The organism is Haemophilus sputorum CCUG 13788 (genome assembly GCF_000238795.1).
GTDB classification, from domain to species: Bacteria; Pseudomonadota; Gammaproteobacteria; order Enterobacterales; family Pasteurellaceae; genus Haemophilus_A; species Haemophilus_A sputorum.
This window is the reverse complement of record NZ_AFNK01000035.1, coordinates 115,344-173,014: the sequence shown is the minus strand read 5'-3', so window position 1 is coordinate 173,014 and position 57,671 is coordinate 115,344. Positions and strand designations below refer to the sequence as shown.

The 57,671-nt window shown below is 40.0% G+C and carries 51 protein-coding genes, 1 pseudogene and 2 riboswitches; of the genes and pseudogenes, 28 read left to right on the top strand and 24 right to left on the bottom strand.

All coding sequences use genetic code 11. The features are described 5' to 3' along the window. Positions 1-38 precede the first annotated feature (38 nt). The 11 genes from HSP_RS0105740 (at position 39) to HSP_RS0105690 (ending at position 8,252) form a co-directional block, all read left to right on the top strand. Complete coding sequence (locus HSP_RS0105740) at positions 39-608, top strand: hypothetical protein (RefSeq protein WP_007525967.1); 570 nt, start codon at positions 39-41, stop codon at positions 606-608. 299 nt (positions 609-907) lie between these two features. Further along, positions 908-1,519 (top strand): CDP-alcohol phosphatidyltransferase family protein, encoded by a 612-nt coding sequence (locus tag HSP_RS0105735; protein ID WP_007525936.1) that lies wholly within the window; start codon positions 908-910, stop codon positions 1,517-1,519. A gap of 2 nt (positions 1,520-1,521) precedes the next feature. Next, a complete protein-coding gene (locus HSP_RS0105730; protein ID WP_007525973.1) occupies positions 1,522-3,264 on the top strand; it encodes a bifunctional alpha/beta hydrolase/class I SAM-dependent methyltransferase in 1,743 nt (580 codons plus the stop codon). Continuing rightward, positions 3,264-4,580, top strand: coding sequence for a phosphatase PAP2/dual specificity phosphatase family protein (locus tag HSP_RS0105725; protein WP_007525947.1), 1,317 nt, complete (start codon positions 3,264-3,266; stop codon positions 4,578-4,580). Before HSP_RS0105730 ends, HSP_RS0105725 begins: the two co-directional genes overlap by 1 nt. Further along, a complete protein-coding gene (locus tag HSP_RS0105720) occupies positions 4,555-4,908 on the top strand; it encodes a hypothetical protein (protein WP_010129365.1) in 354 nt (117 codons plus the stop codon). Before HSP_RS0105725 ends, HSP_RS0105720 begins: the two co-directional genes overlap by 26 nt. A gap of 272 nt (positions 4,909-5,180) precedes the next feature. Then, on the top strand, positions 5,181-5,522 hold the full coding sequence (locus tag HSP_RS0105715) for a hypothetical protein (protein ID WP_007523067.1): 342 nt from the start codon (positions 5,181-5,183) through the stop codon (positions 5,520-5,522). A gap of 112 nt (positions 5,523-5,634) precedes the next feature. Next, positions 5,635-5,928 carry an Imm40 family immunity protein gene (imm40, locus tag HSP_RS0105710; RefSeq protein ID WP_010129362.1) on the top strand — a complete coding sequence of 98 codons (294 nt, stop codon included), beginning with the start codon at positions 5,635-5,637 and terminating at the stop codon, positions 5,926-5,928. Between the two features lie 92 nt (positions 5,929-6,020). Then, entirely contained in the window at positions 6,021-6,266 is a 246-nt protein-coding gene (locus HSP_RS0105705) for a dual specificity protein phosphatase family protein (protein ID WP_007523235.1), read from the top strand. Between the two features lie 35 nt (positions 6,267-6,301). After that, a complete protein-coding gene (locus HSP_RS0105700; protein ID WP_007523106.1) occupies positions 6,302-6,655 on the top strand; it encodes a hypothetical protein in 354 nt (117 codons plus the stop codon). An 8-nt stretch (positions 6,656-6,663) separates the two neighbouring features. Further along, positions 6,664-7,323: a lysophospholipid acyltransferase family protein gene (locus tag HSP_RS0105695; protein WP_007523244.1), complete on the top strand. Its 660-nt coding sequence runs from the start codon at positions 6,664-6,666 to the stop codon at positions 7,321-7,323. Further along, the gene (locus tag HSP_RS0105690; protein WP_007523112.1) at positions 7,317-8,252 is read left to right on the top strand and encodes a phosphatidate cytidylyltransferase; all 936 of its coding nucleotides are present in this window, start codon (positions 7,317-7,319) and stop codon (positions 8,250-8,252) included. Before HSP_RS0105695 ends, HSP_RS0105690 begins: the two co-directional genes overlap by 7 nt. A 65-nt stretch (positions 8,253-8,317) precedes the next feature. On the opposite strand, the gene HSP_RS0105685 is transcribed toward HSP_RS0105690, so the two are convergent. The 11 genes from HSP_RS0105685 to lon form a co-directional block, all read right to left on the bottom strand. Then, positions 8,318-9,037 (bottom strand): YwiC-like family protein, encoded by a 720-nt coding sequence (locus HSP_RS0105685; RefSeq protein WP_029495218.1) that lies wholly within the window; start codon positions 9,035-9,037, stop codon positions 8,318-8,320. Positions 9,038-9,121: 84 nt separating this feature from the next. Continuing rightward, entirely contained in the window at positions 9,122-10,096 is a 975-nt protein-coding gene (pfkA, locus tag HSP_RS0105680; protein WP_007523004.1) for a 6-phosphofructokinase, read from the bottom strand. 101 nt (positions 10,097-10,197) lie between these two features. Then, the gene (locus HSP_RS0105675) at positions 10,198-11,388 is read right to left on the bottom strand and encodes an aminotransferase class V-fold PLP-dependent enzyme (protein ID WP_010129361.1); all 1,191 of its coding nucleotides are present in this window, start codon (positions 11,386-11,388) and stop codon (positions 10,198-10,200) included. Positions 11,389-11,397: 9 nt separating this feature from the next. Beyond that, the gene (locus HSP_RS0105670) at positions 11,398-12,075 is read right to left on the bottom strand and encodes a thermonuclease family protein (RefSeq protein WP_010129360.1); all 678 of its coding nucleotides are present in this window, start codon (positions 12,073-12,075) and stop codon (positions 11,398-11,400) included. Between the two features lie 58 nt (positions 12,076-12,133). Beyond that, positions 12,134-13,501, bottom strand: coding sequence for an alanine/glycine:cation symporter family protein (locus HSP_RS0105665; RefSeq protein ID WP_007523233.1), 1,368 nt, complete (start codon positions 13,499-13,501; stop codon positions 12,134-12,136). Between the two features lie 117 nt (positions 13,502-13,618). Next, positions 13,619-13,741, bottom strand: a riboswitch (glycine riboswitch). 153 nt (positions 13,742-13,894) lie between these two features. Continuing rightward, entirely contained in the window at positions 13,895-14,950 is a 1,056-nt protein-coding gene (locus HSP_RS0105660) for an AI-2E family transporter (RefSeq protein WP_010129359.1), read from the bottom strand. A gap of 117 nt (positions 14,951-15,067) precedes the next feature. Next, positions 15,068-16,720, bottom strand: a complete 1,653-nt coding sequence (locus tag HSP_RS0105655; protein ID WP_010129357.1) for a fructose-specific PTS transporter subunit EIIC — start codon at positions 16,718-16,720, stop codon at positions 15,068-15,070. A gap of 22 nt (positions 16,721-16,742) precedes the next feature. Then, positions 16,743-17,693 carry a 1-phosphofructokinase gene (gene fruK / locus HSP_RS0105650; protein WP_010129356.1) on the bottom strand — a complete coding sequence of 317 codons (951 nt, stop codon included), beginning with the start codon at positions 17,691-17,693 and terminating at the stop codon, positions 16,743-16,745. 10 nt (positions 17,694-17,703) lie between these two features. Then, positions 17,704-19,191 (bottom strand): fused PTS fructose transporter subunit IIA/HPr protein, encoded by a 1,488-nt coding sequence (gene fruB, locus HSP_RS0105645; RefSeq protein WP_010129355.1) that lies wholly within the window; start codon positions 19,189-19,191, stop codon positions 17,704-17,706. Between the two features lie 158 nt (positions 19,192-19,349). After that, entirely contained in the window at positions 19,350-19,766 is a 417-nt protein-coding gene (gene ndk, locus HSP_RS0105640) for a nucleoside-diphosphate kinase (protein ID WP_010129354.1), read from the bottom strand. An 88-nt stretch (positions 19,767-19,854) separates the two neighbouring features. After that, a complete protein-coding gene (lon, locus tag HSP_RS0105635) occupies positions 19,855-22,260 on the bottom strand; it encodes an endopeptidase La (protein WP_010129353.1) in 2,406 nt (801 codons plus the stop codon). Positions 22,261-22,419: 159 nt separating this feature from the next. Continuing rightward, positions 22,420-22,541: riboswitch (FMN riboswitch) on the top strand. 186 nt (positions 22,542-22,727) lie between these two features. Here lon and ribD point away from each other — a divergent pair. From ribD to cydD, 14 genes are all read left to right on the top strand, one after another. Next, positions 22,728-23,822, top strand: a complete 1,095-nt coding sequence (gene ribD / locus HSP_RS0105630) for a bifunctional diaminohydroxyphosphoribosylaminopyrimidine deaminase/5-amino-6-(5-phosphoribosylamino)uracil reductase RibD (protein ID WP_010129352.1) — start codon at positions 22,728-22,730, stop codon at positions 23,820-23,822. A gap of 120 nt (positions 23,823-23,942) precedes the next feature. Further along, entirely contained in the window at positions 23,943-24,590 is a 648-nt protein-coding gene (gene ribE, locus HSP_RS0105625) for a riboflavin synthase (RefSeq protein ID WP_010129351.1), read from the top strand. 9 nt (positions 24,591-24,599) lie between these two features. After that, complete coding sequence (locus tag HSP_RS0105620; protein WP_010129350.1) at positions 24,600-25,154, top strand: cysteine hydrolase family protein; 555 nt, start codon at positions 24,600-24,602, stop codon at positions 25,152-25,154. A gap of 17 nt (positions 25,155-25,171) precedes the next feature. Beyond that, positions 25,172-26,371, top strand: coding sequence for a bifunctional 3,4-dihydroxy-2-butanone-4-phosphate synthase/GTP cyclohydrolase II (locus tag HSP_RS0105615; RefSeq protein ID WP_010129348.1), 1,200 nt, complete (start codon positions 25,172-25,174; stop codon positions 26,369-26,371). A 64-nt stretch (positions 26,372-26,435) separates the two neighbouring features. Continuing rightward, a complete protein-coding gene (gene ribH, locus HSP_RS0105610; RefSeq protein WP_010129346.1) occupies positions 26,436-26,897 on the top strand; it encodes a 6,7-dimethyl-8-ribityllumazine synthase in 462 nt (153 codons plus the stop codon). Between the two features lie 601 nt (positions 26,898-27,498). After that, on the top strand, positions 27,499-29,034 hold the full coding sequence (gene der, locus HSP_RS0105605; RefSeq protein WP_010129345.1) for a ribosome biogenesis GTPase Der: 1,536 nt from the start codon (positions 27,499-27,501) through the stop codon (positions 29,032-29,034). 49 nt (positions 29,035-29,083) lie between these two features. Beyond that, the gene (gene hldE, locus HSP_RS0105600) at positions 29,084-30,511 is read left to right on the top strand and encodes a bifunctional D-glycero-beta-D-manno-heptose-7-phosphate kinase/D-glycero-beta-D-manno-heptose 1-phosphate adenylyltransferase HldE (protein ID WP_029495216.1); all 1,428 of its coding nucleotides are present in this window, start codon (positions 29,084-29,086) and stop codon (positions 30,509-30,511) included. Between the two features lie 79 nt (positions 30,512-30,590). Then, on the top strand, positions 30,591-31,538 hold the full coding sequence (locus tag HSP_RS0105595) for a peptidylprolyl isomerase (RefSeq protein ID WP_010129343.1): 948 nt from the start codon (positions 30,591-30,593) through the stop codon (positions 31,536-31,538). A 60-nt stretch (positions 31,539-31,598) separates the two neighbouring features. Next, positions 31,599-32,474, top strand: coding sequence for a 16S rRNA (adenine(1518)-N(6)/adenine(1519)-N(6))-dimethyltransferase RsmA (gene rsmA / locus HSP_RS0105590; RefSeq protein WP_010129342.1), 876 nt, complete (start codon positions 31,599-31,601; stop codon positions 32,472-32,474). 216 nt (positions 32,475-32,690) lie between these two features. Then, positions 32,691-33,821 carry a murein hydrolase activator EnvC gene (gene envC / locus HSP_RS0105585; RefSeq protein ID WP_371475701.1) on the top strand — a complete coding sequence of 377 codons (1,131 nt, stop codon included), beginning with the start codon at positions 32,691-32,693 and terminating at the stop codon, positions 33,819-33,821. A 50-nt stretch (positions 33,822-33,871) separates the two neighbouring features. Continuing rightward, on the top strand, positions 33,872-34,681 hold the full coding sequence (locus HSP_RS0105580; RefSeq protein WP_010129340.1) for a divergent polysaccharide deacetylase family protein: 810 nt from the start codon (positions 33,872-33,874) through the stop codon (positions 34,679-34,681). Positions 34,682-34,700: 19 nt separating this feature from the next. Beyond that, positions 34,701-36,599, top strand: coding sequence for an autotransporter assembly complex protein TamA (gene tamA / locus HSP_RS0105575; RefSeq protein ID WP_010129338.1), 1,899 nt, complete (start codon positions 34,701-34,703; stop codon positions 36,597-36,599). Between the two features lie 3 nt (positions 36,600-36,602). Next, on the top strand, positions 36,603-40,562 hold the full coding sequence (gene tamB, locus HSP_RS0105570) for an autotransporter assembly complex protein TamB (RefSeq protein ID WP_010129336.1): 3,960 nt from the start codon (positions 36,603-36,605) through the stop codon (positions 40,560-40,562). Between the two features lie 47 nt (positions 40,563-40,609). Continuing rightward, positions 40,610-42,355 carry a heme ABC transporter permease/ATP-binding protein CydD gene (gene cydD, locus HSP_RS0105565; protein ID WP_010129335.1) on the top strand — a complete coding sequence of 582 codons (1,746 nt, stop codon included), beginning with the start codon at positions 40,610-40,612 and terminating at the stop codon, positions 42,353-42,355. Between the two features lie 46 nt (positions 42,356-42,401). On the opposite strand, the gene lpxA is transcribed toward cydD, so the two are convergent. The 12 genes and pseudogenes from lpxA to yhbY form a co-directional block, all read right to left on the bottom strand. Beyond that, entirely contained in the window at positions 42,402-43,196 is a 795-nt protein-coding gene (gene lpxA / locus HSP_RS0105560; RefSeq protein WP_007523140.1) for an acyl-ACP--UDP-N-acetylglucosamine O-acyltransferase, read from the bottom strand. Between the two features lie 18 nt (positions 43,197-43,214). After that, positions 43,215-43,679 (bottom strand): 3-hydroxyacyl-ACP dehydratase FabZ, encoded by a 465-nt coding sequence (fabZ, locus tag HSP_RS0105555; RefSeq protein ID WP_010129334.1) that lies wholly within the window; start codon positions 43,677-43,679, stop codon positions 43,215-43,217. Between the two features lie 24 nt (positions 43,680-43,703). After that, positions 43,704-44,729: a UDP-3-O-(3-hydroxymyristoyl)glucosamine N-acyltransferase gene (gene lpxD, locus HSP_RS0105550; protein WP_010129333.1), complete on the bottom strand. Its 1,026-nt coding sequence runs from the start codon at positions 44,727-44,729 to the stop codon at positions 43,704-43,706. Then, positions 44,729-45,526 carry an OmpH/Skp family outer membrane protein gene (locus tag HSP_RS0105545; protein ID WP_010129332.1) on the bottom strand — a complete coding sequence of 266 codons (798 nt, stop codon included), beginning with the start codon at positions 45,524-45,526 and terminating at the stop codon, positions 44,729-44,731. Before HSP_RS0105545 ends, lpxD begins: the two co-directional genes overlap by 1 nt. Positions 45,527-45,605: 79 nt before the next feature. Further along, positions 45,606-47,990 carry an outer membrane protein assembly factor BamA gene (gene bamA / locus HSP_RS0105540; protein ID WP_010129330.1) on the bottom strand — a complete coding sequence of 795 codons (2,385 nt, stop codon included), beginning with the start codon at positions 47,988-47,990 and terminating at the stop codon, positions 45,606-45,608. A gap of 62 nt (positions 47,991-48,052) precedes the next feature. After that, complete coding sequence (gene rseP, locus HSP_RS0105535) at positions 48,053-49,366, bottom strand: RIP metalloprotease RseP (RefSeq protein WP_010129328.1); 1,314 nt, start codon at positions 49,364-49,366, stop codon at positions 48,053-48,055. A gap of 5 nt (positions 49,367-49,371) precedes the next feature. Further along, positions 49,372-50,241, bottom strand: a complete 870-nt coding sequence (locus HSP_RS0105530) for a phosphatidate cytidylyltransferase (protein ID WP_010129327.1) — start codon at positions 50,239-50,241, stop codon at positions 49,372-49,374. A 22-nt stretch (positions 50,242-50,263) separates the two neighbouring features. Beyond that, a pseudogene (gene uppS / locus HSP_RS0105525) lies at positions 50,264-50,986 on the bottom strand (polyprenyl diphosphate synthase); the annotation flags it as partial. A 104-nt stretch (positions 50,987-51,090) separates the two neighbouring features. Further along, complete coding sequence (gene gloB, locus HSP_RS0105520) at positions 51,091-51,798, bottom strand: hydroxyacylglutathione hydrolase (RefSeq protein ID WP_010129323.1); 708 nt, start codon at positions 51,796-51,798, stop codon at positions 51,091-51,093. 56 nt (positions 51,799-51,854) lie between these two features. Then, positions 51,855-52,772: an N-acetylglucosamine kinase gene (gene nagK / locus HSP_RS0105515; protein ID WP_010129321.1), complete on the bottom strand. Its 918-nt coding sequence runs from the start codon at positions 52,770-52,772 to the stop codon at positions 51,855-51,857. Further along, on the bottom strand, positions 52,769-53,509 hold the full coding sequence (locus HSP_RS0105510) for a phosphatase PAP2 family protein (RefSeq protein ID WP_029495213.1): 741 nt from the start codon (positions 53,507-53,509) through the stop codon (positions 52,769-52,771). Before HSP_RS0105510 ends, nagK begins: the two co-directional genes overlap by 4 nt. A gap of 64 nt (positions 53,510-53,573) precedes the next feature. After that, a complete protein-coding gene (gene yhbY, locus HSP_RS0105505) occupies positions 53,574-53,888 on the bottom strand; it encodes a ribosome assembly RNA-binding protein YhbY (RefSeq protein ID WP_081466974.1) in 315 nt (104 codons plus the stop codon). A 101-nt stretch (positions 53,889-53,989) separates the two neighbouring features. Here yhbY and HSP_RS0105500 point away from each other — a divergent pair, with 101 nt between their 5' ends. Next, positions 53,990-54,754, top strand: coding sequence for a glycosyltransferase family 2 protein (locus tag HSP_RS0105500; RefSeq protein WP_007523094.1), 765 nt, complete (start codon positions 53,990-53,992; stop codon positions 54,752-54,754). A gap of 44 nt (positions 54,755-54,798) precedes the next feature. Here HSP_RS0105500 and HSP_RS0105495 read toward each other — a convergent pair whose 3' ends face one another. Beyond that, entirely contained in the window at positions 54,799-55,179 is a 381-nt protein-coding gene (locus HSP_RS0105495) for a cytochrome b562 (protein WP_029495212.1), read from the bottom strand. A 139-nt stretch (positions 55,180-55,318) separates the two neighbouring features. Between HSP_RS0105495 and trhP the strand changes: the two genes are divergently transcribed. After that, on the top strand, positions 55,319-56,713 hold the full coding sequence (trhP, locus tag HSP_RS0105490; protein WP_010129317.1) for a prephenate-dependent tRNA uridine(34) hydroxylase TrhP: 1,395 nt from the start codon (positions 55,319-55,321) through the stop codon (positions 56,711-56,713). 121 nt (positions 56,714-56,834) lie between these two features. Continuing rightward, on the top strand, positions 56,835-57,656 hold the full coding sequence (locus tag HSP_RS0105485; RefSeq protein WP_010129316.1) for a hypothetical protein: 822 nt from the start codon (positions 56,835-56,837) through the stop codon (positions 57,654-57,656). The last annotated feature ends 15 nt before the right edge of the window (positions 57,657-57,671 follow it).

The following is a 57,671-nucleotide window of genomic DNA, read 5'->3' as shown; positions in this document are numbered from 1 at the left end:
ATGAATGTTATCTCTACGGTCTATAAGAGGAGTATCTTATGAGAAAGTTAATATTGGGTAGTCTTGTCGCTGTATTGCTATCGGGATGTGCAACAGCACATCATCAAACTGAACAGGAAAAAGCGTTGGTGGGTGATTGGATTTGTCATGTTAAACCTGCTGCAAAAGCCCCCTTACCCGTTGAGCATATTGATTATATTACCTATCGCGCGGATCAAACTGTGCTGATGCGTGGTATCTCTCAGATCGATACACAAGAAGGTCGAATGCGTTATTTATTACAGGCAAAGGCCAAATGGCAGGTTAATGATGATAAGTTGGGTTATGATTTTACCGATCGTCTATTTAAAGCCGCCCATTCACCACAAGTCGCAAAAATCATTGAACAATCACCAGAATTAAAAGAATTCGATAAGGAGTTTGTTTCATCTTGTAGTGACTGTGGTAATCATTTGGATATGAAGATTAAAATGAAAGGCCCAACAAGGATGACAAATTTTAATACCTATACAAAAGAGACCGCTCAATGCCGTAAACTGAGCGCTGGTGAGCAAACTAAAGAAACAAAACTGATTGAGAAATTGGTTAAAGAAAAGGGCCCAATCTAGATAAGTAAGCGATTGCCTCTCAAATTGAGGCGGTTGAAGCAGATTTAATCTTGCTTGCAGGGGATATATGAATATTTTAACGCCAGCTGCCAAAGAGAGAGGGATGGAGAGGCTTATTTAGATGGTAAATCTCTTCTGCCAAAAGACTATGGCAACGAAGAATAATGCCCACATAAATTGCAAAAGAGAAAACCCAATTTGGTATGCCAGATTGGGTTTATTTTTTATACATCATAGTTTTAAGTAAAGGATTTGGATATAATCAATTAGTAAGCTTTTAGTTAGAGTGAGCATAAATTATGAGCATCTACCAACTTAAACCTGCCTTTCAAAACCTGTTGCGTCCGTTAGTCAAACGTCTTGAGCAACGCGGTATTACTGCCAATCAGGTAACACTTTTCGCTTGTGGGCTTTCGCTTATTTTAGGCGCAATTCTTACCCTTTTTGCTTCCATTTCTGAGCTTTTTTATCTGTTGCCGATTTGGTTATTTCTGCGCATGGCCTTGAATGCAATGGATGGTATGTTGGCGCGGGAGTTTAATCAAAAATCTGCCTTAGGTGGCTATTTAAATGAGATTACCGATGTGGTTGCCGATGCAGCCCTTTATTTACCCTTTGCCTTTGTATCACCGTTCTCCGCTGAATCGGTGATTGCATTTATTTTCTTGGCGATGATGACGGAATTTTGTGGGGTATTAGGACAAGTGCATGGTAATGGTCGTCGCTATGATGGGCCGCTAGGTAAAAGCGACCGTGCATTTTTAATAGGTGCATTGGGCTTAGCCTATGCTTATTTCAGCGAATTACCAACCTATTTAAGCTGGCTCTTTTGGTTGGCAAATCTGGCTTTAATTTTGACCGCTTACCGCCGTGTGAAACAGGGATTGGATATATCTGAAGAAGGAAAATAATCATGACTGAACAACAAAAATTCTTCAAAACGGCAGATAATACTGAATTATTTTATCGCTATCGCCCTGCCAAAGATGGGCGCAATGATAAGGCGATTGTGCTATTTCATCGTGGGCATGAACATTCAGGAAGAATGATGTTTGTGGCAGACGAGTTAGGTTTTGATGATTTTGCCTATTTCGCATGGGATGCCCGTGGGCACGGTAACAGTCCAGGTGAGCGCGGAGATAGTCCAAGTTTTGGTACTTCGGTTTCTGATATTCAAGCCTTTATGCAACATATTGAACAGGAATATCAAATCCCTCAGGAAAATATTTGTGTGATCGCACAAAGCGTGGGTGCAGTATTGGTGTCCACTTGGTTACATGATTATGCGCCTAAAATCCGTTGTGCTGTGCTGGCCTCCCCAGCATTCAAAGTGAAGCTTTATGTGCCCTTTGCACGTCAAGGGTTGGCATTATGGTCTAAAGTGAAGGGCAATTTCTTTGTAAATAGCTATGTGAAAGCCCATTACCTTACTCACAACAAGGATCATCAAGAGAGTTTTAATCAAGATCCGTTGATTACCCGCGCCATTTCCGCCCGTATTTTATTAGGCTTATATGAGGCCGCCGAACGTATAGTGGCTGATGCTCAAGCGATTACGACGCCAATTCAACTTTTTATTTCTGGTGCCGATTGGGTTGTGCATCACAAGCCACAGCATGATTTTTATAATCACCTCGCAAGTCACATCAAAGAACGCCATGTGATGTCGGGTTTCTATCACGATACTTTAGGCGAACAGAATAATCACCTTGTGTTTGAGCCAATGCGACGTTTTATTCGTGAACGCTTTGAGGCGCCATTACAAACTATCGATTGTACTCAAGCCCATATTGCCGGTCCAAGTCGGGTAGAGGCGGATGAATTAGCCACGCCACTATCGCCTTATTCACCACGTGGATTATTTTGGGCCAGTTATCGCGCATTGATGAAGCTCGGTTCACGTTGGAGTGAGGGATTACGTATTGGTCAAGAAACGGGCTACGATTCCGGTAGTACTTTGGATTATGTTTATCAAAACCAGCCACAAGGCACAAACACCTTTGGGCGGTTGGTCGATAAAAATTACTTAAATGCCATAGGCTGGCGGGGCATTCGTCAACGTAAGGCAAATATCGCCAAGGCAATTAATCTAGCAATGACTAAATTGCGTGAGGTGGGTAAACCAGTTGATGTATTGGATATTGCATCCGGCCACGGGCGTTATGTGTTGGATGCATTAACTGCCGAAAATCATCCGAATTCAGTGCGTTTGCGTGATTACAGCCCAATTAACGTTACTGCAGGACGTAAGTTGATTGTTGAGCGTGGCTTGCAAGAGATCGTCTCCTTTGATGAAGTGAATGCTTTTGATCCTGCTAATTATCAAGCGTTAACCCCTCGTCCTACTTTAGGGATCGTTTCAGGCTTACATGAACTGTTTGCCGATAATGATTTGATTATGCATTCTCTCAATGGTTTCGGGACAGCAATTGAGACAGGTGGCTATCTGATTTATACCGGACAGCCTTGGCATCCACAATTGGAATTGATTGCCCGATGCTTAACCAGTCACAAAGAGGGAAGTCCAAATTGGGTTATGCGCCGTCGTAGCCAGCAAGAAATGGATCAATTGGTAGAAAAAGCCGGTTTTAGAAAAATCCATCAATGGATTGATGAAGATGGCATTTTTACCGTGAGTCTAGCGGTTAAAATTTAATGCTAAATTACAAAACCCGCTTGGGGTATCTGCTTGGTGTCGGTGTATTGTTCTATGTCAGCTACGGTTTGACGAACTATCTCACCGCATTGCGTGAGAACGTACCGGAAATAGTGTTTGCTTGGGAGCAACATATTCAATTTGTAGCATGGACAATTGTCCCTTATTGGTCGCTGAATTTGCTGTACGCCTTGGCTTTTTTTCTGAGCCGAAATCGCACACAACTACGCCATTATGTTGCTCGATTATTACTTGCTCAAGCAATTGCCGTAGCGGGATTTTTGCTTTTCCCGTTACAAATAACGTGGCAGAAACCCGAAACTTCGGGCGTTGCTGGTTTTTTATTTGAGTCGTTAGCGGGTTTTGACCAGCCTTATAATCAGGCTCCCTCCCTACACATTATTCTAACTGTTGTAGTTGGCGCGTTTTATTGGCGCCATTTCCCGAAATGGCGAATACCACTTTGCCTATGGTTTGGGCTAATTGCGCTTTCGATTTTAACCACCTACCAGCATCATTTTTTAGATTTACCTACAGGTGCTGTTGCTGGTTTTGGCGTGTTGTGGTTGCTACCGGAAAACCAACCATCTCCGATTTTTGCAAAATCTTCACAAAATCTGACCGCTTCTCACCATCGATTGATGCGCTTTTATTTATTGGGTGCAATCGCTTGTATTGGGCTCGCTTGCTTAGGCGGTGGATGGCTTTGGTGCTTATGGGCTGCAATAGCGCTTGGCTTGGTTGCAATGGCTTATTGGCGAGGTGTAGCAATTTTTCAAAAACAGTTAAACGGAAAATTGACGGCAGGCAGTATCGCTTTATTTTTGCCTTATCTACTGGGGGCAAGATTAAACATTGTGTATTGGTTGCAAGGCAAGGCAAAAAGTGCGGTCGTCTGTGATGGCGTTTTTGTAGGAAGCATTACCATAAGCCGTCAGTTTGATGCGGTATTGGATTGCTGCGCAGAACTTCCTTGTTGCAAACTACCTTATGTTTATGAACAGGCCTTAATGCTCGATTTGGTGCCGCCAAGTGTCAATGAAATTTGCCAAGCTGCTCGCAAATTAGATCGCTTGCAGGCTGAAAATGCACAAGTGCTGGTGGCTTGCGCATTGGGGTATGGGCGTAGTGTTGCGGTGGTGCTGACATGGCTGCTTGCCACCGGCAGAGTGTCAAATCTAGAACAAGCAATCAATACCGTTAAGCGCGTTCGTCCGAAAATGGCAATTTCTCACACTGTTTGCGAGCGGATTGAGTTAGCAAGTCAGCAATTTCATATAGAGACAAAAAATGGAACTGGAACAAACTACAATTAAAACAACCGCACATTTTTTAGCGACCGCACGTTATATGGCGGTGCTAAATTTAGTTTTGTTGATAGCAAGCCTAATTAAAGAGCATTGTATTTTTTTCAATCTGTTATTAGCGGTAGCTTTGCTTTATTTGCATATTCGTCTTGATTTTGACCAACGTATTTTTGCCAATAGTCAAAATTTCAACGAATTTGATCGTACTTTGGTCACATTGGGCTTGCTCAAACAGACCAAGACCCGTAGTGTCACAGAACGCGCTAAAGGTGCGATTCACTTGTGGTATAGGGCTTTCTTTCCAACCTTAGCTCAGCTGGGATTGTGGCTTATTTAGGAGATCGTCTTGAGGATTACAGAGTTCTACGTTCAGCTTATGAAATGAATAGGTTTTAGTGTTTTAAAAATATCATAAAAAAAGTGCGGTCAAATTTAACGGTATTATGTAGCAGTTGCACAAAGCCCCAAATTTAAACAAAATCGCACAAAAAATTATTATAATCTAAATTTTAGAGATGTGGATATAAACAATATCTTGATAAGATAAATCTCAGTGAGTTTAGACTCTAAATAGTTTTTGTTCATTCTATCAGTATGGAAAGGTGTATTATGAAAATCAAGGTGATTTTATTAGGTGTGATGGGGTTATTGCTATCTAACATTGTGCTAGCTAATCATGAAATTAAATTTGATGATATTTGGAATTTTAAAATTTCCGTTACTGAAATGAAAGGGAATAGAAAAATTCACTTAACTGGTTTATTAGGAAATAGTGCAATGGGAATATCAGATAGCAAAATAACAATTCATGATGATGAATTAAATATTGTTTTGTTTGAGGCATTAGCAAAGGGTAAGTATTCAGGTGATTTGAATAAAGAAATTATCATTGAAAAACCTATTAAGAAAATTACTTTTGGTTCTGATAATAAAGTTATATGGCAAAATTAAGCGGGTTTCTTACTTTTGAATCATTATAAATCAATAATAGTTTCTGAGTTAGACTTGATTTTCGAACTGCTTAAAGTAAAAGTGACTTAACTAAGATAGAGAATATATAATAATGAACGAATTAATTAACATTTACATGAATAATGGATTCAGCTTATTTAAACAGGGAGAAAATACAGTCATCATTCCAATAAAATTATCTATTAGGGTTTTAGCTATTCTTGATGGCTTGAATCTTTTTATTCTAGGTGGTGACATATATCGAAAAGCAGATGATAATTTTGAACATACATACGATAATTGGTATTACGATGGCAATGTTCAAAATGAAAGTGTCATGACTGCTAGAAAATATTTGGATAGTCTAAGAAATCAGGAACTGTACGTATCATTTGTTTTAAAATAAATAAAACTAATAAGATACTAAAAATTTCTTAGTGTAGAACAAACGACCTTTACTTCAAGTGTAGTTTAGACTCGAAGTTTTGAATAGCTTTAATGTTAGATTTAGTGCCACCAAGTGCAAATGAACTTTGCCAAGCAGCCCGTAAATTAGACCGCTTGCAAACAGAAAATAAACAGGTACTCGTAGCTTGTGAATTAGGTTATGGGCGCAGTGCTGCGGTCGTGCTGACATGGTTGTTAGCGACTAATAGAGCAACTAACCTCGAACAAGCGATAAATACAGTCCGAATGGCTCACCCTAAAATGGCTATTTCTCATAGGGGTTTGCGAGCGGATTGAGCTGGCAAGTCAGCAATTTCATCTAGAGACAAAAAATGGAATTTGAACAAACTACAATTAAAACAACGGTATATTTTTTGGCAACCGCACGTTATATGGCACTACTAAATTTAGTTTTGTTGATAGCAAGCCTAATTAAAGAGCATTGTATTGTTTTCAATCTGTTATTAGCGGTAGCTTTGCTTTATTTGCATATTCGTCTTGATTTTGACCAACGTATTTTTGCCAATAGCCAAAATTTCAACGAATTTGATCGTACGTTGGTCATATTGGGCTTGCTAAAACAGACCAAGGCACGTAGTGTCACAGAACGTGCTAAAGGCGCGATTCGCTTGTGGTATAGAGCTTTGTTTGCCACCTTGGCTCAGCTTGGGTTATGGCTTATTTAGGAGGAAGTATGCAATTTTTCTCACGTTTATTCGCACGGCTAATTGATAGCGGATTATGTTTTTTCGTATCTTTCCTCACAGGAATTCGCCCGCAATCAGAAAAACAATTTCCTTTCACCCCTAATAAAAAAGTTTATTACGCCAATCATAGTAGCCATGGAGATTTTATGCTGGTGTGGGTATCCCTTCCGCAAGCATGCCGAATGGTTACTCGCCCAGTGGCTGCACAGGAGTATTGGCAGAAAAATGCTTTACGCCGTTTTATTATTCATCAAGTTTTTAATGGTGTGCTGATTCCTCGCCAGAGTGAACATCCTGAGCAGGCTGTTCAAACGATGAGTGATGCTTTGAAGCAGCATTCGTTAATTCTGTTTCCAGAAGGCACTCGAAATACCGATGAGTCCCAGCAATTGTTACCCTTTAAATCCGGCATTTATCATCTTGCTCAGCAAAATCCAGATGTTGAGTTTGTACCAATTTGGATAGATAACATTAATCGCGTGTTACCTAAAGGTAAGTGGTTGCCGATTCCGTTATTGTGCGACATACATGTTGGCGAATCGTTAAAATTAGCTGAAAATGAAGAGAAGCAGGCATTTCTCGAACGTACGCGTAATGCGTTGTTAGCGTTAGATCCAAATGCTAAAAAGGAGAGTGAAAAATGTTAGCTCAAGCCAATTTTATTTTTGTTGTCGTATTCGGTTTGTTAATTATTGCCAGCGCTATCGGTAAATTACTTACTCGAAAATATGGCGAAGAAAATAGCACGATTACTAACCTAGTCGCGCGCATTAACGCTTGGTGGGTGATGACAGGCGTATTATTTATCGCTTTCCTATTTGGCAGAATTGGCGCGACCATTCTGTTTTTCTTAATTTCTTTTATTGCATTGCGGGAATTTATGACTGTGATTTATCGCAAAAGCTGTGACTATTACAGTATGGTGACTTGCTTTTATCTATTATTGCCGATTCAGTATTATTTCGTGATTGAGCAGTGGTATGGCATGTTCTCTATCTTTATTCCGGTTTATGGCTTTTTGTTGTTGCCGATTGTGGGTAGTTTTAGCGGTAATACAGAACAATTTCTGGCGCGTATGGCTAAAACACAATGGATGGCGATGAGTTGTATTTTCTGTATTTCGCATGTACCAGCACTGTTGTTTCTTAATTTAGAGAATTTCTCCCCTGAAAATAACATTTTATTAGTGATTTTTATGATTGCGACCGTGCAATCTAGCGACGTATTGCAATACATTTGGGGAAAATTAGTCGGTGGACCAAAAATTATGCCAAGGCTTTCTCCTTCTAAAACGATTTCTGGTACAGTTGGAGGCATCCTTTCTGCAACGTTGGTTGCAATGCTCATGGCGCCGATAACCCCATTTACTTATTGGCAAGCTGGATTGATTGGGTTGATCGTCTGTATCATGGGCTTTTTAGGCGGGTTAGTCATGTCTGCTATTAAACGCGATCACGGGGTAAAAGACTGGGGTAAAATGATCAACGGACATGGTGGCATGCTTGACAGAATGGACTCTGTTTGTTTCTCAGCACCAATTTTCTTCCATATCATTCGCTATTTCTGGAATGGATAGATGTGGTTCAAATCATTTTTTTAATCAGGCAAAGAGGGAAATGCGCAAACATTTCCCTCTTTCGTTTAACCGCTGATTATCAGTGCAATGAGTAAAAGTAGATAAGTTAAAAATTCAAACATACCGATTTGTTTTACATTCCAACTTAGGCTTGGCACGATAATACTGCGCCCGAGCGCAAATAAGTAAACCGCAAAAAGTGCGATAAAGCCGATTTCCCAATAAAGGTATGCGAATACTAAATGTAGTGCAATGCTAAGCTCCATATATAGCGGATTTTTCCGTTCTCTTACCATACTTTTAATATAAAAAGTTGTGGCAATAAAAAATAGGCTAGGATGGAGTAGATAGTGAAAATTCAGCGTATCGCTAGCTAAAAAGCCATTTGCAATACCAATAATGCCAAAAGTCAGGATGCCGGCAATATCATTGAGTAAATTTCGTTCATCTCGCTTTTTCGCAAAATAAAATTGAATGAGTCCTAGTGGCAGCATTGGCAGAATAAAATAGAGGAGTCGAGGTTGATAGAAAAGGGCAGGTAATGCACTTATTAGGCTTAACGCAAAATAAATAATTGTCCATTGACGGTTTCTAGCGGTCGGTTTTTTACTAATATTTGCAAAAAAAGGATAAGAGAATAAATAAAGTAAAAACCAAGAAAGACCGAAGGAAAGATGGTAAAAACCAGCCTGGTGATGTTCAGCAAATTGTGCGTATAAAAATGGTAAGAGAGCCATGACCAACGCACCGTGTTGGTTGGAAATAACCGGTTTAGAATACTGCATAATGAGAATGATGATTGATAATATTAGTCGGAATTATGCGTAAAAAAAAGCGGTTTTTCAACCGCTTGTGATAAGTTTTTAAGATTAGAATAATTTGCGAGATGCTTCAAATAGCTCTTCTTTAAATGGACGACGCATATTTTTGATAGCGTCAACGATATCATGGTGAACCAATTTCTCATTTTGGATGCCCACACAACGACCGCCGTAACCTTGTAGTAATAATTCCACCGCATAAACGCCCATGCGAGAAGCTAAAATACGGTCGAAAGCACAAGGTGAACCACCACGTTGGGTGTGACCTAATACGGTTGCACGAGTCTCGTGTCCAAAGCGTTCTTCGATTTCGCGTGCTAATTGGTGCACATCAGTCATCAACTCAGTAATTGCAATGATAGAGTGGCGTTTACCTTTTTTAAAGCCATTATCAATGTTACGCATGAGCGATTCTTTATCTAACCCTTTCTCTGGTACGACAATGTATTCACAACCGCCGGCAAGCGCTGCACTAATAGTTAAATCGCCACAATGACGACCCATGATTTCAACAATAGAAATACGTTGGTGCGAGCTTGATGTATCACGTAAACGGTCGATTGCTTCAAGCGCGGTTTCTAATGCGGTTTGGTAACCGATAGTGTAATCAGTTCCCACAATGTCGTTATCAATCGTGCCTGGTAATCCAATGCAAGGATAACCAAATTCTTCAGTTAATAATTTTGCGCCCATGTAAGAACCATCGCCGCCGATAACTACTAATGCATCAATATTATGTTTTTTTAGTGTTTCTACCGCTTGTTTACGAACTTCGTATTCTCTAAATTGTGGAAAACGTGCTGAACCTAAGAACGTACCGCCGCGGTTGATGGTTTCTGATACTGAGCGACGGTCAAGTGGAATAACATGCCCTTCACATAAACCATAATAGCCGTCTTGTATGCCACAAACTTCTAAACCTTCGTTTAGAGCAGCACGAACAACACCGCGAATAGCAGCGTTCATGCCAGGTGCATCACCGCCGCTAGTAAGTACGGCAATCTTTTTAATTTCTTTAGCCATGGGAATATCCTCAAAATTTAATTTTCAAAATATTAGTAAATTGGTGCAATCAATACCTTGTTCGTATTAGGCATTTTAGCATATTTTCGGCTTTTTTTAACTTAAGACGCTAAAATATCCAAGGCCTGATCTAAGGCATTAAAAAAGGCATTGAGATCAGCTTCATTATTGTAATGTGCCAAAGAAAGTCGTAGCGTGCCACTTTGTTTTAAGTAATGTAGATACGGTTTGGCGCAATGTTCTCCTACACGAATCGCAATCTGCTGTTCAGCGAGAATGGCAGCAATATCTGCATGATGCTGATGTTTAAAAATAAAGCTGATAGTCGGGCTATGTTGTGAGCCAATGATTTGCAAATCAGCATAATTTTTTAACCGCTTGTAAGCTTGCTCAACTAGCATATAAAGCGATTGATTGAGCATTTCAAAATCCCACTCATTGAGCCAAGCAAGTACGGCGCCAAAGCCAATGATTCCAGCAATATTCGGCGTGCCAGCTTCTAATCGATAAGGTAATTCTGCTAAGGTGAGCTGTTCAGTTGAAACAGAGGTCAGCATTTTTCCGCCATAAAAAAGCGGTCGTAATTGATTTAAACTTTGCCATTTGCCTGTAAGCACGCCTACTCCGTTTGGGCCATACATTTTATGTGCCGAGAACGCATAAAAGTCGGCATCTAATCGCTGTGCATCGACTTTTTCCGAACAGACGGCTTGAGCAATATCAAGTAAAATTTTTGCTTTTGAATTAGCGCGAATAATCGGAATAAGCTGTTCAACAGGTTGGCGCACACCAGTAATGTTCGACACTAAATTAAAGGCAACCAATTTGGTTTTCTCAGAAAGGGCTGCTTGCAGTGTGCTTTCATCAATTTGATAGGCGGCATTAAGTGGTAACACAATCAATTTTGCTTGTTTGCGTAAACAAAGTTGCTGCCAAGGAATGAAGTTAGCATGGTGTTCGGCAACAGAAATAATAATTTCATCGCCGGCGTGAATATCCTCTTCTAAGCCTTGGGCGACGAGGTTAATTGCATGCGTGGTGCCACTTGTCCAAACCACTGCCTCACGTTTTTCTACGTTAAAACGTTGTGCGACTAAGTCGCGCGCGCGTTCATATTGTTGGGTTTGAGTATAGTCGTATTGGCTGCGATGTACCGAACCAGCAGATGCATAAAACGCAGCGGTGCTATCAATTAACACTTGTGGTTTTAAGGTTGTCGCGGCTGAGTCTAAATAAGTCCAATGAGCTGATTGACTAAAAAAAGGAAAATGTTGGCGAAATGTTGTGTTCATAATGCCTCTCTATGGGCGTTGCTGTTTGCGATAAAGTCGATTGCAAGGAATACCATCGCGATTGCCATCCATATCTTTTGCATGACAAGCTTGGAAATACCGATTCGCGCTGTCAAAATCACGAAAATCATTACAACTTAATTTAGCTTGGCAGTTGATGGCTTGTGGACGCGTATTGATTGTTGAAAAGCCATTTTCTAAAGTAGGTTGAGCTCTTTGTTGTTTACGCCAATCGCTAGGTGAAATGGGATTTGCATCTTGCCATAAGCCGATTCGATTTTGCCGAGCATTGGCTTCTGCTTGTTCATAAATGGGTAGGCTTTTTGAATAAGCCCAAGCCATTCCTTTTTCAACTAAAATGAGGTTGATATTTTGGTTACTCTCGTAAACTTCCGCTAACAAGCGGTCATATTTATCGTAACCTTTGCTAATGACTTTTACATGCTTTTTAAAGACAAGTTCTGCGAGCGTTTGTTTTGCTCGATTTCCGAAAGCTTGACGAGATTCAGGAGCATCAATATGTAGAAGTCGAACCTTAATAGGTTTCCGTTCAAAAAGGCAAGTGAGGGTATCGCCATCACTAATGCCGACGACTTTACATTCAAAACTTCGACTAGGTGATTGTGCGACACAAAATGCGGAAAAAAATAAACTGAATAATAGAATAAACGTGTGTAATTTTCTCATAATGGTATGCAGAAAAAATGTGGGCAAGCGCGCCCACATTTTAATGGATATTGCCAAATTAGGCGATTTCTCCTTTTTTCAAGCGTTGGAAATAATCGCGGGTTTCACCAATAATCACTTTACGTAATGCCACTAAAGCAATGAGGTTCGGGAATGCCATCAAGCCATTAACAATGTCAGCAATCGCCCAAATGGTTTCAAGTTGTAAAAATGGTGCAAAGGCAATCAGTAAAATAAAGAGCATACGGTAGAATTTAATCCCTTTAGTGCGACCGCCTGTGAGGTAAACTAAGCAACGTTCGCCGTAATAACACCAACCTAAAATGGTAGTAAACGCGAAAAAGACTAAACCAATACTAACAATTGAGCCGCCTAATTGGCTGCCAAGCCCTTGATTAAAGGCAATATTCGTGAGTTCGACACCTTTTGCAGTACCTTGCCATGCACCAGTAATGACAATCACTAAACCGGTTACGCTACATACAATAATGGTGTCTAAGAATGTGCCAGTCATCGAGATTAAGCCTTGGCGTACTGGTTCTTTCGTTTGTGCTGCGGCTGCTGCAATCGGGGCAGAACCTAAACCAGCTTCATTAGAAAAGATACCACGCGCGACCCCAAGTTGAATCGCTTTCATCATGGTAAAACCAAAGGCACCACCTAATGCGGCTTGTGGATCAAATGCAGCTTGTACGATAAGCGAAATCGCACTTGGGATTTTTTCTGCATTGAGCGCAAGAATAGTAATACCAATTACCACATAAGCAACCGCCATAAATGGCACCACAACCATCGCAATTTTAGAAATCCGTTTTACCCCACCTAGAATAATGGCTGCGACAACTAGCGTTAGGACGATAGAAATTAGTGGAATAGGTAAATGAAAGGTCATTGAGATAGATTCGGTAATCCCGTTGACCTGTGGAAAAGTACCGATACCGACTAATGCCACCATCACACCAAAAAAGGCAAACATTTTTGCAAGCCAACGCCATTTTTTACCCATGCCCATTTCAATGTAATACATTGGGCCACCCGCAATATAACCAGCGCGATCTTTGCCACGGTATTTAATGGCGAGTACACCTTCAGCATATTTAGTTGCCATGCCAAATACGGCAATCAGCCACATCCAAAAAAGCGCACCCGGGCCACCTTGATAAATGGCTGTCGCCACCCCAACGATGTTACCTGTGCCAATAGTGGCTGCAAGCGCGGTAGAAAGGGCAGCAAAAGCGGAAATATCGCCACTTTGTCCTTCGCCTTTTTCCGGCTTAAACATATAAATGAAAGCTCTAACAAGCTGAGTGATTTGAATGCCGCGAAGCGCGAAAGTCAAATAAATTCCAACACAGGAAATTAAAATGAGTAATGGTGCGCCCCAAATAAAACTGCTGATGGCGCTAAGCGTATCATGCAATGACATGTAGTAAGTTCCTCGTAATGATGGGTAATCCCTTTTATACAAGGAAAGAAAAGCGACGCAAAGCGGGCGATTTTTGCAAAAAATTTGCAAAATCTTACCGCTTGCAAGTGAATGGTACTTTTCTCCCCTGTCCTTTTGCCTGAGCGTTTCATTCAAAGCTATGAATTTGCGCCTTCGGCGTCCATTTTCGCTCTATATTCTGATTAAAATGAGCGATTGGATCTCTCCAAGGGTTCGTCCAGTAACTGTCCTTACATATTGCTATGCACCTGAAAGATTTTACCTCGTCGGTTAAGCGTTGATTCGCTTATCTCCAGCTACCTTCATCCGAACGTGCTTTTTCAATAAAAAAGCGTTGCTTATTTTAGCAACGCTTTGTTAATCGTCAAGCGGTTAATGCATTTTGTTTTGTATCTCTTCGGTATCACTTAACAAAATGGCATAACGGCGAGTAGTTGGGTTAGATTCCAGCCCCATTTTTAGCGCCATGGTTAGTGGAACGGAAAGCAGCATGCCCACCGTACCTAGTAGCCAGCCCCAGAAGAGTAAAGAGAGGAAGACCACTAAAATTGAAAGCCCAAGTCGTTTACCCATGATTTTAGGCTCAATGATATTCCCGATGAGCACGTTAATAACTACAAGACCAACTAGCACAATAATTCCTTCAGTAAAGCCATTAAGTAGTAAGGCTTGAAGAATAATAGGAATGGCAGCCAAAATAGAACCAATACTTGGAATATAATTTAATAAGAAGCCCAGCACCGCCCACAAGACTGCATATTGCACGCCGACAATAGTGAGCAACAACCAAATACAAATAGCGGTGAGTAAACTCATGGTAGTTTTTACGCCTAAATAACCTATCACGCCGTTAAGTACCTGATCGATATAAAATTTTTCATTTGAAAGATCATCATCCGGACTCATTGCCACGGCAATTTTATATTTTGAATTAGGTGAGTCAATCAGCATAAAAATCACTACCAACAAAATAATAAAAATGTTGGAAAGTGCGCTAGAAAAACCGAGTAATAAGCGGCTAACCCAGTTCATGACATTGCTTGGATCGAAATGTTGGGCAATGTCGTTAGGATGAATATCTAACGGAATGTTAAAGCGTTGTGCCAGTTCTGCTATGCTTTGTAAGCGGGTAAGTAATAACGTTTTATATTGCGGAATAGAGGCGGTAAATTCTGTAATAGCTGCGTTAATCATGCCAGCTAAGAAAAAGAAAATCAGAATAATTAAGCCTAAAAGTAAACTAATTGCCATGCCAAGCGGAATACCACGTTTGGTCATTTGCTTGATAATTGGCGAGCAGATGATCGCAATAAAAAGTGATAATAAAAACGGGATGATAATTTCTCCTGAGAGTTTAATCCCCGCAAGAATGATAATAATAGCGGCAATCGCCACTAAAATGTTTGTGAAAGAAGTTTGCTGTTCCATAACGTTTAGCAAGGTAAAAAGGGAACATCATTATAACAGAGCGTTTTCAACAAGCGGTTAGATTTTAAGAACATTTTGCAAAAAAAAACAGCGCCAGAAGGCGCTGCGATAGAGAGATTATTCGGCTTTTTGTTTGATAGTGGCATACACTACGCCAGTTATTAAAGAGCCAATTGCAATGGCTGCTAAATACATCAGTGGTTGCGAAACAAATGGAATCACAAATAAACCACCGTGTGGTGCTTGTAGTGTAATCCCTAAACTCATCGAAAGTGCACCTGCGGTTGCGCCCCCTAAAATAGAAGAGATAATGACGCGTACTGGATCTGCTGCTACAAACGGTAACGCACCTTCTGAGATAAAGCATAACCCTAACACGAATGAAGCTTTACCCGCATCTTGTTGGTTCGTATTGAATTTTTTGCGTGCAAGTAAAGTGGCAATCGCCATTCCGATTGGTGGCACCATACCTGCGGCCATCACGGCTGCCATTGGCATATATTGTTGAGAAGCAATTAACCCCACACCGAAAGTATAAGCGGCTTTATTAACTGGGCCACCCATATCAGCACACATCATCGTCCCTAAAATGATACCGAGAATGATAGCGTTAGTTTGTCCCATGGTATTTAACCAGTGTACTAACGCATCCATTAACGATTTAACTGGCGGGTTGATGAGGTAAATCATAGCTAAACCGACAATTGCAGAGCCTAATAATGGCAGAATTAAAATCGGTTTAAGCGAAGTTAAGCTCGGCGGAAGTTGGATAATTTGGTTAAGGAATTTCACTGTGTAACCCGCAAGGAAGCCCGCTACAATGCCGCCTAAAATCCCTGCGCCTGCAGTTGTTGCCAGCATACCGCCAATTAAACCAACCGCTAAACCTGGACGGTCTGCAATGGAGAACGCAACATAGCCAGCAAAAACCGCAATCATTAAGTGGAAAGCAGCGCCGCCGCCAATATCCATTAAGGCTTTTGGTAAACCAGCAAAGTCGTCAGTTTTGAAGGCTTCAATACCAAACATAAATGAGATAGCAATTAACAAACCACCTGCCACGACTAATGGCAACATATGCGATACACCCGTCATTAAGTGTTTATACACGCCTTTTTTCTCTTCGGTTTTACTTTCGGCTGCCGCTTGTTGGCTTTCACCTTCGTAGATTTTGGCTTCTTTAAAGGCTTTATCAAACTCTTGTGCGGTTTTTTTCAACGCTAAACCGGTTGAAGTGCGATACATCAATTTGCCTTTAAATTTATCTAATGGCACATCAATATCTGCTGCAACAAAAACTAAATCTGCTGCTGCAACTTCTTCTGGGCTGATTGGGTTACCAGCCCCCACTTGTCCGCGGGTTTCCACTTTTACCGTCCAACCTTGCGCTTTCGCATAGTGTTCAATCGCTTCTGCAGACATAAACGTATGAGCCACACCTGTTGGGCAAGCTGTCACGGCTACAATATTTTTTGTGCCACTTGCAGAAAGCGTATTGTTGTTTGTCGCATTAGCAAAAGTTTGCGGATTTTCGACCGCTTGTTTTAAGGCTTGTTCAGGATTTGCAAAAGCCGTATTGAGATCTAACACCGCGCCTTGTTTGCCTGCAGCTTGGGCTGGAATATGTTCATCAAATAGCACCACGAAATCAGCTTGTTGGTTTTCAACAACCTGATGACCTTGTTGCTTCGCTGCCGCTGATAAGACTTCAGTTGCTAAGAAGCGGCGAGCTTGTCCTAATGATTGAGGGAAAATAAATGAAAGATTCATTCTGTGTTCCTTGCTTTAAAATTTAAATATTTTTTGAAATAACGGTGATTTCAGTTTGCGCAAAAATAGTATCAAGCGCTTTACGATCTGAAATGCCCACATTACTTTGTGAAACGGCAAGCGCCGAGGTTGCGCTGGCAAAGCGTAAGGTTTTCTCTTTATCCCAACCTTGGGCTAAACCATAAATAAGCCCTGCAACCATTGAATCTCCCGCGCCTACTGTGCTGACAACATTTTCACAGCGTGGCGGTTTAGCTTGCAGTACCCCTTCGTGATTTAACCAAAGTGAGCCTTGTTCGCCCATGGAGATAATCACATTTTCAATGCCATGCTGGCGCAGTTGTTCGGCGGCTTCAATAATTTCTTCACGGCTATTGAGTGGACGGTCAGCCCAAACTTCTAATTCACGACGATTGGGTTTCACTAACCACGGATGCGCTTTTAAGCCTTCAGTTAATGCAGCATTAGAGCTATCTAGCACTACTTTTAAACCTTGCTGATGTAAAGATTCTAACCATTGGGCAAATTGTTGTGGGCTAATTCCACGCGGTAGAGAGCCACACACCGCAACTAAATCAAATTGATCTTTCCATGTAGCAGATTGTTCGATGAATTTCTGCCAATCTTGGGCGCTTACTTCAAAACCGAGGAAGTTTAAATCAGTCACATCAGCTTCAGTTTCGGTAATTTTGACGTTAATACGGGTTTTCCCGCCAATGCGATAGAAGTGATCCGTTAATCCATTTTGTGCAAAATTTTGCACGAAATCGCCTTGATTCTCTTCCCCTAAAAAACCCGCAACAGTAGGTGGTGTGCCTAAATCAGCTAATACTTTTGCTACGTTAATCCCTTTTCCAGCAGGATAAAGCCCAAGGGTTTCCACAGTGTTTACTTCGCCAATTTCAATACGTGTTAGTCGACCAACCAAGTCAAAAGCAGGGTTTAGCGTTACGGTTGCAATACGTTGTGTCATACACGACTCCTTATTCACCTAAGCCAGCATTGATTGCTGCACCAATGCCATCAAGTGCCGCTTGAGCATCTTCACCGCTAGCTATAAAACGAAGGGTAGTGCCTTTTGTTGCGCCAAGTGCGACGATTTTCATTAAGCTTTTGGCACTGACAAGCGGTGAGTTTTTATCAAGATTTTGCACTTCGATTTTGGCTTGATATTTTTTCACTTCATTTACTAATACCGCACTTGGGCGAGCGTGTAAACCGTGTTCATTTTTAATCACGAAGCTTGCATCCAGGCTATCGCTATTTGCATTTTGTACGTGATTTTCGACCGCTTGTGGGGCGACAGGTGCTGCAGTTACCGCTGCACCACCTTCAATGCTATCTGGTGTTTCAGGTACATAAGAAACGCTTTCACCTAAACCACTTTCAAAGGCTTTTGCAAGGGCTTCAATTGCCTGTTGAGCGTCTTCGCCTTCAGCAACAAATCGTAAGCGAGCACCTTTTGAGGCCCCTAATGCGACGACTTTCATCGTGCTTTTTGCGTTTGCTGGAGTAGTGCCTCGGTCAAGATTTTCTACGTTGATTTTGGCAGCAAATGGTTTTAATGTTTGAACTAACACTGCACTTGGGCGAGCGTGTAAGCCGTTTTCATTGCGTACAGTAAAGGTGCCAATAACTTCTCCGCTAGCTTGTGCAGGCGTAGCAACTTCAACAGATTGTCCATTAAAAATCGCGATGATTTGTTCAGCATTTGCTTGCGTTAATTGTTGGCGTACTTCTGGTTTTAGCAATAGGGCGATGGTGCTTTCTAAGCTATTATCTACTGCAGCTACGCTAATTAAGGTTTTTCCGTTAGAGGCACGCGCTAGGGCAATACTGTTAGCTAAATTGCCTTTAGCACTATCAATAATGTAGAAGTTTTCTGCTAATGCTAATGGTTCAGCCGCAATGGTGTCGCTGATATAGCTTGAGGCAACATAGCCTTGTTCTTGTAATTTGCCTGCGTTAATCGCAGCAAGGGTGAGTAAGCTGTTTGTTTCTACGTTTAAAGAAAGCGTTTGAGGGGAGAGAGTTGGTAAACTTTTTTTACCGCTTAGAATATCAGCAAAGGTTTGGATATCTTGGGTTTTGGCTAATTCAGCGGCGGCATCTTCGTCGCTTAATACAGTAGTCAGTTGGCGTAGTAAGGTTAAATGTTCATCTGATTTTGCTGCAATGCCGATGACAACATAAGCTGTATTTCCATCACCCCATTGTACCCCTTGCGGGAATTGAATGATTTGCACCCCAGTTTCTTGAACTAAATGACGAGTGTCTAAAGTTCCGTGCGGAATAGCAATACCGTTACCTAAGAAAGTGGAGGTTTGTTGTTCGCGTGCAAACATCCCATCCGCATAGCCTTCAGCAACATGGTTGTTAGCAACCAAACCTGCGGCAACTTGTTTAATCGCCTCTTCTTTATTGGCTGCACTGCCATTTAAACGGATATTTTTTGCCGATAAATTAAGCATTTTAGCTCCTTATTTAAGCGTAGGTTTAAAAATAATCACTACGGGGGATTGTACCTCATTTTAGCTAAACCGTTCTAGCAAAATAAAAAAAGATTCTCCTTATTTACATTAAATGCTTAAAGGAGAATCTTCTTTGTAAAATTTCAGTGAATGGCGTGTTAAATAATTTCGTTTGGGCTGAAAAAATAGGCAATTTCGCGTTTTGCAGAGGCTTCAGAATCAGAACCATGCACGCTATTTTCTCGTCCGCTAATAGCATATAGTGCACGAATAGTTCCCGCTTGGCGTTTTTCAGGATCGGTTGCACCCATCAATTCACGATAATGGCTAATTGCATTTTCCCCTTCAAGTACGACCGCAACAATAGGGGCAGAAATCATAAATTCGATCAGAGGTTCAAAAAATGGTTTTCCTTGGTGTTCAGCATAAAAACCTTCTGCTTGAGCTTGATTCAGTTGCACTTTTTTCAGGGCTTTAATGGTTAAACCGTTCTCTTCCAAATGGCTTAAAATTTTGCCGATTAAGTGACGTTTTGTGGCATCTGGTTTAATTAAACATAGTGTTTGTTGAATCATAAACTTTCCTTTTAAAAAATATGAGATAAAAAACGGCTCATTTTTCGTCATTTGCAAAAATGCCGAAAAAATGAACCGCTTGTTAATTTTACTGAATCGCTGTTTTCGCTTTGGCAGCTTTTTTCACTTTCACAGCTTTATGAGGCAGAATTTCGATCCCCATTGGTGGTTGTTCAAGTGCAATAGCAAGCACTTCATCGATAGTTTCAACCGGATGAATGCTGAGTGCTGCTTTCGCATTGTTTGGGATTTCTTCCAAATCTTTTTCATTTTCTTTTGGAATAATCACAGTCGTAATGCCACCACGGTGCGCGGCTAATAATTTCTCTTTTAGCCCGCCAATTGGTAGGACTTTACCACGTAAGCTAATTTCGCCAGTCATCGCCACTTCTTTACGCACAGGGTTACCTGTTAAGCTAGAAATAAGCGCAGTACACATTGCAATACCCGCACTTGGGCCATCTTTAGGCGTCGCACCGTCGGGTACGTGAACGTGAATATCGCGTTTTTCGTAGAAGTCTTCAGCAATGCCTAGTTTATCTGCTCTTGCACGAACTACGGTCATTGCGGCTTGGATAGACTCTTTCATCACATCGCCTAATGAGCCTGTGTAAGAAAGTTTACCTTTACCTGGTACAGAGGCGGTTTCAATAGTTAATAAATCTCCCCCAACTTCTGTCCAAGCTAAGCCTGTCACTTCACCAACGCGATTTTGGTTGTCCATTTTGCCGTAATCAAAACGTTTTACGCCCAAGTAATCGCCAACGTTGTTTTCGTTAACCGTAATTGATTTTAATGTTTTATCTAACACTAATGCTTTTACCGCTTTACGACAAATTTTGGCAATTTCACGCTCTAAATTACGTACGCCTGCTTCACGCGTGTAATAACGAATAATGCTTAAAATGGCACTATCTTCAATCTTGAGTTCGCCTTTTTTCAAGCCGTTATTTTCTTGCTGTTTTGCAATTAAGTGATCGCGTGCAATATGCATTTTTTCATCTTCGGTATAACCTGAAAGACGAATCACTTCCATACGGTCTAATAATGCTGGTGGAATGTTCATCGAGTTAGACGTTGCCACGAACATTACATTAGATAAATCGTAGTCCACTTCTAAATAGTGATCATTAAAGGCTTTATTTTGCTCTGGGTCTAACACCTCTAATAAAGCAGAAGCAGGGTCGCCACGCATATCTTGTGCCATTTTATCGATTTCATCGAGTAAAAATAGCGGGTTTTTCACGCCAACTTTTGCCATTTTGCTCATTAAAGAACCTGGCATAGAACCGATGTAAGTACGGCGGTGACCGCGAATTTCAGCTTCATCGCGCACGCCACCCAGTGCCATACGTACATATTTACGGCCGGTTGCATTCGCAATAGATTGTCCTAATGAGGTTTTTCCTACACCCGGTGGGCCAACTAAGCAAAGAATTGGACCTTTTAATTTATTTAAACGACTTTGTACTGCAAGGTATTCTACGATGCGTTCTTTTACACGTTCTAAACCATAGTGATCTTGATCTAACACAGCTTGCGCTTTTGCTAAATCTTTTTTCACTACTGATTTTTTATGCCACGGCATTTGTAAAATCCAGTCGATATAACCACGAATAACTGCCGCCTCTGAAGAGCTTTGAGGCATCGCTTTTAGTTTTTTGAATTCGTTATCTACTTTTTCAAATACTTCTGCTGGCAATCTAGCTTCATCAATTTTTGCTTTAAGTTTATCTAGTTCACTTTGTTCAACATCTTCGCCATTGCCAAGTTCTTTTTGAATCGCTTTAATTTGCTCATTCAAATAGTAGTCGCGCTGATTTTTTTCCATTTGTTGTTTTACGCGATTACGGATACGACTTTCGGTTTCCAATGAATCCATTTCAGTCGCCATGGCGACTAATAGCTGTTCGAAACGTTTACCTAATTCCGTTTCTTCTAAAAGCTGTTGTTTTTTCTTCACCGGTGCAATTAAGTTGGCAGAAATAGTGTCTGCCAAGCGGTCATTTTCGGTAATTTTTTGCAATTTCGGCAAAATTTCCGCTGGGATTTTTTTATTGGATTTAATGTAGCTTTCAAACTCACTTAAGGTGGCTTTTGCTAAAGCTTTGATTTCGTCTTCTTCTAAGTTAATTTCAGTATTAAGTGGTTGAACCTCTGCCCATAAACCATTTTCATCATCGTGACCTTTCACAATTTTGGCGCGAGTTTGACCTTCAACTAACACTTTAACCGTGCCATCTGGTAGGTTGAGCATTTGAATAATGTTAGCCACCACGCCTACAGTATAAATATCATCTGTTGTTGGGTCTTCAGTTTGAGCATCTTGTTGAGATACCAAAAAAAGTTGTTTGTTAGCATCCATCGCTGCGCGAAGAGCTAAAATAGATTTTTCTCGTCCGACAAATAGCGGCATCACCATATAAGGAAATACCACCACATCCCGCAAAGGAAGAAGCGGTAATTCAATTGTTTTTTTCTTTCTTGGTGCCATAAATTTGCTCTCTTATTTCTATATTCCAAAATGATAATTTTCCAATTATGGGGCTTAAAATTGGAAATACAAGGGAAAATTACGATATTTATTTTATTGCAATAAATCCGATTTTTACACTTGACTTTAATAGGGTTTGGTCGCAGAATTTAACAAAATTTTAATCTTCAGGGCAGGGTGAAATTCCCGATCGGCGGTAAAGTCCGCGAGCTAATAAAACGTTAGCAGGAACTGGTGAAATTCCAGTACCGACAGTATAGTCTGGATGGAAGAAGATAAAAGCACCGCGCAAGCGGTGGTTTTCTATGTCTTTTTTGCAAGCCTTGAGATCGTTTGATTTCAAGGCTTTTTATTTAAGCATCTCTTTTTTAGGGCGTGCAATACACGCTCGATCCTGCCTTGAAAATAAAGGGTGTATTTCTTATGCCCAATCAACATATTTCACGTTTAAGAGAATAAGAAAATCTATGACTGACGCTGAATATATGCGACGCGCCATCAGCTTAGCTGAAAAAGGACGTGGCTGGACAAATCCTAATCCATTAGTAGGCTGTGTGATTGTTAAAAATGGCGAGATTGTTGCACAAGGGTATCACGAAAAAATTGGTGGTTGGCACGCAGAGCGTAATGCAATTTTAAACAGCCAAGCTGATTTAACAGATGCAACGGCATATGTGACTCTTGAGCCTTGTTGCCATCACGGGCGCACGCCACCTTGTTCAGATTTGTTGATTGAGCGTGGCATTAAAAAGGTTTTTATTGGTTCTCGAGATCCTAATCCGCTTGTTTCCGGCAAAGGTGCAAAACAGTTACGTGCAGCGGGCGTTGAGGTGATTGAAGATTTTCTTCGAGAAGAGTGTGATCAGCTAAACCCTATTTTCTTTCATTACATTCAAACTAAACGTCCTTATGTTTTGTTGAAATACGCGATGACCGCTGATGGTAAAATTGCCACAAGTACAGGTGAATCAAAATGGATTACTGGTGAATTAGCCAGAGCTAAAGTGCAAGAAACGCGTCATCAATACCGTGCGATCATGGTGGGTGTAGAAACGGTGCTGGCTGATAATCCAATGCTAAATAGCCGCATGCCAAATGCACGTCAGCCTGTGCGAATTGTATGTGATAGTCATTTACGGACACCATTAGATTGCCAGCTAGTACAAACAGCAAAAGATTATCCAACGATTATTGCAACCATTTCAGAGGATTTACAAAAAATTGCAAAATTTGAACCGCTTGGTGTGGAAGTGCTTCTCTGTAAGGCAAAAAACAGGCGGGTAGATTTGTCTGATCTTTTGCAAAAGCTCGGTGAAAAACAAATTGATAGCTTGCTGATAGAAGGCGGTGCTAGCTTGAATTTCAGTGCTTTAGAAAGCGGTGTAGTCAATCGAGTGCATTGCTATATTGCGCCGAAATTAGTGGGCGGAAAAGCGGCAAAAACGCCGATTGGCGGTGAGGGAATCGGTGATTTATCTCAGGCTGTCAAGTTAAAGATGAATTCAATCGAAATGATAGGAGAAGATGTTTTGATTGATTATGAAGTTATTCACCCTCTTTAACAAAAAAGATGGGAGATTTGGCAGAAATGAAAACGAAGCTCATAAGAAAAATAAGCATCGCAATCAAATCTCCCCTAACCCCTCTTTTCTAAAGAGGGGGACTTGATAGGAGAATAAATGATGTTCACAGGCATTATTGAAGAAGTAGGAAAAATTGCCCAAATCAATAAACAGGGCGAATTTGCAGTAGTCACGATTAACGCAAGTAAAGTGCTTGGTGATGTGCATTTAGGCGATAGCATTGCAGTAAATGGCGTTTGTTTAACCGTAACGAGTTTTACGCAAAATCAATTTACGGCTGATGTGATGTCAGAAACGCTTAAGCGAACATCATTGGGCGAATTAAAACCTAATAGCCCAGTAAACCTTGAGCGGGCAATGGCAGCTAATGGACGTTTTGGTGGACATATTGTTTCAGGTCATATTGATGGCACGGGCGAGGTAGTGGAGATTATTCCTGCGCATAATTCCACTTGGTATCGCATTCAAACAAGCCCAAAATTGATGCGTTATATTATTGAAAAAGGCTCAATTACTATTGATGGAATTAGTTTAACGGTGGTGGATACCGATGAAAATTCATTCCGCGTTTCCATTATTCCTCACACGATTGCGCAAACCAATTTAGGCAGTAAAAAAGTCGGCAGTATCGTGAATTTAGAAAATGATATTGTTGGCAAATATATTGAGCAGTTTTTAATGAAGAAAGAGCCAGAGAATCCGCAAAGTAAAATTACAGCAGATTTCCTGAAAAATGCAGGGTTTTAGGAAAATAAAATGCAAGCCTTAATGTTGATTGATGTGCAAAATGCATTTTTAGATTCGAAATGGGGAAAGCGGAATAATCTGAATGCTGAACAAAAAATGCTACGATTGTTGCAACATTTTCGAGCAAAAAGACAAAAGATTATTCATATTCAACACATTTCAGATAATCCAAATTCGCTGTTTTATCAAGGTGAAACCCAAGCCTTTCAAACAGGGTTTGAACCACAAAATGATGAAGTGGTTTTTCAGAAAAAGGTAAATAGTGCCTTTATTGGTACTCATTTGTTGGATTATTTGAAAAGCCAAGGCATTACGGAGCTAGTCGTTGCGGGTTTAACTTTACCGCATTGCGTTTCTACAACGATCCGAATGGCAGCTAATTACGGCTTTTTAGTAAAACTGATTGAAAATGCGACCGCTTCCTTCCCGTTAAAAATGCCTGATGGTGAAGAAATTGATGCCGAGCAAATTCATAAAATCAATATTGCAACGCTAAACGAAGAGTTTGCGGTGATTTTATCCACTGATGAACTGATTGATTGCTTAGAATCACATAATATTTAAAGAAAGAGAGAAAAATTATGTTTCAATTTTCAACTGTAGAAGAAGCCTTGGAAGCAATGGCACAAGGTAAAATTATTTTAGTGACCGATGATGAAGATCGTGAAAATGAAGGCGATTTTATCTGTGCAGCAGAATTTGCGACACCGGAAAATATCAATTTTATGGCAACACACGGAAAAGGTTTGATTTGTACGCCAATTTCGCAAGAAATTGCGGATAAATTAGGGCTTCCGCCAATGGTCGCTAAAAATACGGATAATCATGAAACTGCATTTACGGTTGCCATTGATCATATTAGTACAGGGACAGGAATTTCTGCATTTGAGCGTTCAATTACCGCTTTAAAAATGGTAGAAGATGGCGCTAAACCTTCAGATTTCCGCCGTCCGGGTCATATGTTCCCACTGATCGCCAAAGAAGGTGGTGTGTTAGTGCGTAACGGACATACTGAAGCAACTGTTGATTTGGCGCGTTTGGCAGGGCTAAAACATGCGGGGCTTTGCTGTGAAATTATGGCAGAAGATGGCACCATGATGACTATGCCAGATTTGCAAAAATTTGCGACAGAACACAATATACCGTTTATTACAATTGCGCAGTTACAAGAATATCGCCGTAAATATGATTGTCTTGTAAAGCAAGTTTCAGTCGTGAAAATGCCAACCAAATATGGCGAATTTATGGCGCATAGTTTTGTTGAAGTAATCTCAGGCAAAGAGCATATAGCTTTAGTCAAAGGTGATATTTCAAATGGCGAAAATGTATTAGCGCGTATTCATTCTGAGTGTTTAACGGGTGATGCTTTTGGTTCACAACGTTGTGATTGCGGTCAACAATTTGCTGCAGCGATGGCACAAATTGAACAAGAAGGTAGAGGCGTGTTACTTTACTTACGCCAAGAAGGACGTGGGATTGGGCTCATCAATAAATTACGTGCCTATGAATTGCAAGATAAAGGCATGGATACCGTTGAAGCGAATTTAGCGTTAGGATTTAAAGAAGATGAGCGCGAATATTATATTGGCGCACAAATGTTCCAACAGCTTGGCGTAAATTCAATTCGTTTATTAACGAATAATCCAAGTAAAATTGACGGCTTAAAAGAGCAAGGTTTAAACATTGTTTCAAGAGAGCCAATTATCGTAGAACCAAACAAAAATGACATTGATTACCTGAAAGTAAAACAGGTAAAAATGGGGCATATGTTTAACTTTTAAACAATAGCTTACTTAATTAAAGTGGCAAATAAACAAATTTTATTTCAATAAGGAAACTTTCAAAATGGCAAAAATTACAGGCAATTTAGTGGCAACTGGCTTAAAATTCGGTATCGTAACGGCTCGTTTTAATGATTTTATTAACGATAAGTTATTAAGTGGTGCAGTCGATGCATTAGTGCGTCATGGCGCATCAGAAGATGATATCGATACCGTTTGGGTACCTGGTGCATTTGAAATTCCACTAGTGGCGAAAAAAATGGCAGAAAGTGATAAGTATGATGCAGTGATCTGTTTAGGGACAGTTATTCGTGGTTCAACTACGCACTATGATTATGTTTGTAATGAAGCAGCAAAAGGCATTGGCGCAGTGGCATTACAAACTGGTGTGCCAGTGATGTTTGGTGTGTTAACCACAGAAAGCATTGAACAAGCCATCGAACGTGCTGGTACCAAAGCGGGTAACAAAGGCGCAGAATGTGCATTAGGCGCAGTAGAAATGGTAAATGTGTTAAAAGCACTTTAATTAAGATGAACACAAAAGACAGGCTTGCCTGTCTTTTGTTTTTTTTTGCGCATAAATTTGCAATTTTTTCGAAAAATTTGACCGCTTGTAGTTTGAAGGAAAAGCGCAATCAGTCAGCAGATTCCTTAAAAAAAGAAACCCACGATATGTTTAATATCGTGGGTTTTGTTGTTTGAAAGACCGACGAAAATTTTATTCACATTTCCTTACTATGTAGCAAGATTTTTATTCATTATGCAGATAACTCATTATGCAGATAACCATCCTAGGTTTTTTTAGAACAATCTTAGTCTTAAAAACGGCGCTAGAATACACTAAGGTCCAACCACTTTGGGTCAATTTGTGCAAAGAATAGTGAGTAAAAGTGTAAATGTTTGCGTAAGTTTTATGGTGTATTAGGCGCTTCTGTTAGTAATGTGATCTTTTTTAACAAAGCGAGGACAAATGCGCGTATTTGTAAATGAACAAAATCTTCCCTTTTAAACAAAATTACCAAGAGAAATTTTCTGGCTTTAAGGATAAGGCACGCCATTTAATGGGATTTAGTATATAATAAGCCAATTTTGCAGTAGCAAACAGATTTAATGAAAGGACAGGATAAATGACTCCAGTAATTGCTCTAGTGGGCAGACCTAATGTGGGAAAATCCACATTATTTAACCGTTTAACCCGCACGCGTGATGCATTGGTGGCGGATTTTCCGGGGCTTACCCGAGATCGTAAATACGGACATGCCAATATTGCCGGCTTTGATTTTATTGTGATTGATACTGGCGGTATTGATGGCACAGAAGAAGGTGTAGAAGAAAAAATGGCAGAACAATCGCTATTAGCGATTGAAGAAGCAGATGTGGTACTTTTCTTAGTAGATGCTCGTGCCGGTTTATTGCCAGCAGATATTGGTATTGCGCAATATTTACGTCAACGTGATAAAACGACAGTTGTAGTCGCAAATAAAACTGATGGAATTGATGCGGACTCACACTGTGCGGAGTTTTATCAATTAGGTTTAGGTGAAGTTGAACAAATCGCAGCGGCGCAAGGCCGTGGTGTGACTCAGCTAATTGAGCAAGTGTTAGCGCCATTAGGCGAGAAATTAAATGCCGATCAAGCGGTCGAAAATGAAGAGGATTTTGCAAATGAAGAAGAAAATCCGACCGCTTCTTTAGACGAATGGGATAACGATTTTGACTTCGAAAACGAAGAAGATGCTGCATTATTAGATGAAGCGCTTGCCGAAGAGCAAGAAAGTGTGTTGGATAAAAACATCAAAATTGCCATCGTTGGACGTCCAAATGTAGGTAAATCTACGCTAACTAACCGTATTTTAGGTGAAGAGCGTGTGGTGGTTTATGATATGCCCGGCACCACACGAGATTCGATTTATATTCCAATGGAGCGCGATGGTCAGCAATATACAATTATTGATACCGCTGGCGTGCGTAAAAGAGGGAAAGTAAACTTAGCGGTTGAAAAATTCTCGGTCATTAAAACGCTTCAAGCTATTCAAGATGCGAATGTGGTGTTGTTAACGATTGATGCGCGTGAAGGTATTTCCGATCAAGATTTATCGCTACTTGGCTTTATTTTAAATGCAGGTCGTTCATTAGTGATTGTAGTGAATAAGTGGGATGGACTATCGCAAGATATTAAAGATCAAGTGAAGTCTGAATTAGATCGCCGTTTAGATTTTATTGATTTTGCACGCGTGCATTTTATCTCTGCTTTACATGGTTCTGGTGTAGGGAATTTATTTCAGTCCGTACAAGAAGCTTATGCTTGTGCAACGCAGAAAACTTCAACCTCAATGTTAACGCGTATTTTAAGAATGGCTTCAGATGAGCATCAACCACCATTGGTTAATGGTCGCCGTGTGAAATTAAAATATGCACACCCAGGCGGTTATAATCCACCAATTATTGTGATTCACGGTAATCAGGTAGATAGATTAGCCGACTCTTACAAACGTTATTTATCGAACTATTTCCGTAAGAGTTTGAAAATTATTGGTAGCCCAATTCGCATTCAATTCCAAGAAGGGAATAACCCATTTGCGGGTAAACGTAATAAATTAACACCAAGCCAATTACGTAAGCGTAAACGTTTGATGAAGTTTATTAAGAAATCAAAAAGATAGTGGAAAGATGGGCTGTTAGCCTATCTCATAAATGTATAAAGAGAACATTATGATGATGCAATACTCTCCAAAATTTAATCATGCAAAAGTGTTGGTGTTAGGCGATGTAATGTTAGATCGCTACTGGTTTGGTGGTACAAATCGTATTTCGCCAGAAGCGCCAGTGCCAGTGGTAAAAGTACAAGAAATTGAAGAACGCGCAGGTGGTGCTGCAAACGTGGCAATGAATATTGCTGCGCTTAATGTGCCAGTAGCTTTACATGGGATTATTGGCCAAGATGATGCGGGACGAGCATTGGATACATTGTTAAACAACCATCATATCCAAAACCATTGTGTAGCGGTAAGTACCCATCCAACGATTACCAAATTACGCATTCTATCTCGCCATCAACAGCTTTTGCGTTTGGATTTTGAAGAAGGTTTTCATAATGTTGATAGCACAGATTTACTTGCAAAACTTTCGCAAGAAATTACCGCTTACGGTGCGTTGATTTTGTCAGATTATGGTAAAGGTACATTAGAAAGCGTACAACAAATGATTCAAATTGCACGCCAAGCGAATGTGCCAGTGTTGATCGACCCGAAAGGCACCGATTTTGAACGTTATCGTGGGGCAACACTTTTAACCCCAAATATGTCTGAATTTGAAGCAGTGGTAGGGCATTGCCAAAGTGAAGATGAGATTGTTGAAAAAGGCTTAAAAATGATTGCCGATTTTGACTTGTCGGCTTTATTGGTAACGCGTTCTGAAAAAGGGATGACACTTATTCGTCCAAATCAAACGCCATTTCATCTACCTACACAAGCTAAAGAAGTTTATGATGTGACTGGTGCAGGTGATACAGTAATCAGCGTATTAGCTACAGCAATTGCAGATGGTAGACCTTATGAAGAAGCGTGCTATTTAGCGAATGCCGCTGCAGGCGTGGTGGTAGGTAAATTAGGTACTTCAACAATTACCCCAACCGAGCTAGAAAATGCTATTCATCATCGTGAAGAAACGGGTTTTGGTGTGATGGATGAAACTACGTTAAAAGCGATTATTGTTGAAGCAAAAGCGCGCGGTGAGAAAATTGTCATGACAAATGGCTGCTTTGATATTTTACATCCAGGTCATGTTTCATATCTTGAAAATGCGCGTAAATTAGGTGATCGCTTAATTGTAGCGGTAAATACAGATGAATCCGTTAAACGCTTAAAAGGGGAATCTCGTCCAATTAATGACTTGAATGCACGAATGGCTGTATTAGCAGGGTTAGCTTCTGTCGATTGGGTCGTTCCATTTGCAGAAGATACTCCGCAACGCTTAATTGGCGAAATCTTGCCAGATTTATTGGTAAAAGGTGGTGATTATAAACCGGAAGAGATTGCAGGTAGCGAAGAAGTCTGGGCAAATGGTGGAGAGGTTAAAGTGTTAAACTTTGAAAACGGTTGTTCAACTACCAATGTGATTAAGAAAATTCAATCTTTATAGAAAATTGAACCTTTTATTCTACAATGCTTCTAAACAAGCAAATATTTTAGGTCATTACAAAATACAAAAGGAAACTAGCATGAAATTAACTTCAATCAAATCATTGATGATTGCGATGATTGCGACTTTAGGAACAGTACAATCAGCATCGGCAGAAAGCGTGATGGCGGTTGTAAATGGTAATATGATTATGGAAAGCCAAGTGCTTAAAGCATTAGGTAAGAAAGCCAATACAGAAGAAAACCGTAAAGCTGCATTAGAAACGATCATTGATGATACTCTAGTACAAGAAGCGATTAAAAAATCTGGTGTAAAAGTTGACTGGAAACGAGTTGACCAAGCCGTTGAAGAAGTTGCTGCGCGTAACGGGTTAACTTATGGTCAATTATTAGACGCGTTAGATTATCAACGCATTAGTTTAAGCCAATTCAAAAATCAAATTGCACAGCAAATGATGATGGAAGCGGTACGTCATGATGCGATTGGTCAATCTATTCAAGTTGCGCCTGAACAAGTTCAAGCGCAAGCACGCGATATGCTAGAAAAAGATAAAGCTGCGGGTAAATTGCAAAAAACCACAGATCAAGAGTATCGCATTAGCCATATCTTGATTAAAACAACCCCAATTTTAGATGATGTTCAAGCTAAGGCAAAATTGACTCAATTAGTTGCAGATATCAATGCTGGAAAAATAAGTTTTGAAGATGCGGCGAAAGCAAATTCTGTTGACTATGCTTCAGCGGCAGATGGTGGTGATTTAGGTTTCAACTTCTTAGATATTTATGATCCAAATTTTGCACAAGTTGCTGCAAAAACAAGTAAGTCACAAATCAGTGCACCATTTAAATCACAATTTGGTTGGCACGTATTAAAAGTAACGGATTTGCGTGAAGGTGACCGTACCGAAGATGCTTATGCGCAAAAAGCTTATGAGCAATTAGTAAATCAGCAAGCGCAAGAAGCTTCTAAAGACTGGGTAAAAGCCTTACGTAAAACGGCTGAAATCCAGTATGTTAACGGAAAATAATCATATATTTTGGCACAAATTCGTTTGTGCCTTTTATCATTTTAAATTAAGAAACACATAATGAGCCATTCTAATTCTAAAAAGCATTTAGGTCATACCGCCCGTAAACGTTTTGGGCAAAACTTCTTACATGATATGAACGTGATTCATAACATTGTTTCAGCTATCAACCCACAAAAAGGACAATTTTTATTAGAAATCGGCCCGGGTTTAGGAGCATTAACTGAGCCAGTAGCGGAACTTGTTGATAAACTTACGGTGGTGGAGCTAGACCGAGATTTAGCGGAACGTTTACGTCATCATCCATTTATCAATCAGAAATTAACCATTATTGAGCAAGATGCTTTACGTTTTAATTTCCGTGAGTATTTTGAGAGTTTAAATTTAGCTGAAAATGAAGGTGTGCGCGTATTTGGTAACCTACCTTATAATATTTCAACGCCATTGATGTTTCATCTGTTTAAATTTCACGATTTAATTACCGATATGCACTTTATGTTGCAAAAAGAGGTAGTAAAACGTTTATGCGCAGCGCCGAATAGTAAAGCTTATGGCCGTTTAACTATTATGGCGCAATATTATTGCCAAGTAATGCCAGTTTTAGAGGTTCCACCAACGGCGTTTAAACCTGCTCCGAAAGTAGATTCTGCGGTAGTGAGATTGATGCCTTATAAGGAGTTACCACATCCAGTAAAAGATATTTATTGGTTAAATCGTGTGACCACACAAGCATTTAACCAGCGCCGTAAAACTTTACGCAATGCGCTTTCAACCTTGTTTAGCGCAGAACAGTTAGAGGCGTTAGGTGTGTCATTAATAGCACGCGCAGAAAATCTCAGTATTGCTGATTATGCGCGTTTAGCAAATTGGTTGTGTGATAACCCACCTGAATCGTTAGAGGCACTTGAGCCTATTGATGATTTGCAAGATGCTTAACATTTAGAATAAAAAATCGATCAAGCGGTGAAATTTGTAAACTTTTTTGCAAATTTCACCGCTTTTTTGTAAATCTCATGGATAATCTTCCGTCTAGGAAGGCTAAAAGCTGATTTTCTAGTAGAAATTGAATAAAATAATCTGATTATTATTTTGTTTTTGGAATAGGCTTCAATTATGCGCTGTACTTCTTTTTTTCGTCTTCTTTTAGGGATTATGTTGAGTGGCTTTATGCTTAATGTACAAGCTGAAGATCTCTCTCAAATTCAACAACGGATTAAACAACAGCAATCTAAAATTAACGAAAACCGTCAAAAGCGCAATGTATTGCAATCGACCCTTAAAACCCAAGAAATTGAAATGGGTAAGGTAATCAATAAATTAAAAGATACAGAAACCTCACTGGCAGATATTCGTGCAGCCATTAAGCGTACAGAACAAGAAATTAAACGCCTTGAACAGCAAGAAAAAAAACAAAAAGAGAAATTAAAAGAGCAGCTAGACTCTGCTTATCGTTCTGGTATTCATCCTTCTGTTTTAGAACGATTGATGTCTGAGCCGGCAAAAGATGCGGATCGAATGACTGCCTATTATGAGCATATCAACCAAGTGCGTATTGATGCCATTTATGAACTTCGTCGCACACAAGCAGAATTGAAAGCACGTCGAGATGAGTTACAAGGTCAGCAAAAAGGTCAACAAACTCAGTTAACAGAGCAGAAAAAACAAGAAAAAGATTTAAAGAAAGTACAAAACGAACGTGAGCTTACTTTAAAATCGATTGATAAAGTCCTTGAGCAAGACGAAAACCGTTTGGATAGCTTAAAAGCAAATGCGGAATCTTTAAAACAACAAGTGGCTAATGCAGCAAGAGAATCTGAGCGTCAAGAAAAACAAGATTTAGCAGCACTAGAGGCGAAGAAAAATAAAGAAGAAAACCGTAAAGCGACTGAGCAAGAAAAACAGCAAGTTCGTGCGGGTTCTGGTTTAAAAGGTGGATATAGCATGCCGGTTTCAGGCAAAGTTGTACAATCGTTTGGCAATGGTTGGACAGGTGTGGTGATTTCAGCCAATGCGGGTACGCCTGTAAAAGCGATTGCAAGCGGGCGAGTTATTATGTCTGACTGGTTGCAAGGTTATGGGAATATGGTTGCGATTGACCATGGAAATGGTGATATTTCACTTTATGGTTATAATCAGAATTTAAGCGTGCGTAAAGGCAGCCGTGTTGCTGCAGGCCAAACTATTGCAACGGTAGGCAATTCTGGCGGACAGACCCGTTCAGGGCTTTATTTTGGGATTACCCGCAAAGGCAGTCCAGTTAACCCGATGAAATTGGTGAAATAATGGCGATATTTAAGGCTTACAAGCGGTCGTTTTTCGCGATAGTTTTGCTGATGTTTATTGGCTTTTCTACGGCGAGCTTCGCGCAATCTGTAGGGAAATTGGCGATTGTCATTGACGATATCGGTTATCATCCAAAAGAAGATACCGCAATTTTGGCTTTACCAAAAGCAGTTAGTGTCGCAATTATTCCTAGCGCACCTTACGCACTCTCGCGCGCAAAAGAAGCTCATGGTCAACAGCGTGATATTTTGATTCATTTACCGATGCAGCCGCAAAATCCGAATATTCCAATTGAGGCTGGCGCATTAAAAGTCGGGGCAAGCTATGCAGAAGCAGAGCAATTACTTAAGCAAGCAAGACAACAAGTGCCTTATGCGATTGGATTAAATAATCATATGGGCAGTGGCGCTACGGCAGACTTAGCAACGATGACACGCTTTATGCAAGCATTGAAAGCAGAGCAACTTTTCTTTTTAGATAGCAAAACTGGTAAAAGTGTGGCTTATCAAACCGCACAGAAACAAGGCATTTCAGCGTTAGAACGACACATTTTTTTAGATGATAGTAACGAATTAGCTGACGTTACGCAGCAATTTCAGCGAGCGGTGCAATATGCTCGTCAACATGGTGTAGCCATTATGATTGGGCATCCGCGCAAAAATAGTGTTGCCGTATTGCAAAAAGGCATTGCTGAACTGCCTTCAGATATTCAACTGGTCAGCATAGGGCATCTCTGGCGCCATGAAAAAATTGAACCGGTTAAACCTTTTATTGTCATTTTTGAGGGTGCGCCAGCACCAACCTCGATTGCGCCATTTAATAATGTTACGCCTTTATTACGCGGCATTCCAAAAGAATAATCCTTATAAGGAACAGAACGTGAATATGAAACTTCGTTTTTTAACTCTTTGTTGTTTGATGGCTTGGAATCAACTTAGTTATGCCGAGGAAGCCCCAGTATCTGAAGAGGATTCAGTCGCTTCCGCTGAATTGGAAGAGGAATCTGATGAATCAAGTAAAACGGAAGAGGCGTCTACGTCAGAAACTGAAGAGAGTCAGGAGCAAAATAATCAACAAAGTGATGAAGAGAAAATAGAAGCGCAAGTTGATGTAAGCGTTGAAGGTATTAAGAATAAAGATAAAGCTGCTTGGAATAACGTTAAGGTTTATCTTGGTCAAATTGCGAATGAATATGCTGATGGCTCAGAGCGTCATCAGTATTTGGTGCAAACAGCAGTAGATAAAGGCTTGCGTGCCTTGGGATATTACAATACACAATATCATTTTGAGCTAGTGCCGCGCGCGGGCAAAAAATCATTATTAAAATTGAATGTGATTTTAGATGATGAAAAAGTCAAACTTGATGAAGTAGATATTCAAATTCAAGGTCAAGCTAAAGAAGATTCAGAGTTTGTTAAGCTAGAACAAAATGCACCGAAAAAAGGTGTGGCGTTAAGTCATGAAGCTTATGATAGCTTTAAAAGTAATATAGAAAATCTTGCTTTTAGAAAAGGTTATTTTGATGGCCATTGGATTTACCATCGCCTAGAGGTTTATCCACAAGATCATCAAGCAGACTGGCGCTTAGGCTATGATAGTGGCGATCGTTATCATTATGGAGAAATCCGTTTTACAGATAATCAGATTCGAGACGATTACTTACGTAATATTTTAAAAGTAAAAAGCGGTGATCCATACGATACTAATGATCTTTCTACAATGACTAGCGACTATTCATCAAGTAACTGGTTCTCTTCCGTATTAGTAGAACCGACCATTCATGAAGAAAATAAAACCGTAGATTTAAACGTACTATTTTATCCAAAAAAGAAAAATAGTATGGAAATTGGGTTGGGTTTTGAAACTGATGTTGGCCCTCGTTTACAATTTAACTGGAAAAAGCCATGGATTAACAGCCGTGGGCATAGTTTAGAAAGCAAAACCTATATATCTCAGCCAGAGCAACGTTTTGAGTTAGGTTATAACATTCCATTGCGTTCTGATCCGTTACATTACTACTATCAAATCTCTGGTGGGATTGAGCGCGAAGATGATAACGATACTAAAACAACGGCAGCTAATTTAGGGTTTCAACGTTTTTGGACGCGAGAAACTGGTTGGTCGTTTTCACTAGGTGTGAAAGCTCGTTATGATAGCTTTACGCAAGGTAATGATTCATTTAAAACGTTGCTCATTTATCCGACCGCTTCATTAAATCGTACTCGCAGCGATGGCAACCGTTTCCCATTATGGGGAGATAGCCAAAAACTCACCGTTAACTGGGGAACAAAAGCGTTAGCCTCAGATGTGAATTTTTATAGCTACAAAGCTTCAACGGCATGGGTAAGAACCTATGCTAAAAATCATCGCATTTATTTAAGGGGTGAAGTTGGCTATATTCATTCAAATGATTTCCATCGCATTCCGCCTGCATTACGTTATTTTGCCGGCGGTGATATGAGCGTACGTGGTTTTGGTTATAAAGATATTACGCCGAAAGATCCTAGAAACGGTAAAAAAATTGGTGGTACTCACTTAGCAACCGGAACACTTGAATATCAATACCAAGTGATATCAAATTGGTGGGCTGCAATTTTCTATGATACTGGTTTAGCGGCAAATAATTTTAAACGTTCAAATTTACATTCTGGTGCAGGTGTTGGCGTACGTTGGGCTTCGCCAATTGGGGCAGTAAAATTTGATCTTGCGAGTCCGGTAAAATCACCTAATAACGAATCTGGTTTGAATTTTTATATCGGCTTAGGTTCGGAGCTTTAAGATATGAATCAAGAGAAAGAACAGAATCGTGAAAACGCACCTGCTGTAAGTGAAGAATCGAAAACGGCAGCATCTGGTGTGAAAAAAAGTCGGAAAAAACGTTGGTGCTGCCGTATTGGTGGCGCTTTGTCATTAGTCGTGTTTACCCCTATCGCTTTTCTAATGACAGGCTTTGGTCAGCGTACAGCTATTGAATGGGCTGATAAATCACTTGATGCTTTGAGTATTGGTGCTGTTGAGGGCAGTATTCAATCTGGGCTAACTTTATCTGATGCGCAATATGAAATGGATGGCGTCAATGTAAAATTAGGGCAGGCTAATTTACATATTGATTTTGGTTGCTTATTGTCAGGTAAGGTTTGTTTAGAAACGGTGGCGTTGAAAGATGCGCATGTTACGGTTGATACCACTAAACTTCCACCTGCTCAAGAAGAACCTGATAATAGTGAACCCTTTACTGAATTAAAGCTTCCATTACCGATTGCATTAAACCAGCTCTCGCTTGATAACATTCAAGTTGAGGTTGATGGCATGAATATGCAATTAGGACATTTTCATTCTGGTATTAGTGGCGAAGGCCGTAAACTCAGTTTGCATCCTACCGCCTTAAACGATTTTGTTCTTTCGCTTCCACAAGCAAATGAAATACAAGCGGTTCAAAAAGAAGAAAAAATTGTAAAAGAGGCAGAAAATTCGACCGCTTCTCAAACGAAAACGGATTGGGAAGCGTTAAAAGCGCAGCTCTCTAAACCGTTATTGACGAAAGCTAGTCAAATCCGCCTGCCATTAGATTTTGAAATTCCTCAACTTGAGGTTAACCAAGTTCGTATTGAGCAACAAACAAAAGCGGAAAAAGCAGAATCTCTTTTTGTATTACATAGCTTGAAGTTACAAGCCAGTGCCAACGATCAAAATGTGACTTTACAGCAGCTTAGTGTTGATAGCGATCAGGGAAAAATTGAAGGGCAGGGGAAATTAACATTAGCGGATCAGTATCCACTAGATATGCATCTTCATGCTGATGTCCCAACATTAAAGGCGTTTGGCATTCCTGCGAGCAAAGCTGATTTGGCATTAAGTGGCGCTTTGTTTGATGAAACCAAATTAAACCTCAGTACGCAAGGGGCGGCAGCTTTAACGCTTGATGGCGGTGTGAAGTTAGCTGAACCTCGTACACCATTGCACCTTACTTTAAAAAGTGAAGGCATGCAATATCCGTTCATGCCAGAAAAAGGGCAAGAACCACTTAAGTTACAAAATCTGAATGTATCGCTCTCTGGCGATTTATTGGATTATCAGCTCGCTACAGCGGTAAAAAGTAGTGGGATGAATTTACCTCCAGCTGCTTTGAACTTAAAAGGTAAGGGCACGCTAACGCAATTTAATATTGAAGATTTGAATCTCAATGCGCTAGAAGGGAAAACTCAGCTGACAGGTTTAGTGGATTGGGCTGACGGCGTAAGTTGGCAAAGTAAGCTAAATCTTAACGGTGTAAACAGTAAATCACTAGTGCCTGATTGGGCTGCGGTATTAAATGGTCAGCTAGAATCAAGTGGTTATGCTGGACGAGGTAAAAATGGTGAAGAGTGGCAGGTTGATGTTAAGAAAGTTGATCTGAACGGATTACTGAATCAGCGCCATTTACAGTTAAAGGGGCAGTTAAGCTCGCAAACGAACAACTTGCTTAATGTGCCTGGGTTAGATTTACAGTATGGTGAGAATCATATTGCAATGAGCGGTCACTTAGGAGATAAATCTGACTTTAATGCTCAAATTAAAGCCCCCAATTTACAGGGGTTAGTGCCGAATTTAAAAGCTGAAATGAACGGTAATGTAAAACTTTCAGGCAAAATTGCAGAACCGAATGTAGATTTAGATTTAGTTGCTAAAAATGTAAGTTTTGATGCGATGAAATTGCAGAGTTTAACGGCTAAAGGGCAAGTTAAAACAGAAAAAAACATTCAAGGGGATGTCAATTTAGATCTTCGCCAATTTAGCTATAACGATATCAAATTAGATCAGGCACAACTTGCTGTTAAAGGAAGTGAAGGAAATCATCAGCTAAAACTGACCTCTAAAGGGAATCCTGTTGGGGCGAATTTGCAAATTTCTGGAAAATTTGACCGCTTGCAAGAAACGTGGAGTGGGCAGTTAACTCAGGCACAAATTCAAACAACGGATTATGGTAATTTCCACGCGGATAAACCGGTTGCGATTACGTATCAAAATAAGTTGGTCAGCGCGAATATTTCAGCACATTGCTGGCAACACAATCAGTTAAATCTTTGTTTTCCAACGGCATTTACTGCAGGACAAGAAGGCAAAGTGCCATTTGAACTGCGTCGTTTTGATTTAGCTTTCGTGCAACAATTTTTAGATAAATCGAGTCAGATTACTGGTCTCGTGAATGCTAAAGGTGAAGCCGCATGGTTTAAAAATAAAGCGCCAGTCGTGGATGTCACTTTAAACAGCGAGAGTTTGAAATTTGTTCAGAAAATGGAGGGTGGTAGTGCTTTCCCATTAACGATTTCCCCACTGAAAGCGACAGTGAAATTGGCTGATAACAATCTGAATTTAAAAACAGATCTCAAATTAGAAAATAATGGTCGAATTGCGACTGATCTGGTCATGAAAGATTTAAGCAAAACCCGCGGATTATCGGGAACGGTTAATATTGATCAGATTTCGCTAAAATTGATTAAACCATTACTTACGGGGGGCGAGCGTGTCGATGGGCTTATCAATGCGCGCTTAACTCTAGGCGGGTCGGCTACTGCACCGTTATTACATGGGCGATTAGGTTTAAGTGAGTTACGAGTTAAATCAGCAACGATGCCGTTTGATGTAACAGGCGGAAATGTAGATCTGAATTTCAATGGCACAAGTTCAACGCTGAATGGACGCGTACAAACGACAGAGAGTGAACTCTTTTTAACCGGTAATGCCAACTGGCAAGATCTTTCTGCTTGGCGTACTGAAGTTCATGCTAAGGCAAACCGTTTTAGAGTGAATGTGCCAAATATTGCTAAGGTAGAGTTTTCTCCAGATATTAGTGTGACTGCAACTCCTAAAGAGCTTATTTTAGGTGGCGTCATTGATATTCCTTGGGCAAGAATCGAAGTGGAAGAATTGCCAGAAAGTGCTGTAGGAGTAAGCAGTGATGAAGTGATTATGGATGGCTCGGCAAAAACAAAAGTGCCATTCTCTCAACGTCAGTTACCGGAGCAAACTTCAAGTGGTATGGCAATTAAATCGGATTTAAAAATTAACATCGGAGATGATGTTAGCTTAAATGCTTATGGATTGAAAACCCATCTCAATGGGACAATTGCGGTTCGTCAAGGTAAACAAGGATTAGGCTTATATGGTCAAGTGAATTTATTGAAAGGCCGTTTTGCTTCTTTTGGGCAGGATTTATTGATTCGTAAAGGTGTCATTCAATTTGCAGGCTTACCATCACAGCCAACGTTGAACTTTGAAGCGATTCGTAACCCAGAAGCGATGGAAGATCCAAGTGTAACAGCAGGGGTTAAAGTCACAGGTATTGCAGATAACTTGAATGTAAAAGTGTTCTCTGACCCGCAAACCTCGCAAGATCAGGCGCTTTCGTATTTACTGACAGGTCGCTCATTAGAAAATAGTGGTGAAGCCGGCTCAAGTAACTCAATGGCTGCTGCATTATTGAGCATGAGCCTTTCAAAAAGTGCGAAAACGGTGGGTAAAGTCGGCAGTACTTTCGGCTTAAATGATCTAAGTGTAAGTACGGCAGGGATTGGCGATAATACCAAAGTTGAAGTAAGCGCTAGCTTAACACCGAAATTCCGTGTGAAATATGGCGTGGGTATCTTTGCACCATTGACGGAATTAACATTACGTTATACGCTTACGCCGAAGCTTTATTTACAGTGGGTTTCTAGCGTTAACCAAGCGGTAGATTTAATGTACCGTTTCGAATTTGATTAGTTTTTAGCACAAGTTCTAATGAGCTTGTGCTTTCTATTTTAATAATTATGGAAAAACAACGACAAAAGCAATTACAAAAATGGCTCAAGCTACAAAGCCGTACGATTAAAAAGTTTATTCATCTTAATGTTCTATTTGGCTCGCTTAGCGCCCTGCTAATGATTGGGCAGATGTGGCTTTTAGCGACTATTTTGCAAAAAGTGATGTTAGAAAATATTGCTTCTAACACGTTAATGACAGAGCTAGGTTGCTTGATAGCCTGTTTTGCTGGTCGAGCTTTGCTCATTTGGGCGCGTGAACGAGTCGGTTTTCATGCCGGAAAAACCTTACGGCATGCATTACGTCGCCAGATTATTGAAAAGCTTACTGATATTGGCCCAATTGATATGCGCCAAAAACCGGCAGGAAGTTGGGCGGCACTTATGCTAGAACAGGTGAATAATTTGCATAATTTCTATGCGCGCTATTTGCCTCAGCAGTATCTTTCGTTAGTCGTACCGCTGGTGATTTTAGGCTTTGTTTTTCCGCTGAACTGGGCGGCTGGTTTAATTTTATTTGCTACCTTACCTTTGTTACCGGTGTTTATGGCGTTAGCAGGGATAAAAGCGGTAGAAGCGAATCAACGTAACATCGGTATTCTTTCTAAAATTAGCGGGCAGTTTTTAGATCGCTTAAAAGGGCTAGAGACGATTCGGTTATTTGGTCAGGCCGAACAACAAGTTAAAGAGATTCATGAAAGCACAGAAGCCTTTCGATTAAGTACGATGGATGTGCTAAAAATGGCCTTCCTTTCTTCAGCTGTTTTGGAATTTTTCACCGCTATCTCTATTGCGGCTTCAGCGGTCTATTTCGGTTTTGTCTATTTAGGTGAGCTAGATTTTGGGGATTATGGATTAGGAGTGAGTCTTTTCACGGGCTTTTTCTGTTTAATGTTAGCGCCAGAATTTTATCAACCACTAAGAGAACTTGGCGTTTATTATCACGATAAAGCAGCTGCGATTGGGGCAGCAGATAGTATTGAAGCATTTTTATCAGCCCAATCGCCAATGAACAAGCGGCCAGATTTGCAAAAAGATTTACCAAATCAACCGCTTGAGATTCAAGCTCACGGTTGTGTGGTGCTTTCTCCGCAAGGCAAAACTTTAACGGCACCATTAGATTTTGAGCTGAAAGCAAATCAACATATTGCTTTAGTTGGGCAAAGTGGTGCGGGGAAAAGTTCGTTACTGAATATGCTGTTAGGTTTTTTACCTTATCAGGGATCGGTTAAAGTGAATGGTGTGGAGTTGTGTGAACTAAATTTAGCACAATATCGTATGCGTCTGGCTTGGGTTGGACAGAACCCACAATTGATTCAAGGCACGCTTGAAGAGAATGTGCTACTAGGTAGTCAGAATGTAACTTCTGAACAATTTGAAGACGCGTTGAAACTTTCTAAAGCAGATGAATTCGTTTATCGGTTGGGTTTAGATAACGTAATTCAAGAAGAAAATAGTGGGATTTCTGGCGGGCAGGCTCAGCGAATTGCTATTGCGAGAGCATTATTACGTCAAGCGGATTTATTGTTACTTGATGAACCAACCGCTAGCTTGGATATGCAATCTGAACAGCAGGTTTTAAGCGCACTGGCAAATTTAAGCGAACAGAAAACTACGCTAATGATTACTCACCGCATTGAAGATTTAAAACAATGTGATGAAATTTGGGTCATGAAGAAAGGGCAGATGGTACAAAAAGGCGATTATCAAAGCCTTGAGAATTCAGGTTATTTCGCAGAGTTATTAGCAGAGTAGAAAAAATGGGGCTAACAGATGTTAGCCCCATTTCTTTAGCATTTCTTTAGCGGATAATACCGCGAGTTGAGCGTTTGAAGAAATCCACAAAAGCTTTTGCTGCGGGTTCTTTTTCAGCAATTTGTTCGATTTCTGGTAAGGCTTCTTCAACCGTTTTGTTGCTGCTATATAAAAGCTTATAAACTGCACGGATTGCATGCATTGCTGGTTTATCAAAACCACGGCGTTTTAGCCCTTCAAAGTTAATGCCAAAAGGGCGAGCATGGTTGCCTTGTGCCATCACGTAAGGAGGAACATCTTGGCTAACCATTGAACCACCACCGAGCATCACATGTGCGCCAATAACTGCAAATTGGTGAATAGCTGACATTCCGCCGACAATCACAAAATCATCAAGGGTAACATGGCCTGCAAGTGTTCCGTTATTTGCAATAATACAACGATTACCGATGCTACAGTCGTGAGCAATGTGGCTGTTAATCATAAAGAGGTTATCATCGCCAACACGGGTAATTCCACCACCTTGAACGGTACCACGGTGAATGGTCACGCTTTCACGAATACGGTTACGGTTTCCAATAATTGTTTTAGTGGGCTCACCTTGGTATTTTAAATCTTGGTTGATTTCACCAATGCTTGCGAATTGGAAGATATGGTTATCTTCACCAATTTCAGTAATACCATCGATGACAACGTGGCTATGGATTTTTGTTCTAGCGCCGATCTTGACATCTTTACCAATAACACAAAATGCCCCGATCTCTACTTTCGCGCCGATTTCAGCCCCATCTGCAACCATCGCAGTAGGGTGAATGATGGCAGTTGAATCAATTAAACGCATAATTTCCCCCTTATTGGGTTATTTTCTCGCACACATTAAATCAGCTTCGCAAGCTAATTTGCCATCTACATAAGCTTTACCAGTAAATTTGGTAATGCCTCTTTTTTCTGTTAAAAATTCAACTTCAAGTACAAGTTGATCGCCAGGCACAACAGGGCGTTTAAAACGCGCATTGTCAATCGCAGCGAAGTAGTATAATTCGCCTTCTTTCATTTTTCCGTAGCTAGCAACAGCAAGAATACCGGTTGCTTGTGCCATTGCTTCTAAAATTAACACACCTGGGAAAATTGGTTTTGCAGGGAAGTGACCGGTAAAGCAAGGCTCGTTTACAGTCACATTTTTCACTGCTCTAAGCCATTTGCCTTCTTCATAATCAGTCACGCGATCAACTAATAAAAATGGATAACGATGCGGAAGCATATCCATAATTTCAGTGACTTCAATGATTTTTGGTTGACGGTTTTCTTGTACTTCAATAGTCATGTAGATTTAGACCTCACAATTTGTTTATTCACTTAAACGCTTTTCTAGAGCCTTTAAGCGTTTGTTCATTTCATCAATATTCAAGGTAAGCGCAGCTGTTTTACGCCATTCTTTATTGGTTTGTGCTGGAATACCAGAAGAATAAATTCCTTTTTCGGTAATGGGCTTCATCACCATACACATTCCCGTAATAATGGCACCATCGCAAATTTCCATATGGCCGTTGATAACGCTTGCCCCACCAATTTGACAGAATTTGCCGACTTTAAGGCTACCCGCCATAATTACGCCACCAGCAACAGCGGTGCCATAACCGATATGCACGTTATGAGCAATTTGGCAAAGGTTATCAATAATCACATTATCTTCAATGACAGTAGGATCAAGCGCGCCACGGTCGATACAAGTGCATGCACCAATTTCAACACGGTTGCCAATGATTACCCCACCTGTTTGTGGAATTTTGATCCATTGACCTTTTTCATTGGCATAACCGAAGCCATCGCTGCCGATGACGGCTGAAGATTGAATTAAACAGTCTTCACCTAATTGCACACCATGATAAATCGAAACATTTGCCCATAATTGGGTTCTTGCACCAATACGGCTTCCTTTACCAACAAAGCAGCCAGCACCAATGACAACATCATCTCCTAGCACAACACCGCTTTCAATCACTGCATTCGCACCAACAGAAACATTGTGACCTAATTTTGCATCGCTTGAAATAACTGCAGAAGGGTGGATTTGTGAAGCAGCTTTTGGCGTGCTATCCATATATTGAGCCAGTTTTGCATAAGCCACATAAGGATTATCTACGATAATCAAGTTTTGCTCTGGCGCACAAAATTCAGCATCTGCAGGGCTGACAATAATGGCGCCAGCTTGGCAAGCGGTCAAATTTTCACGATATTTTGCATTAGAAATAAAAGTGATTTGCGAAGACTGCGCTTTGTTTAAAGCTGCAATGCTATCAATAGCCAAATCGGCGTTACCTTTTAAAGTACCGCCGATATGCTCCGCTAATTCAATTAAACGGAATGTTGCCATTATTTTTTCGCTTCTTCTGTCGCTTGAGGTTTTGCTTCTTCAGCTGCTTTTGGCGCTTCTGCAGCAGGTTGTTCTTCAGCTTTAGGCTCAGGCAGTTTAATTTCTGGATGTTTTGCCTTAATAGCATCTAATACTGCTTCAGTGATGTCTTTGCTTTCATCTTCAGCATAAAGTGCAACTTGTGGTTGAAGTACTAGGGTGTAACCTTTCGCTTTTGCTACTTCTTTGATGGTCACATTAATTTCATCAACGGCTTGTTTTTGCGCTTCTTGTGGGTTTAGACCACCTGAGTTTTTATTAGCATCTTCGATTTTCTTTTGGAAAGCTTCAGCTTTTTGTTGGAAAGCTTCTGCTTTTTTCGCAAAAGCAGCTTCACGTTTTTGTAACGCTTCTACTTTATTTTGGAAACCTTTTTGGCTTGCCATAATTTTATCTTGGCGAGCTTGGATTTCTTTTGCACGTAAACGAGGTGCATCTTTTTCTAATTGTGCAACTTGTTTTTTCAATGATGCTTCTAAATTGCCTTGTTCAGCTTTTAATTTTTTCGCATCAGCTTCAATACCTGCGCGTTCTGCGGTTAAAGCTTTGTTTTCTTCCGCTAGTTTTTTATCTTCTTCAGCAAATTGTGTTTCATTGCTTTTCATGAAAGCGTCAAATTTTGCGGCTGCATCTAATAATACAGGGTGGTTTTGTAAAATATAACCAGGATCTGCAAAACCGATAGTGTCTGCTGCTTGTGCGATACCTGCTGTCATAAACGCAGCTGAAAGAGCCGCAACTTTAAATAATTTTTTCATATAATTATCCTCTAAAAAGTAAATAAGGGGCGGTTAAATTGTTTTTGCAAAAATTTTATCAAATTTAACCGCTTGAAAATTAGAATGTACTACCAATGCTAAATTGGAATTGTTCGATTTCATCTCCAGTATATTTTTTAATCGGTTTTGCATAAGAGAATGAAAGTGGACCGATTGGTGACTGCCATTGGAAGCCAATACCTGCAGAAGCACGAACACGTTTGTAATCGCTAAAGTCCGGTAAGTTTGGATATTTAGCGGCTTTCCATTTAGTTGTCCATACGCTAGCTGCATCTACGAATAATGAAGTACGAACATTATGTTGGAATTTCTCACTAATAAATGGCGTTGGTACAATAAGTTCAACACTTGCTAATGCCATTGCATTACCACCAACTACGTCTTCACTGTTTTCGGTAAAGGCACGTGTATTTTGTGAATAATAAATCGCTTTCGGGCCAATTGCGCCATAAGAGAAACCGCGTAATGAGCCAATGCCACCTGCAGAGAAGAGCTGGTAGAATGGTACTTTTTTACCGCCGTAACCGTTAGTATAAGATGCGCCTAATTTGGTTGAGATAACCCATTTATGCTCACGGTTAAGTGGATAGTAATTACGGAAATCTGCATTCACACGATAGTATTTATTATCAGAACCTGGAATAGTAATTTTTCCACCAATACCTGCTGAGGTACCTTGTGTTGGGAAATAACCACGGTTTAAGCTGTTATAGTTCCAACCTAGTGAGAAATCGAAGTCATCTGCTTTAATTTTGCTGTAATAACTGGTGTTTTTATCGTACTTAAAGCCCATTGATTTAACATATTTCTCACGGGTATATTCACGACTTACGTTGTTTAATTTGTCATGTGTGTAACCTAAGCCTAAGTAGTAAGAGTTGTTTTCATCTACTGGGAAGCCAAGCGTACCATTGATACCATAAGTTTTACGTTTATAAGCTGCAGAAGTGCTACTATCTGAGTTATCGTAGTCTTCATAGAAAATGTTTCCACCAAGGCTTACACCATCTTTGGTAAAGTACGGTTCGGTATAACCTAAGTTCACGCTAGTACCGTAGTCGTTACGTGTACCACTTAAACTGATAGTTGAACCTAAGCCTAAGAAGTTGTCTTGTTTAATACCAGCTTGGTAGCTAAAGCCACTTTCTGTACCATAACCTACACCGAAGTTGATAGAACCAGTATTGCGTTCTTTAATTTTATATACAACATCAACTTGGTCATTGGTTTCTGGTACATTCTGCATTTCCATTTCAACGCTATCATAGAAACCAGTACGTTCTAAACGGCTTTTACCAAGTGTTACTGCAGAAGTCGATAACCATGCACCTTCTTGTTGACGCATTTCACGGCGTAAAGTTGAGTCAGCGGTTACATCATTGCCTTCAAAGCGGATTTTACGTACATAAGTACGTTGACCCGCATCAACAACGAAGCTAATTGCGACAGTTTGGTTTTCATCATCAAATTTTGGATGAATATCCACTTTTGCAGCACCAAAACCGTTCTCACCAAGAATGTCTTTAATGCCATCTTGAATTGCAACTAATTCATCACGACGGAATAGATCGCCAGTTTTATAATCTTTTAATAATGCATTGAGTTTGTTATCAAGGTGCGCAGTGTTACCTACAATACGGATATTACTCACTTTGTATTGTGCGCCTTCATGAATTTTATAGGTTAAATCAACCTCTTTTTTATCATCAGAGAATTTAACATCAGTATCCGTTAGAGCAAATTTTGCATAACCGCGGTTAAGATAATAGTTGCGGATAGTTTCTAAATCTTTGTTGTAGGCTTGTTGTTCAAATTTGCTACTTTCAAAAATATTCCACCAAGAAACATCAGGTTGTACTTCAAGTGGTTCTGTTAATTCTTTTGAGCTAAATGCTTGGTTGCCTTCGAAATTAATGTGCTTAACGTAAGCAACATCTCCTTCGTTGAATTTGAATTTAAGATTGATGCCACCGTTTTCTGCTTGGGTGGTTTCAGTATCAATAGTAGCTTGATAACGACCAATAGCGCGGTAGTGATCTAATAATGCTTGTTTAAATTCATTGACTTTCTCAGCATCATAGACTTCGCCTTTCGCGATTAAGTTTGCTTTTAAGTTTTGCTCTAAAGCATCTTTAGGAATGGCACCGTTACCGTCTAAATCAACAGAATTTAAAATAGCACGTTCAGCCACTTTAATGACTAAAGTATTACCTTCACGTGTAGCTTGAACGTTTTGGAAACGATTTAAAGAGAACAATTGACGAATGACGTTCGAAACGTCTGCATCAGTTGCAGTTTGCCCAACTTTTACTGGTAAAGAAGAGATAATCGCCTCACCCGTTGCAGGTTGAACGCCATCAACACGAATATCTTTTACAACAAAAGGCGCAGCAATAGCGACACCGTTAGCAAGTAAAAGTGAAGAAAGTAATAATTTTTTCATTGAAATTATCCTATAAACGATTTGCAAAATTACGCGCGGATTTGACCGCTTGTAACCTAAATTTAAAAGTGGATGACATCATTGATAAACGTAAATGCCATCAAACTTAATACCAAAACCATGCCAATTTGTTGATATGTTAATTGAACACGGCGGGAAAGCGGTTTACCTCTAATTGCTTCGCTGGCTAATAGAACCAATTGACCACCATCTAAAGGTAAGATAGGGAAGAGATTCATAACACCAAGATTGACACTAATGAGTGCCATAAAACCTAAATAATAAATCCAGCCTGACTCAGCGCTCATGCCTGCACCTTTGGCAATTGAAATTGCGCCGCCCATATTTTTTACAGAAATATCGCCTGTGATTAAATTGCCAATAAAACTACAAATAGTCTTACTTAGTGAATAAACTTTCTCAAGGCTTTTGCTAAATGCTTCAAGAATACCATACTTTAATTCTGTACGATACTTGTCTGCAAGCAGTTCGTAGCTTGGGACAATGCCGATTAAGTAGCGTTCACCTTTTTTTTCTGGTTGGATGACAAACGTCATTTTTTCTGTTTCACGTTCAATTTCTAGCTCAACCGGTTCGCCAGTTTGAATTGCTTTAACCAATGTTTGCCACTTAAAAGGCTCTCGATTTATCGCCAAAATGTTATCACCAGCTTTGAGCCCCACTTTTTGGGCAGCAGAATCCGTTTCCACTTTATTAATCACAGGGGTAATTTTGTTACCTTTTGGTCGAATACCAATACTTGTAAGTGGATTCTCTTTGGTATTGTCAATTTGCCAATGAGATAAATCCAATTCGAAATGCTGCAAATTAGCATCATCGATTAAGTGCCCAGCTAGCGAAACTTTTTTGTGTCCAACTTCACTTAAAAGCGCTAAGGTCGCATCGTTCCAATCTCTTACAGGAGAACCAGCAATTTCTGTGATTTCAAGATCTTCCGGTAATTGCGCTGTAGCAGCAATACTGTTTGCAGAGACTTCAGCAATCACGGGTTTTACAGTTGGAAGACCATTTACAAAAATTAACCAATAGGCCATTAAAGCGAATAAAAAATTGGCTAATGGCCCTGCAAAAATAATGAATGCACGTTGAGCAATAGATTTTTGTGCTAAAGATTGATGCACTTGCCCGTTAAATTCCGGTTCATCATTATACATTTGCACATAACCGCCTAGCGGAATAAGTGAAAATGCGAATTCAGTACCTTGTTTATCAGTTTTTTTGTAGAGCACTTTGCCAAAGCCGATGGAAAAGCGAATCACTTTTACACCACAGCGTCGGGCTGCCCAAAAGTGCCCGTATTCATGAACGAATACCAAGACACAAATTAAAATAAAAAATGCAATTATGGATGTCATTGAGCTTAAAGTACAAAGAAGAACATCGTTGCAAAGAATGGAATCGCAGCGGTTAGGCTATCAATTCTATCTAAAATTCCACCATGCCCCGGAATTAAATTACTACTATCTTTAATGCCGGCTTGGCGTTTAAACATACTTTCTGCCAAATCACCTAAAATAGAAATCGCAACAGTTGCTACTGAAACTAAGATAAAGTGAGTTGTATTTAATTCACGCCCAAACACATCAGTAGAGGCAAATTTTAAGAATGCAAAGGCAATAATAGAAGAGGTTAATAATCCGCCTAATGCACCTTCCCATGATTTACCTGGAGACACTTTAGGGGCTAGTTTACGTTTACCAAAAGCACGACCGAAGAAATAAGCACCTGAATCAGCGCCCCAAACTAGCAAGCACACATAAAGCAATAAGTAAGTCCCTTGATATGGTGCTTGGTTGTAATGGTAGAAGCGTAAAGCTAAAAAGCCGATTAAAAATGGTAGTAAAGTGGCTAAGCCAAAAATAAATTTTGCGACGACAGATTTCATCCATAATGAAGCTGATTTTGGATAAGAAACCACTAGAGCTAATGCAAAAATCCACCAAATACAGCCGATAAAGAGAACAGGTGCTGTTCCATCCGTAATAAATTTAGTGGCATTGATGTAATTGGTATTAGCCAAAATTAACAGCAATAAAATTGCCCCTGTTACTAAAGCAATCAACATACGTGAAACGGGGGTTTTAAACCCAACAAATTGAGCCCATTCCCACATACCTAATGATACAACCACTGTAACAATAATGGTTAATGGAAGGGGTGATAATAAGAAAATAGCGGCTAATACAGCAATTACCATAACGATGGCAGAAAGTATGCGTTCTTTTAGCATTTTTTAATATCCTTGTTAAAAATTAGCAGCCACCAAAACGTCGCTCGCGTTGTTGATAAGCAACAATCGCTTCGCTGAAGGTGTTGTCGTTAAAATCTGGCCAAAGCACAGGCGTAAAAAATAGTTCAGCATAAGCAATTTGCCAGAGCAAAAAGTTGCTAATACGTTGTTCACCACTAGTGCGAATTAATAAATCAACTTGCGGTTGGTTACCTGTTACCAACATTAGTTGAAAACGTTCAGGGGTAATCTCATCAGGATTGATTTCGCCCAGTTTCACTTTAATAGCAAGTTGCTGAGCTGCTTGAGTAATATCCCAATAGCTGCCGTAATTAGCCGCAATATTTAATGTTAATCCGGTATTGTTGGCGGTTAAAGTCTCAGCTTCGTTAATACGTTTTTGTAAACTTTCGCTGAACCCTTTTTTATCGCCTAGAATTTTTAATCGAATTTGATTTTTGTGCAGCTTTTTGACTTCGGAATCAAGCATTTTCATAAACAAGCTCATTAGTGCAGAAACCTCTGCAGCTGGTCGACTCCAGTTTTCACTACTGAAAGCGTATAAAGTTAACACTTCAATACCGTGTTTTGCTGCAAAGCTCACGGCTGCACGAACGGCTTTCACGCCGTTTTGATGGCCGAAAACCCGCATTTTTCCTTGTTGTTTTGCCCAACGTCCGTTGCCATCCATAATAATGGCGACGTGTTTAGGCATATTTTGTGGGTCAAAATTCACCGTTTGCTCGCTTTGCTGACTATATCAAAAAATGGCTGTAACTATAACATAGGATAGCTAAAGAAGATAGGGAGGGCGGCAGATTCCTCAGGGTATCTGCCGAATGAAATGGGTTAAGCCTGATCTTTTTGTTGGCGAAGTGTAATAAATTGCGCTAAATCGACCGCTTGTAAGAATGGGTTGATAGTAAGCTCTTTTTCTAACGTAGTGGGTAACGTTGGTTGTTTACGTGATTGGAGAATTTCCGCTCGCTCTTGTGCTTCAAATAATGCACAACTTGGTGGCATAACCTTTTCAGCAAAACGTAAATTGCTGATAGTGTATTCGTGTGCGGGAAAAATTTCGACAAAACTTGGTAGCGCTTTAAAGCGTTGAAGAGTATCAAACTGTGCTTGGTAATCTCCGGTAAAAACGCGTCCGCAACCGCCAGAGAACAGCGCATCCCCACAGAATAAATATTCGTTACCAAATAGATAGCTAATTTGTCCTTCAGTATGACCAGCGCTATCAATAATACGAACATCATAGCCAAATAATGTTAAATGCATTTCAGGTACTAGAATTTCAGTTGCCCAGTTGGCACATTCTTTGGGGCCATAAATAGTTAAATGAGGATAATGAGCTTTGATTTCATCTACGCCACCCACATGATCGCTGTGATGATGGGTCAGTAAACAAGCGGTCAAATTTAGTGAATGTTTTGCAAGGTAATCTAGCACAGGGCGAGCTTCACTAGGATCAACAATAATTGCTTGGTCGTTTTGCTGAATCAGCCAAATATAGTTATCACTGAGCGCTGGAATTGGAGTAATTTGTAACATAAATTTGCCTCGAAATAAGAAAAATCGCTTTATGGCAAGCCATAAAGCGATAGAGATTATTTTAAAAAGAGTGCAGCTGCACCGCGTGTGCCACCACTGTCGCCATGAATAGCTTTTTTAATCACAGGAACTTTAGCACTACGCATTAAATAAGGTGGCAGCGCTTTTGGTAAAGCTTCATAAATATGGTCGAAGTTTGAAAGTCCACCACCGAATACAATCATATCTGGATCTAAGATAGTGATAAGCTGAGCAATAGAAATTGCCATCAGTTCAATGTATTTTTCAACGAATGCGACGACTTTTTCTTCTTTTTGGTGAAAACGCTCAATGATTTCTTTTGCTGAAATAGCTTCGCCAGCTAGATCTCTAAAGAGTAATTCAAAGCCACGCCCTGACATATAGGTATCTAAGCAAGCACGATTACCACAACCACATTCATAAATAGGGGCTTTATCCCAACCTAATAATTTTAGTGCATGGTAGCTTAATTGAGTATGGCCAACTTCTCCAGCCATGCCGATTCGTCCAGAATGAATTTTACCATCAAACACTAAGCCGCCGCCAAAACCAGTCCCAATAATTAACCCTAAAACGGTTGAATATTGTTGGTTATTTTCATCCCAAGCTTCAGAAAGGGCAAAGCAGTTAGCGTCGTTTTCAGCACGAACTTCACGACCTAAACGTTGGCTTAAATCTTTAAGAATAGGCTTACCATCAGCCACGCGAATATTGGTAATTTCGGCAATATCATTTTCACGGTTAACGAAGCCTGGAATACCTAAGCCAACAGAACCTTTTTCTCCGAATTTCTCATCGGCATTACGCACGAGCTTTTCGATAGTAAATAGCCAATCTTCATAATTACTTTGTGGTGTAGGCACTCGTTCGCTATAAAGCTTCTCAAGCTGCTCGTTAAATACGGCTAGCTCAATTTTTGTGCCACCAATGTCAAGTCCGTAATAAATACTCATAATTCGCCTCGTTTTTTAAAAAGTGTGAATTTTTCTGCCAAAGGTACGCCCCATACAAAGAGTACACAATGAAAGCCCCAAGCTAATAAAGTACTAATAAAAAGATCAATTGGGTAGTGCATACCAAATCGTACACGACTAATAAGCATTAGTGCTGACCAAACCACAATGATTCCCTGTGCTAAGCGAGCTGCTGGTGTTTTAATATTTAGTAATAAGCCAACAAAAAGCAACATCCAAGAGACTGAAAAAATAGTGTGGCCAGAAGGGAAAGAATAACCGGTTTCGTTTTCTCGATGATGTACAATCAATGGGAAATCATGAGTTTGTTGTTGATAATATTGAGTCACTAAATTAGCGCGTTCATCTCGAGTTAATTCATAAAATTGTTCAACGCGTTCAGGTGTTCCCATTATGCTGACAACATAAGGTCTTGGTTCAGCAAATGTTGCTTTGGCAATCGTTTTAATGGCTTGCGTGCCAACCATAGAAGCGACACAAACTGAGCCAATTAACAGCCAGCTATAGCGTTTAGCAGAAAGCTTCATTAGCCAAAGCGTAAAAATCACGCAAGTAATTAACGCATAAGGCACAGATCCACTTTCAGTAAGAAAGTACATGAAGGTATCAAACCCTGCAATGAGATGGTTATCATTTTGCCAATGCCAACCACTAAACCAAGTCGCAAGTGGAATACATAACATCAATGCAGTATAAAAAGAGAGTTTGTTAATCATAAGGATGTTAATAAAGTATAAAAAATGGGCGTAGATGCGATGCATTTGCCCATTTTATTGAAAATTAAATTGATTTTGTTGCTTTCGGAAGCGTGATTTTCTTTTCTTCGCTTTGGCGATAAAGGACTAAAATATGGCCGATAGTTTGTACATTGACGGCTTTAGTTTCACGCACAATCGCATCAATAATAAGCTGTTTGGTTTCACGCTCAGCACCGGCAATTTTAACTTTGATTAGTTCATGGTGATCTAAAGCATTTTCAATTTCAGCTAATACGCCTTCAGTTAAACCGTTGCCACCCAGCATGACCACTGGGCTTAAATGATGTGCCAGTCCTTTTAAAAATTGTTTTTGTTTTGTAGTAAGTGTCATTGACATAAAGTTGCCTTTTAAATAAAGAAATTGTCATAGAAAATAGCACAAAGTCGCTATTTTTTAAAGTAGAATAGCAAAAATTCATTAGATGATAGGAAGATAAAATGCCGACATTAAGTGTTGCTATGATTGTGAAAAATGAAGCGCAAGATTTAGCGCAATGTCTTGAAACTGTAAAAGGTTGGGTAGATGAAATTGTAATTTTAGATAGTGGCAGCCAAGATAAAACAGCAGAAATTGCGGCACAATTTGGTGCAAAGTTTTATACCAATACAGATTGGCCTGGTTTTGGTAAACAACGCCAGCTTGCTCAGCAATATGTCACCAGTGATTATGTATTATGGCTAGATGCAGATGAGCGAGTCACGGAGACTTTAAAAGAGAGCATCTTACAAGCGGTCAAAAATAACAAACAAAATGCAGTTTATCGTCTTGCGCGTTTAAGTGAAGTGTTTGGACGGAAAATTTATCACAGTGGTTGGTATCCAGATTATGTTGTGCGTCTTTATCCAACAAATTTAGCTGGTTATGGTGATGAACTAGTGCATGAAAAAGTACATTATCCAAAAGGCACAGAAGTAATTAGCTTAAAAGGCGATTTGTTGCATTTCACTTATAAAAGCATTCATCACTATTTAGTGAAATCAGCGAATTATGCGCAAGCATGGTCAATCCAGCGTGCTAATCAAGGTAAGAAAGCCAGTCTTTTTGATGGCGTAACGCATGCGTTAGGATGTTTTATCAAAATGTATTTCCTTAAAGCAGGCTTTTTAGATGGGAAGCAAGGATTTCTGCTTGCAATCCTTTCCGCGCATTCCACCTTTGTAAAATATGCAGATTTATGGTTGCGTACGAAAAATAAGCGTTAGTCAAAAAGAAAGCCAATCAGGTTAAAAGCTGATTGGCTTTTGTATTATTTATATTCTTGATGATATTTCTTTTTCATCTCATCTAATACTGCAATGGTTTGTTTTGCTTCATCTAGATTGCCTTGTTGAGCTTGAGAATCAGCTTTTTTAACAACATCAATCACTTCTTGAATGCCTGCTTGATAACCTTTTAAGCGGTTAGCATCCTCTTCAGCTGAAAGGCTAATTGGCGTTTTATTTTGCGCTTCTTGGGCTTGAGTGACAAAGATTTCCGCTGCTTGATGAAACGTATCTGGGTTTTCAGCTTGAGTTAATGCGTTGAGTTGTTTTTTCATTTTAAACATTTCAGTCATCACGCCAGTTGCGAAGCTAAATGTGGATGCGCTCATTAACAGCGCAACGAGAAGAGTTTTGAATTTCATCATGTTTCCTATAGTTAAAGAGTGACATAAAATCGCATTTTAACCATCTATTGCTTGATAGAAAAGCCTATTTCTTAGAAAATAGACACTTTTACACTTTCCCACAAGGAAAGTCCTGACTTGTTATCAGAAGAGAACTCAAATGACTTTAAAATACGCAAAACCTGAACTGCTGTCACCGGCAGGAACATTAAAGAATATGCGCTATGCGTTTGCTTATGGAGCAGATGCGGTTTACGCTGGACAACCTCGTTACAGCTTACGTGTGCGTAACAATGAATTTAATCACGCTAACTTAAAAATTGCGATTGATGAAGCACATCAACTCGGTAAAAAATTCTATGTGGTTGTCAACATTGCGCCACATAATTCAAAACTTAAAACCTTTATTAAAGATCTACAAGTTGTTGTGGATATGAAGCCGGATGCCCTAATTATGTCAGATCCGGGTTTGATTATGTTAGTGCGCGAACATTTTCCACAAATGGATATTCACCTTTCTGTGCAGGCGAACGCAGTAAACTGGGCAACGGTAAAATTTTGGAAACAAATGGGGCTAACCCGTGTGATTTTATCGCGCGAGCTGTCATTAGAAGAAATTGAAGAAATTCGCCAACACGTACCAGATATTGAATTAGAAATTTTCGTTCATGGTGCGTTATGCATGGCGTATTCTGGACGTTGTTTACTTTCAGGTTATATCAATAAGCGTGATCCAAACCAAGGCACCTGTACTAATGCGTGCCGTTGGGAATATAAAATGGAAGAAGGCACAACCGATGAAGTCGGCAACATTGTGCCAAAAGAGAGCGTGCAGAAATATGCGCCTGAAATTGAGGTGACGAATGTCGCACCAACCTTAGGTGAAGGTACAACAACAGATAAAGTTTTCCTTTATACCGAACCGAATCGTCCTGATGAGCAAATGACTGCCTTTGAAGATGAGCATGGCACTTATTTCATGAACTCAAAAGACTTGCGCGCGGTGCAACATGTTGAGCGTTTAACTCAAATGGGCGTCCATTCTTTAAAAATTGAAGGGCGTACAAAATCTTTCTACTACTGCGCGCGTACTGCACAGGTTTATCGTAAAGCTATTGATGATGCTGCCGAAGGCAAACCGTTTGATACCTCTTTGCTAGATACCTTAGAATCTTTAGCGCATCGTGGTTATACCGAAGGTTTCTTACGTCGTCATACACATGATGAATATCAAAATTATGAATATGGTTATTCGATTTCAGAGCGTCAGCAATTTGTGGGCGAATTTACGGGTAAACGTAATGCAGAAGGCATGGCGGAAGTGGCAGTAAAAAACAAATTCCTTGTGGGTGATTCAGTTGAGATGATGACGCCAAAAGGCAATGTAGTATTTAAAATTGAACGAATGCTAAACCGTAAAAATGAATCCGTAGAAGCGGGCTTAGGGGATGGGCATTTCGTTTTCTTAGATGTGCCTGCGGATATTGAGTTAGATTTTGCGCTATTGATGCGTAACTTAACTGACACCAATACGCGTAACCCGCATAAGGGCTAGATTTCAACAAGCGGTCGGATTTGTAAAATATTTTGCAAATTCGACCGCTTGCTGATGAACCTTCCAACATCAAGCTATTATCATTTAATCTTTTTAGTTATTTTATCTAACGGAGCTTTGTATGCGACGCTTTTTATTAGGATGTTTTTTAACCTTGTTTTCCTCCACCATTTTTGCCCAGTTGAAAACAGATTTAGCCTTATTAAATTTGAAAGGACCGGTAAAGAAATGGGAAACGAAATCGATCAATCCTAGTAACTCTTCGGTTTTGGAACATAAGATTACTTACTTCAGTTCTCAGGGATTTAAAACGAAAGAAGAAACGCTCGGAAACTTTGCTCTGGTGCAAAACTTTGTGTATGACGAGCAAGGACGTTTAGTCAAATCTTTTTGGAATGGAGAGAGCGATGAGATTGAATATCTTTATCGCACTAATGCAGACGGAACATTAACGGTAACGCAGAAATGGAAAGCTAAAGATATTCCTAATGCGATCATCTCTGAAAATACCTATGATAAAAATGGCTTGTTAATCATTGAAAAAACGGCAGATGAATCTTGTGAAGAAAAGTGTGAGAAGCTTGAAAATGGCATGAATAAATATAGCCATCATTATGATGAACAGGGCAATCTTGTAGAAATTAAAAATGAGATTTTTGATAATGAATCCATCAAATTTACCAATAAATATGTTGATGGCAAATTAGTTGAACAAACCGAAACCAGCTATGGCAGTAAAGAAGTTCGGACTTTTGATGCTAATGGACATCTAATCAAACTTGAAGATTTTCCGCCTCATGGGTTTGGCGATGGTAGTTCGTCTTCTATAAAAGTTTGGAAAAATACCGTAGATAATTACGGTAATGTGCTAAAAATTGAGACGTTTGATGAGAGCAATAACTCTAGCAGCACAATTGTTGAAAATTCATATGAGTATTATTAGTTCAAAATAATCTGA

Coding starts and splice junctions, on each gene's coding strand:
- HSP_RS0105740 (WP_007525967.1), top strand. CDS start 39: ATGAGAAAGTTAATATTGGGTAGTCTTGTCGCTGTATTGCTATCGGGA.
- HSP_RS0105735 (WP_007525936.1), top strand. CDS start 908: ATGAGCATCTACCAACTTAAACCTGCCTTTCAAAACCTGTTGCGTCCG.
- HSP_RS0105730 (WP_007525973.1), top strand. CDS start 1,522: ATGACTGAACAACAAAAATTCTTCAAAACGGCAGATAATACTGAATTA.
- HSP_RS0105725 (WP_007525947.1), top strand. CDS start 3,264: ATGCTAAATTACAAAACCCGCTTGGGGTATCTGCTTGGTGTCGGTGTA.
- HSP_RS0105720 (WP_010129365.1), top strand. CDS start 4,555: ATGGAACTGGAACAAACTACAATTAAAACAACCGCACATTTTTTAGCG.
- HSP_RS0105715 (WP_007523067.1), top strand. CDS start 5,181: ATGAAAATCAAGGTGATTTTATTAGGTGTGATGGGGTTATTGCTATCT.
- imm40 (WP_010129362.1), top strand. CDS start 5,635: ATGAACGAATTAATTAACATTTACATGAATAATGGATTCAGCTTATTT.
- HSP_RS0105705 (WP_007523235.1), top strand. CDS start 6,021: ATGTTAGATTTAGTGCCACCAAGTGCAAATGAACTTTGCCAAGCAGCC.
- HSP_RS0105700 (WP_007523106.1), top strand. CDS start 6,302: ATGGAATTTGAACAAACTACAATTAAAACAACGGTATATTTTTTGGCA.
- HSP_RS0105695 (WP_007523244.1), top strand. CDS start 6,664: ATGCAATTTTTCTCACGTTTATTCGCACGGCTAATTGATAGCGGATTA.
- HSP_RS0105690 (WP_007523112.1), top strand. CDS start 7,317: ATGTTAGCTCAAGCCAATTTTATTTTTGTTGTCGTATTCGGTTTGTTA.
- HSP_RS0105685 (WP_029495218.1), bottom strand. CDS start 9,037: ATGCAGTATTCTAAACCGGTTATTTCCAACCAACACGGTGCGTTGGTC.
- pfkA (WP_007523004.1), bottom strand. CDS start 10,096: ATGGCTAAAGAAATTAAAAAGATTGCCGTACTTACTAGCGGCGGTGAT.
- HSP_RS0105675 (WP_010129361.1), bottom strand. CDS start 11,388: ATGAACACAACATTTCGCCAACATTTTCCTTTTTTTAGTCAATCAGCT.
- HSP_RS0105670 (WP_010129360.1), bottom strand. CDS start 12,075: ATGAGAAAATTACACACGTTTATTCTATTATTCAGTTTATTTTTTTCC.
- HSP_RS0105665 (WP_007523233.1), bottom strand. CDS start 13,501: ATGTCATTGCATGATACGCTTAGCGCCATCAGCAGTTTTATTTGGGGC.
- HSP_RS0105660 (WP_010129359.1), bottom strand. CDS start 14,950: ATGGAACAGCAAACTTCTTTCACAAACATTTTAGTGGCGATTGCCGCT.
- HSP_RS0105655 (WP_010129357.1), bottom strand. CDS start 16,720: ATGAATCTTTCATTTATTTTCCCTCAATCATTAGGACAAGCTCGCCGC.
- fruK (WP_010129356.1), bottom strand. CDS start 17,693: ATGACACAACGTATTGCAACCGTAACGCTAAACCCTGCTTTTGACTTG.
- fruB (WP_010129355.1), bottom strand. CDS start 19,191: ATGCTTAATTTATCGGCAAAAAATATCCGTTTAAATGGCAGTGCAGCC.
- ndk (WP_010129354.1), bottom strand. CDS start 19,766: ATGATTCAACAAACACTATGTTTAATTAAACCAGATGCCACAAAACGT.
- lon (WP_010129353.1), bottom strand. CDS start 22,260: ATGGCACCAAGAAAGAAAAAAACAATTGAATTACCGCTTCTTCCTTTG.
- ribD (WP_010129352.1), top strand. CDS start 22,728: ATGACTGACGCTGAATATATGCGACGCGCCATCAGCTTAGCTGAAAAA.
- ribE (WP_010129351.1), top strand. CDS start 23,943: ATGTTCACAGGCATTATTGAAGAAGTAGGAAAAATTGCCCAAATCAAT.
- HSP_RS0105620 (WP_010129350.1), top strand. CDS start 24,600: ATGCAAGCCTTAATGTTGATTGATGTGCAAAATGCATTTTTAGATTCG.
- HSP_RS0105615 (WP_010129348.1), top strand. CDS start 25,172: ATGTTTCAATTTTCAACTGTAGAAGAAGCCTTGGAAGCAATGGCACAA.
- ribH (WP_010129346.1), top strand. CDS start 26,436: ATGGCAAAAATTACAGGCAATTTAGTGGCAACTGGCTTAAAATTCGGT.
- der (WP_010129345.1), top strand. CDS start 27,499: ATGACTCCAGTAATTGCTCTAGTGGGCAGACCTAATGTGGGAAAATCC.
- hldE (WP_029495216.1), top strand. CDS start 29,084: ATGATGATGCAATACTCTCCAAAATTTAATCATGCAAAAGTGTTGGTG.
- HSP_RS0105595 (WP_010129343.1), top strand. CDS start 30,591: ATGAAATTAACTTCAATCAAATCATTGATGATTGCGATGATTGCGACT.
- rsmA (WP_010129342.1), top strand. CDS start 31,599: ATGAGCCATTCTAATTCTAAAAAGCATTTAGGTCATACCGCCCGTAAA.
- envC (WP_371475701.1), top strand. CDS start 32,691: ATGTTGAGTGGCTTTATGCTTAATGTACAAGCTGAAGATCTCTCTCAA.
- HSP_RS0105580 (WP_010129340.1), top strand. CDS start 33,872: ATGTTTATTGGCTTTTCTACGGCGAGCTTCGCGCAATCTGTAGGGAAA.
- tamB (WP_010129336.1), top strand. CDS start 36,603: ATGAATCAAGAGAAAGAACAGAATCGTGAAAACGCACCTGCTGTAAGT.
- cydD (WP_010129335.1), top strand. CDS start 40,610: ATGGAAAAACAACGACAAAAGCAATTACAAAAATGGCTCAAGCTACAA.
- lpxA (WP_007523140.1), bottom strand. CDS start 43,196: ATGCGTTTAATTGATTCAACTGCCATCATTCACCCTACTGCGATGGTT.
- fabZ (WP_010129334.1), bottom strand. CDS start 43,679: ATGACTATTGAAGTACAAGAAAACCGTCAACCAAAAATCATTGAAGTC.
- lpxD (WP_010129333.1), bottom strand. CDS start 44,729: ATGGCAACATTCCGTTTAATTGAATTAGCGGAGCATATCGGCGGTACT.
- HSP_RS0105545 (WP_010129332.1), bottom strand. CDS start 45,526: ATGAAAAAATTATTTAAAGTTGCGGCTCTTTCAGCTGCGTTTATGACA.
- bamA (WP_010129330.1), bottom strand. CDS start 47,990: ATGAAAAAATTATTACTTTCTTCACTTTTACTTGCTAACGGTGTCGCT.
- rseP (WP_010129328.1), bottom strand. CDS start 49,366: ATGACATCCATAATTGCATTTTTTATTTTAATTTGTGTCTTGGTATTC.
- HSP_RS0105530 (WP_010129327.1), bottom strand. CDS start 50,241: ATGCTAAAAGAACGCATACTTTCTGCCATCGTTATGGTAATTGCTGTA.
- gloB (WP_010129323.1), bottom strand. CDS start 51,798: ATGTTACAAATTACTCCAATTCCAGCGCTCAGTGATAACTATATTTGG.
- nagK (WP_010129321.1), bottom strand. CDS start 52,772: ATGAGTATTTATTACGGACTTGACATTGGTGGCACAAAAATTGAGCTA.
- HSP_RS0105510 (WP_029495213.1), bottom strand. CDS start 53,509: ATGATTAACAAACTCTCTTTTTATACTGCATTGATGTTATGTATTCCA.
- yhbY (WP_081466974.1), bottom strand. CDS start 53,888: ATGTCAATGACACTTACTACAAAACAAAAACAATTTTTAAAAGGACTG.
- HSP_RS0105500 (WP_007523094.1), top strand. CDS start 53,990: ATGCCGACATTAAGTGTTGCTATGATTGTGAAAAATGAAGCGCAAGAT.
- HSP_RS0105495 (WP_029495212.1), bottom strand. CDS start 55,179: ATGATGAAATTCAAAACTCTTCTCGTTGCGCTGTTAATGAGCGCATCC.
- trhP (WP_010129317.1), top strand. CDS start 55,319: ATGACTTTAAAATACGCAAAACCTGAACTGCTGTCACCGGCAGGAACA.
- HSP_RS0105485 (WP_010129316.1), top strand. CDS start 56,835: ATGCGACGCTTTTTATTAGGATGTTTTTTAACCTTGTTTTCCTCCACC.